Source organism: Bradyrhizobium sp. GW821-FHT12B03 (assembly GCF_058807535.1).
The window spans coordinates 55,838-113,508 of sequence record NZ_JBXAQU010000014.1 but is presented as its reverse complement, the minus strand read 5'-3'; the positions used below and the strand labels follow the sequence as shown (position 1 = coordinate 113,508).

Here is a 57,671-nt window from a genome sequence, read left to right as displayed (position 1 = left end):
CTTGAAGGCGGTGGCCGGCAACCCGCCAAAGGTCCGCGCGAGCTTCGCCAAAGGCTGGTGCGTTCGCGGTACCTACACTTCGTCGGACCGGGCGGGCGAAGTCACGCGATCGCTGAGTTTTACGAAACCATCGCGCGTGCTGGCACGCTTCTCGGTCGGCGGCGGCAATCCTGACGTCGCCGACACCAACAATCTGGTGCTGCGCGGCTTCAGCTTCAAGCTCGGCGACGACGACCACCGCTCCGACATTCTCGTGGAGAGCGCGCCCGTGCATTTTGCACGAACGCCGGACCAGATGCTGGCCTTCCTCGAGGCGCGCATCCCGGGGCCGGATGGCAAGCCTGATATGGCGAAGGTCAAGGCCTTTTCCGCGGCCAACCCCGAAACACTCAATCAGGCGGACTACGTCGCCGCACGCCGGGTGCCCGGAAGTTTTGCCGGCACGACCTATTGGGGCGTGCATTCCTTTCCGGCGACGAATGCGGAGAATGAGACCCGCTTCATCAAGTTCAAGGTCGTTCCGGCCCGCGGCGAGATGACCCTGACCGAGGACGAAGCCGGGACGAAGCCGGCCGACTTCCTGCACGATGATCTCGGCACAAGGATCGCGGCCGGCACGGCCCGCTTCAACGTGATGGCGCTGCTCGACCGCCCCGGCGACCCCACCATGGACGTGACCATTCGCTGGCCGGATGAGGATCATCGCGACGAGGTGCGCCTGGGCACGATCGTGATCACGGGCTTCGAACCGGACCAGGCCTGCGACGCCACCATCTTCAATCCTGCCAATCTCGCCGACGGCATCGGCCACCCGCCGGACGAGATCTTTGCAGCGCGGCGCGCCGCCTACACGATCTCGCTCGCGACACGCCGTTGAGGACGGAAGCCGCCCGGCTTCACGTCTCGCCGCCCGAAACGCCGAGCATCTCGCGGCGCCACGCTGCCGGGCTGACGCCGACGATCGAGGAAAATACGCGCGTGAAGTGACTCTGGTTGGCAAACCCGGCCGAGATCGCGATCTCCGACAGCGGCAGGTCGCGCACGCTCATCAACTGCTTGGCGGCCTTCACGCGCTGCTGAAGCAGCCATTGGTGCGGCGGCACGCCGACGGAGATGCGAAACGCGCGTGAGAAATGGCTGACCGAAAGCTCGAGCTCGGTCGCGATCCTCTGCAACGAGAGCTTGCCGCCGAGGTCCGACTCCAGCCTCTCGCAGGCGCGCCTCGCCTGCCATGGCGCAAGACCGCCCCGCGCGAGGCCGGACGTGCGCTGAAGCCCGCCATAGGTCTGGGCGACATGGGCGGTCAGCCCGAGCATCATGTGATCGATGAAGAGCTGATTGGCCTCGTCCGGCCTGCGCAGACCCTCCTGCAGCGAGGCGCCGATGTGGCGGATGATTCCGTCGTCATGGCCAACGCCGATCTGACAATCGAGCTCGTCGACCCGCGGCGCGTTGCACTGTTCGGCGATGCTGTCGAGCGCCGAGCGTGGAATGTAGAAGAACAACGAGTGAAACGGCTTGTCGATCACGTAGCGCGGATCGCGCTTGAGGTCGTAGAGATAGGTCGTCCCTGCATGGACGTCCGCCGTCATGATGCATTTGCCAAGCTCCCAGAGCTCGCAATCCGGGTAGTCGTGAAGCTTCAGGCTGACGAGAAAGGCGTCCTCGGCGGCGAGCGATCCGGACAGGCCGGGCACCGGGTGGTCGTTCCGGGTTTCGGTGACCGCAAGCTCGGCGCTGCGCAGCGAGCGCGCCACCAGCGCGGGCGGCGCATCCTTCAGACGCAGGAATTGCCCGAGCCGCTGTCCGTAGGCGCCTGCCTGTGTCATCGAGTTGGCCCTTCTGCGGAACTCCTGGTGCACCACAGCGCCCCGCAATCTCCGAAACGCATTATCGGACACCCGCCAGCGGCTGTCCACGCGCGCGCCCCGAGGGAACCAGCCCTCGCTCCGACCCACCCACATCGGCGCAACGGGACGATTTCGCAGCAAGATCAACGCCGTTTCATGTTCCGCCCATCCGGGGGCCGATCACGCGTTTTCACAAATGCACGACAAATGCAGCGGCGTTCCGTGCAGGTGTCGCATCGCTAGAACGAGGTGCCGCCACCGAACCTGAACTCCTGGACGTTGTCATATTTGCCCTTCGTCAGCGGCACGGCATAGTCGAAGCGCAGCGGCCCGAAAGGCGAGGCCCAGATCAGGCCGACGCCGACCGACGAGCGCACCACGTTGCCGTCGTCATATTGCAGCCCGCAGGTCGGGCAGGCCTTGGTGTTGACCTCGCCCGTGGCCGACCAGGACGTCGGCCCCTGGTAACCCCAGAGCGAACCGGCGTCGGCGTAGACCGCGCCCTTCAGGCCGACTTCCTTGGGCAGGAACCAGAACGGCATCTGCAACTCCAGGGACGCGCCCCAATATTTCGTGCCGCCAAGCGAGTCGCCGGTGGAGCCGTAGTTGAGATAGGTGATGTCGCGCGGACCGATGCCGTTGGAGGCGAAGCCGCGCACGAGGTTCGGGCCCATCTGGAAATGATCCAGCATGCGCAGATCCTGATCGCCGACCTTGCTGAGGATGCCGCCCTGGAGGTGGATCACGCTGACGATCTCGGAAACGAGCGGCGTGTAGTACTTGGTGTCCACCGCGGTCTTCAGATAGGTGACGTCGCCGCCGACGCCGGCGAAATCCTGCCGGAAGTCGATCAGCAAGCCGTCGGTCGGGTTCTTGGTGTTGTCCAGCGTGTTGTAGTTCAGCGTGTAGCCAAGCGCCGACGTCCAGGTCCGACCGTTCGCCAGTTCCTTCCGGACCGGCAGGCTCGACTCGCCGTCGCCGTAGCAGCCGTAGCCATAGACGCCGGAATCCGTGGAATTGGTCGGGTCCGCGCCGCCGAGAACGTTCTTGATGTAGGCGGGTGTCGGGTTGAAGGCCAGCGACGAATTGGCCGCATTGTTGTTGCAGTTGTTATAGGCGCTGGCGAGCGTGATGCTCTGCTGATAGAGCGAGTAGCGGAGCTGGAGCGAGAGATCCTCGCGCAGCGCAAAGCCCAGGCGCGGCGAGAATCCCAGCGTCGTCACGCCGTAGCTGGTGTAGCTGTTCGACAATTGCTGGCGCCAGGAGACGTCCAGTCCGAGCGCGAGGCGGTAATCGAGCAGATAAGGCTCGACGAACGACAGCGATATGCCGCGCGAATACTGGCCGTAGCTGACCGACGCCTTACCATAGAGTCCGCGGCCGAGCAGGTTGCGCTCGGAAATCGAGACTTCGGCCAGCGCGCCGTCGCTGGTGGAGTAGCCGCCCGAGATCGAGAAATCGCCGGTCGATTTCTCTTCCATATCGACGATCAGGATGACGCGGTCGCTGGAGGAGCCCGGCTCGGTGACGATCTTGACGCTCTTGAAGAAGTCGAGGTTCTTCAACCGCCGCTCGGCACGGTCGACCAGCGCGCGGTTGTAGGCATCGCCCTCGGCGAGGTCGAATTCGCGCCGGATCACGTAGTCCCGGGTCCGCGTGTTGCCGCGAAGGTTGATGCGCTCGATATAGGTTCGCGGGCCTTCGTCGATGTTGAACACGACGGAGACCGTATGCGCCTCGAAATTCCGGTCCCCGCTCGGCCGCACGATGGCGAAGGAATAGCCGCGGCGCGATGCTTCGATCTGCATTTCTTCGGTCGACTTCTCGACCGATTCGACGTTGTAGAGCGAGCCGGCAGCCACGCGCGAATAGGTGCGCAGCGATCCCGCGTCGAAATTGGGAATGCTGGAGCGGAAGTCTACCGAACCGACGCGATACTGCTGGCCTTCGTCGATCTTGAAGGTGACGAGGAAGCCCTTCTTCTCCGGATCGTATTCGGTGAGCGCCGCCACGACCTGGACGTCGGCAAACCCGTTCTTGAGATAGAAGCGGCGGATCAGGTCGCGATCGGCCTCGACACGATCGGGATCGTAGATGTCGTTGTTGCCGAGGAAGCTGAGCAGATTGCTCTCATGCGTCTTGATCACGTCTCGCAGGCGCGACGCCGAGTAGGCGCTGTTGCCGATGAACTCGACCGACTTGACCGAAGTCTTGGCACCCTCCGCAACCGTGAAGATGAGGTCGACGCGATTGTTCGGCTGCTCGATGATTTCGGGCGTGACGCGCACGTCGTAGCGGCCCGAGCGCCGGTAGATTTCGGCGATGCGCAGCGTGTCGGACTGCACCAGCGCCCGCGAGAAGGTCCCGCGTGGCTTGGACTGGATTTCGGCCGAAAGCTGTTCGTCCTTGATCTTCTTGTTGCCCTCGAAGGCGATGCGGCCGATCACGGCGTTTTCCACCACCGACACCACGATGCGGCCACCCGCCTGGTTGATCTTCACATCCTGAAACAGACCGGTGCCGATCAGTGCCTTGAGTCCGTCGTCGATGGCGGGCTGATCGAGCCGCCCGCCGGGACCGGGCCTGAAGTAGGAGCGGACCGTTTCGGCCTCGACGCGGCGGTTGCCTTCAACAACGATCGTCTCCACGCTCTGCGCGGCCGCCGGCTGCGGCAACAGCGCAAGGGGAAGCGAACTCGCAATCGATACGCCGCTCATCACCGCAACAATCAGCCAGGCCCGCAAAAAACACATTCCACACCTCAAGAGCACCTAGCCTGCTCTGAAACGAAACGGCTGTGGCCGTGGTGTGGCTTTGAGATTTCTGTACTGTTTCCGGTCATTGAATTTGATTGGCGGATCAGCCACGTGGGCGCTGCGGCCAGGGCGACCCGGCGGACCTCCGGCATCGAACGACCCGGTCTTGCAGCCATTGCAGGCGCGCACCCCGCGCCAACGCGCAGCAACATCGCGCAATGCCTGAATTCTTTACAGGCTCTTGGGCCGGTGCGAGAGGCGACGACATCAGGAACTCGCATGGGGAATTTGCCGATGAACGCGATTGTCATGACCAGAGCGGTGCTGGCCGCCCTCCTCGCCTCGACCCTCTCTGCTCATGCCGCGACCAACGGCAAGCGCGATCGACCGCAGACGACACAAAGTCCGGTTTACGATTACGGTCCGCGCGGCCCCAACCGTTCCTTCCAGTCCGGTCCGCGCACCCGCATCTATGTGAGCAAGCGGTCCTGGCTCGATGGAGGCACCGAGGTGCTTCCCGGCGAGCGCAAGTTCAGCGACTACGCTTTTCCACCCGGCACTTCGTTCGCCCGCGGGAACAACAACCGTCCGCTCGACCGCCAGCCGCTCAGCCCCGACTCGGATCTCGGTGGGTTTGCGCAGCGAATCCCAATTTCCTGGTAGCTCGCTTTCGGCAATCTCGACGGTTGCCTCGATGAGCGAGGCGACCAGCGACGTCCCGTCGCATTCGGCGACATTCCGCCACTCGGAGGGCTGCGATTGCGCGCGAGCGAAAATGACGTCCGCATGCGCGCATCTGCCGCACGCAACATGTGCGCGCCTCGAGTTTTCCAAAACGCATCTTGAATCATTCCAAAATCGCGCGCTGCGCGTTCGAGCAATTCTATTTTGCGCGTGTGGAATTCCGACCGCTTCACCAATAGAAGTCCGCATCGTTCGACGCGCGTCAGCATGCAGCTGCGCGCGTTCGAGCAATGTCAGTTCGGCGAAATTGGGGATCATCACTGGTGGGCGTTGCTTTGTCGGAGAGGAAGCGTCGTTGGTTTGGAAGCGCAGCTGCAATCAACGCGACGATGTTTGGTTCGGTCGTATTCGTATCTGTTGATCTCTTGCCTTCCCAGGCACTGGCCCAGAGCAGCAACCTGCCGCCGGTCACCGTCGAAGCGCCGGACGCACCGAAGACACGCAGCACCGCCGCGTCCAATCAGCGCCCACGTTCTGCGCGTCCGGCTTCGGCGAGCCGGCGCGCCAACGTCGCGGCCGATCAGAATCGGGCTCCGCAGGCGGCCGCAGGCGCGAATGGCGCGACAACCGGTTACGTCGCGACCGGCAGCTCCGCCGGCACCAAGACCAACACGCCGCTGATCGAGACGCCGCAGTCTCTCTCGGTGGTGACCAAGAAGGAGCTCGAAGATCGCAACGTCCAGACGCTCAAGGACGCCGTCAACTATACGCCCGGCGTCACGACCTCGGCGTTCGGGTACGATCCCCGCTTCGACAGCTTCTACATTCGCGGCTTTGACGTGACCTACACGGGCATCTATCGCGATGGCCTGCGTCAGGGCGGCGGCAACTTCGCCATTCCCAAGATCGAGCCCTATGGACTCGAAAGCGTCTCGATTCTCCGTGGACCGGCCTCCGGCCTTTACGGCCTCGGCTCTCCGGGCGGCATCGTCGACGTCACGACGAAGCGGCCGCCGATGACGGCGTTCGGCGAGGTGCAATTGCAGGCCGGCAATTACGATCGCTACCAGGGCAGCTTCGACGTCGGCGGACCGGTCCCCGGCAGCGATCAATTGTACTATCGGCTCACGGGCCTGCTGCGCGACGCCAAGACCTGGTTTCCCGGCAATGATGACGACCGCGCCTATATCGCCCCTGCCCTGACATGGAAACCGAATCTCGATACGACGTTCACGATCCTCGGTGAGTATCAGACCAGCCGTACCGCCGCGAGCATCGGAAACGCGCGCACGGTCGATGGAAAGCTGACCAACATCTATTCGAACGATCCGGCGTTCAGCGCCATGGACCAGAAGCAGTTCCGCATCGGTTATGCGTTCGAGCACAATGTCGACGACACCTGGACCGTCCGGCAGAACTTCCGGTTCTATCAGGTCGGCGTGGACGCGAAATACACCCAGATTGATTCGATCGACGAAGCGACCCAGACCGCGTCGCGTTCTGCCTGGCGTATCGTGGACAATTTCAAGACCGCCACCCTCGACAACCAGGCCGAAGCCAAGTTCATGCTCGGCGCAGTCAAGAACACCGTCCTGTTCGGCGTCGATTACAGTCATTCCCATTACGACGACAAGATCGGGTACGGGCCGGCGCCCGATCTCAATCTTGCGACCATGAACTACGGCGCCCAGGCGATCGCCTCGCCAGCATTCTCGATCTTCACCAAACAGTCGACCGACGAGGTGGGCGTCTATGTACAGGAGCAAGCCAAGCTCGGCGGATTCATCCTGACGCTCAACGGCCGTCAGAGCTGGGTGTCGCAGAGCACGACAACGACGCTGGACGGAACGCCAGAGACATCGAAGCCTTCGGCCTTCACTGGTCGCGCAGGTCTGAGCTATGTGTTCGACAACGGCGTTGCGCCCTATGTCAGTTACGCCACGTCGTTCAGCCCGCAGACCGGTGTCGACGTCACGGGCGCCACTTTCAAGCCGACCACCGGCGAGCAGACCGAAGCGGGCGTCAAGTATCAAATGCCGAATTTTCCGCTGCTGCTGACCGCTGCCGTTTTCGACATCAAGCAGGACAATGTTCTGCGTACCAATGCCGACAACATCGCGTTCCAGGCGGCGACCGGACAGATCGAGTCCAAGGGACTGGAGCTCGAGGCCAAGCTGGCGCTCAAGCCGGGCTTCGATCTCACCGCGGCGTACACCCACCTCAACGTCGTGATCACGCGCGGCAATAGCGATACGACCGGCAACGAGTATTCCGGCATCCCGAGAGACTCGTTCGCAGCGTTCGGCAAGTACACGTTCCAGTCCGGCGTGCCGGTGGAAGGGTTGGGACTGGGTCTGGGCGTGCGCTATATCGGCGCGAACTTCGGCAACGACCAGAATACGTTCGAGAATGCGGCTGCCACGTTGTTCGACGCCGTGGTCGACTACGATCTCGGCAAGCTCGACCGCAGCTTCCGCGGCGCCTATATGCGCGTGAATGCCACCAACCTGTTCGACAAGAAGTATGATACCTGCCAATCCGGCTATTGCTACGCCAGCGCACGGCGTCAGGTGATCGGCACGTTGAGCTATCGGTGGTAGCGAGCGCCCGCGACTCAACGGTGTGGCGTGCTTCGCTGCACCCATACTACCACTCCGTCATCCTGAGGTGTGAGCCATGGGACGCAGCGCGTCCTATGGGGAGCCTCGAAGGATGTACGGCCGGGATGCAGCCGGGCCGTCGCCCTTCGAGAGCCGCTGAAAAAGCGGCCACCTCAGGGGGACGGGGATGGATTGGCCTCGCTGTTTCAGCGTCGTCTCTGCGCTCGCAATGACGGAGCATGAGGCTACGACTTCGCTCTTCCAACCTGCATTTCAAATCGCAGACACGCCTTCGCAGCCTCGCGGCGCATTTCGCCCGAGCTTTGCTTGGTCGCTCCACCCTCTTGACCAAGAGGGCGCAGGGAAGGCCGGGTGCTGACCTCGCACCCGCGGTCCGCTGCGCGAAAAGCACACGCAGAAAAACCGCACAGCAGCATACAGGTGGTGCCGATCACTCGGCCTTCCCTGCGCGATGGTTGGACGGCTTATGCCGTGCTCTCCCGGGAGCCGAACTTTCCTTCTGGCCTCCCTCCCCCCGCGAATTGACGATGCTGTCCGCCCGGTTGGGCTCGCACACACCTCCGCGAAAGCTTGACCGTAGCAACGACGGCCAGGACCACACGGTTTTGCCGTACGCACGGCCCGCCCTATCGCCGCAGTTTTCCCGGCCCTGTCGACGAAGCCGGAAACTTACAGACGAGACGAACCTGACAGCGCCGCTCGTCCGCACGCGGTTTCGAGCTCACAGGGACTACCCGCCCTGCCCGCACCTCTCGTGCCGACGCTGCCGCGTCCACCGCAAGCCCGGCTCGCAATCAAGACGACAACGAGATCGCCCCTCAAGGATGAGCCGGGATGAACGACACATACGCTAAAACCGAATTTCGGTAAAGTGGAATATTTTTGCCAAGAGGGGTTGACGGGGTGGCGAAACAGGCCGGTGTTTTGCCCCGGCCGGCCGCCCGCGATACCCCGCAACATCTGTTTACATCCAGCAACATTCGCCCTGCCGAAACGCCACGATCGCCCGGCTAGTGGTTCCAGCCTCGCCCTGCCCCTGGGAGGGCCGTGAGTGCCCCCTCCTTCCGGGGCGAGGCCAATGGATTTCAGCCGATTTGATGCCGTCACACTTGTTCGTCGCAGTCCCCGTGCCATCCGCAAAGGAGAATCATCATCCGACGCCCAGCCTGTTGCGCGGAGCACTGTCGCGTGCCGGATCGGTCTGCCTCGCGCTGATGCTGATCGGCTCTTTGACCGCCTGTGCGGTCGGCCCTGATTATGCCGGGCCGCCCAGGCTGGACCTGCCTTCGCACTGGAGCACCCAATCGACGTCACGACGGCAGGCCGGCAAGCTCGATCGCTGGTGGCTGCGCCTGCGCGATCCCCTGCTCAATCGGCTGATCGAACAGGCCGTCGAAGCCAACCCTGACGTCGCCAAGGCCAAAGCGGCCGTGCGCGAGGCGCGCGCGACGGTCCAGCAGACCGGCGCCGGCCTGTTTCCTTCGGTCAGCGGCACGGCCTCGGTGACCAACAACAAGACCAGCGCCAGCTCCTCCTCCGTCCTCGTCGACAGCGCGCCCTACACGCTTCATCAAGGAAGCTTCGATTCGAGCTGGGAGCTCGACCTGTTCGGCGGCACGCAGCGCAGTATCGAGGCGGCGGTGCGCGGGGCACAATCGACCGAAGAGGATCTGCGCAACAGCCTCGTCACGCTGATTGGCGACGTCGCCGCCTATTACGTGGAAGCGCGGGGCTATCAGGCCCGGATCGCACTCGCGCAGCGGACAGCGGTCTCGCAGCGCGACACCGAGAAGCTCACCCGCAGCAAATACGACGCGGGCAGCGGCAACGCCGTCGATCTCGCCAAGGCCACCGCGCAAGCCGCCAGCACCGAAGCCAACGTTCCGACCTATCAGGCCGCGCTCGCCGCCGACATTCACCGGCTCGGCATCCTGCTCGGGCGGCCGCCCGACGGCGTCGCCGCGCTGATGGCGCAGTCCGCCCCGGTGCCGGCACCGCGCATGCCACTGCCCACGGGCCTGCCCGCCGATCTCCTCATGAGCCGCCCCGACGTTGCCAGCGCCGAGCGCAAGCTGGCGCAAGCGACCGCCAAGATCGGTCAGGCCGAGGCCGACCGCTACCCGGCGGTGTCGTTGACCGGCTCGGTCGGCACCTCGGCGCTGCGCGCCGGGGATCTCGCCAAATATTCCAGCCTGAGCTGGTCGGTCGGGCCTTCCGTCACGGTCCCGGTCTTCGATGCCGGCAAACGCCAGGCCACGGTCAGGATCGCGGAGGCGCAACGCGACCAGGCCTTCGCCACCTTCCATTCGACCCTGCTCACCGCGCTCGAGGACGTCGAGAACGCCCTGGTCTCGCTATCCCGCGAACGCGTGCGCGCCACCAAGCTGACGGAAGCGGCGAAGAACTACCGCGAGGCCGCAAAGCTGTCGCGGTCGCTGTTCGAAACCGGCAGCGCCAGCTTCATCGACGTGCTGGACGCAGAACGCTCGCTCTATTCGGCCGAAGACTCGCTGATCCAGAGCAAGGTGTCGGCCGCCAAGGACTACATTTCCCTCGCGAAGGCACTCGGCGGCGGCTGGTCCGACCCGGTCGACGTGTCGACACCGATCATCGTGGACGCCAACACGGGGCCTCACTTCCGGGAGACGGTCAAGTGACCGAGATCATGACCGTCAAACGCGTGAAGATCGCCGCTGCCGTGTTTGCGGTCGTGGCCACCGGCGTCGTCGCGGCCACGCGCATTCCGGGGACGTCGGGCAAGACGCAATCCTACATCACCGCGCCGGTCACCGTCAGCGATCTGCGCGAGGAAGTGCTCGCGAGCGGAACGCTCAAGCCGGCGCGGCTGACCGCGGTCGGTGCGCAGGTGTCGGGCCGGATCACCGCGCTCAACGTCCGCGTCGGCGACCGCGTCAAGGCCGGCGACATCATCGCCCAGATCGATCCCGTCACCAAGCAGAACGATCTGCGCAGCTCGGAAGCCACGCTGAAGAACTACCGCGCGCAGAAGGTCGAGAAGGAGGCCGCGCTGGTGCTGGCCGAAGCGAACCTTGCGCGCCAGCAGGCGACGTTGGCGCAGCGCGCCACCTCACGCAGCGATTTCGACAGCGCGGATTCGACCGCGCGCCAGACCCGCGCCCAGATTGCCGCGCTCGACGCGCTGATCGTGGGCGCCGAAGCCAGCGTCGAGACGGCCAAGGTGAACCTCGACTATACAAGGATCACCGCGCCGATCGACGGGACGGTGCTGGCCACCGTGGCGCAGGAAGGGCAAACCGTCAACGCGGTGCAGTCCGCGCCGACCATCGTCGTGCTCGGCCAGCTCGAGACGATGACGGTGCGCGCGGAGATTTCCGAGGCCGACATCGTCAAGGTCAAGCCGGGGCAATCGCTCTACTTCACCATCCTCGGCGACCAGAACCATCGCTACGAGGCCCGGCTGGAGCAGATCGAGCCGGCGCCCGAATCGATCAAGAGCGATGCGAGCTTCTCCTCGACCAGCACGACGTCGAGCTCGAGCTCGAGCTCATCGAGCTCGACCAGCACGGCGATCTACTACATCGGCGTCTTCAACGTCCCGAACAAGGATCTGTCGCTCCGAACCTACATGACCGCCGAGGTGCACATCGTCACCGGCGAGGCCAAGCGCGTGAAGGTCATCCCCTCGCTCGCGGTGATGCGGAAATCCGACGGGCGCAACATCGTCCGCACCCTCGGCGCGTCGGGTGACGTTCGCGAACGCGAGGTCAAGACCGGCCTCAACGATCGCACCACGGTCGAGATCAGGTCCGGCCTCGACGAGGGCGAACGGGTCGTCACCGGAGAAGCCAACGAGCAGACCGCATCGCACGGGATGCCGGGCGGCCCGGCGGGAGGTCCCTGACATGGCCGATCCGATCATCGCGCTTGACAACGTCCGGCGGGAGTTCGCGGCCGGCGACGCCAGCGTGATTGCGCTCGACGACCTCTCGCTGGGCATCCAGCCGGGCGAGATGGTGGCGATCATCGGCTCGTCCGGATCGGGCAAATCGACGCTGCTCAACATCCTCGGCTGCCTCGATCGCCCGACGTCGGGGGCCTATCGCGTCGCCGGCAAGAACGTCTCCGAGCTGGATGCCGATGAACTGGCCGCGCTGCGCCGCGAGCATTTCGGCTTCATCTTCCAGCGCTACCACCTGCTCGGCGACCTCTCCGCCGCCGAGAACGTCGAGATCCCCGCGATCTATGCCGGGATGAAGGCCCGCGAGCGCCGCAGCCGCGCGGAACAGCTTCTCGCAAGGTTGGGGGTGAACGACCGGCGCGGCCATCGCCCGAACCAGCTTTCGGGGGGCCAGCAGCAGCGCGTCTCGATCGCACGCGCGCTGATCAACGGCGCCGAGGTCATCCTGGCGGACGAGCCGACCGGCGCGCTCGACCGGCGCAGCGGCGAGGAAGTCCTGAAGATCCTCAAGGAGCTGCATCGCGAGGGGCGGACGATCATCATCGTCACCCACGATGCGGATGTCGCCGCGAGGGCCGAGCGCGTCATCGAGCTGCGGGACGGCAAGATCGTCTCCGACCGCCGCACCGAGACTCACGATTCTTCGGAGCCGCCTGCCGCCATGGCCCGAACCTCCTGGGACAGTGCCCCCGGCTGGTCCGGCGCATTGCGGCGCCTGCGCGAGGCCTCGCGGATGGCGCTGGTGTCGATGGCCGCGCACCGGCTGCGCGCGTTCCTGACCATGCTCGGCATCATCATCGGCATCGCCGCAGTGTCGTCGGTCGTCGCGCTCGGCAACGCCTCCCAGCGCAAGGTCCTGTCCGACATATCGAGCCTCGGCACCAACACCATCGAGGTGTTTCCCGGCAAGGACTTCGGCGATGCGCGCGCCGGCAAGATCAAGACGCTGGTGGTCGACGATGCCCGCGCGCTCGACCGGCAGGGCTTCATCGCCGGGGTCACGCCGACGGTGTCGACCAGCACGACGGTGCGCTATCGCGGCAACGAGTCCAACGTGCTGGTCAACGGCGTCGGCGAGAGCTATTTCCTGGTCAAGGGCGCCAAGCTCGCGAAAGGACGCTTGTTCGACACCGAGGCCGTCCGCAACATCGAACGGCAGGCCGTCATCGACGACAACACCCGCAAGACCTTCTTCGCCGACGACCAGACCTCGGGCATCGGCCGCGTCATCTGGCTCGGCAAGGTGCCCTGCCGCATCGTCGGCGTCATCGCCCAGCAGCAGGGCGGGTTCGGCTCGAACCAGAACCTGTCGGTCTACCTGCCCTACACCACCGTGCAGGCCCAGTTCACCGGCGACCGTTCGCTGCGCAGCGTCCTGCTCCGGATCAGCGACGAGATCTCGACCAATCTGGCGCAGGACGCCGTGACGACGCTGCTGACGCAGCGGCACAACACCAAGGATTTCGTCATTCTCAACACCGACGACATCCGCCGCACCATCACCAGCACGACGCAGACCCTGGCGTTCCTCGTCGCGGCGATCGCGGTCATCTCGCTGGTCGTCGGCGGCATCGGCGTCATGAACATCATGCTGGTGTCCGTCTCCGAGCGGATCAGCGAGATCGGCGTGCGCATGGCGGTAGGCGCAAGGCGCAGCGACATCCTCCAGCAGTTCCTGGTCGAGGCGACCCTGATCTCGTCGATCGGCGGCATCGCCGGCATCCTGATCGCGATCCTGCTCGGCGTCGCCATCAACATCGCGGCGCCGGGATTCCAGGTCACCTATTCGATGTTCTCGATCGGCGCGGCGTTCCTGACCTCGACCGGGATCGGGGTCGCCTTCGGCTTTTTCCCCGCCCGCCGCGCCGCCTTCCTCGACCCCGTGGTGGCGCTGAGCCGTGACTGACCGTAGGATTGCACCATGTCCGTAGTTCTTCGGGCGAGACAATCGCCCCCAAATCGACCAACGATCGGCGACCCCGATGCGATCTCAATCATGACCAACGGCACGCCAAACATCCTGATCGTCGAGGACGACCAGCAGACCCGCGACCTCATCACGCGCTATCTGCGCGAGCATTCGTTCTCGGTCGGCGCCGTCACGAACGGCAAGGAGATGGATCGCTATCTGTCGCAGAACCGGGCCGATCTGATCGTGCTCGACCTGATGCTGCCGGGCGAGGACGGCCTCAGCCTGTGCCGCCGGCTGCGGATGGACTCCACGACGCCGATCATCATCCTCACCGCGAAGGGCGAGGATCTCGACCGGATCCTCGGCCTCGAAATGGGAGCCGACGATTATCTGCCGAAGCCGTTCAACCCGCGCGAGCTTCTCGCCAGGATCAACGCGGTGCTGCGGCGGCAATCGAGCGGCCTCGCGGCTGCCTCCACCGCGACGCGCCTGAAGTTCCAGGGCTGGACGATCGATCTCCGCCTGCGGGAATTGCGCGACCCCGAAGGCGCGCAGGTGCCGCTCACCAGCGCCGAGTTCGACCTGCTGCAGGCCTTCTGCGAGCGCGCCGGCCGCGTTCTCACCCGCGACAGCCTGCTCAGCATGACGCGCGGCCGCCCCGGCGGAAGCTTTGGCCGCAGCATCGACGTGCTGGTCAGCCGGCTGCGCCGCAAGCTCGACCGGACGGAAGGCACCTCCGTGATCAAGACCATCCGCACCGGCGGCTACATCTTCACGCCGGTGGTGGAGGAGGTATGAGCCGCGCCGCCGACATCGTGGCGCTGTTCAGCTTCAGGCGGATCAGCGGTCAGATCGCGGCCCTGGTCCTGGTCTCGCTGATCCTGATCCATGTGCTGATCGCCGGATATTTCCTGCTCAACCGGCCGCTGCTGCTGGCGGACAGGCCGGTCGAGCAACTCGAGCTGATCGCGCAGATCATCGACAATACGCCCAGGGCGCAGCGCGCCATCGTGCTCGACAGCGTCCGACGGACTTATCCGGCGCTGAAGCTGCAATTGCGCGAAGGCGTCTCCGCCTCGCCCATGCCGAAGCGGTCGCCCCTGAACGTCCCCTCGCCACTCGCCGGCAAGATCGATCTCATTCGCGGCGTCACCTCCGAGGAGAACCGCGTCTGGTTCGATCTCGGCAACGACGACATGCTCGAGGCCACGATCGGATCATTCAAGATGCCGGCCTTTGCCAGCGGCCTGTGGACCTCCACGCTGCTGTTCCTGGTGGCGAGCGTCACGCTGCTCGGCGTCTGGGCCGGTCGCGCACTCTCCTCGCCTTTGTCGGCCTTCGCGCGCGCGGCGGAGAATTTCAGCGTGAACCGGTCGTCCCCGCCGCTGCCCGAAAACGGACCGGAGGAGATCAGGTCCGCGGCAAGAGCTCTCAACCGGATGCGCGAGCGCATCACCACGCTGATGAACGACCGAACCCGCATGCTCGCGGCAATCAGCCACGATTTGCGCACGCCGATCACGCGCCTGCGGCTGCGTTCGGAATATATCGAGGATCCGGCACAACGCACGCAAACCGTGCGCGACCTCGACCAGATGCAGTCGATGCTCGAATCGGTGCTCTCCCTGCTGCGCAATGAAAGCCCGGTGAAACCGACACTGGTGGACGTCGCCGCGCTGCTGCAAATGGTCTGCGAGCAGTTTTCCGATAGCGGCCACGCCGTGACCTATTCCGGCCCCGCGAGGGCCGCCTTCATCCTGCGGCCCGACGAAATCATCCGCGCGGTCACCAACCTCGTCGAGAACGCAACGCGCTTCGGAACCAGAATCGACGTCGCGCTGTTGACATCGGGGGATCGGCTCGTCATCGACGTGTCCGACGATGGACCCGGCATCCCCGACGAAAGGAAGGCGGCGATGCTGGAGCCCTTCGTGCGCGGCGAGGAAGCCCGCACCATGGACGAGACGGCCGGATTCGGCCTCGGCCTCTCGATCGCGCAGGCGATCGTGACCGCGCATGACGGAACCCTTCAGCTGCTCGACAACGCGCCCCAGGGCCTGCGCGTCCGATTGCAGCTCGCGAAGTCGGCCGATCGCCCGAGCGCTCTTCCGACATAAAGTCGCGGCAATCGTCGGGCTTGTCGACCGAGCCCTCCTTCTGCCTCCCCGGAGCTTCCATGCCTTCTGCCGACCGGCCGGCGACACGCCTTGCGACGCGGCTTGCTTTCCTCGTCGCGGGCTTCGGCATGGCGTGCTGGGCGCCGCTGGTGCCGTTCGCGAAGCTGCGGCTCGGCGTCGACGACGGCATCCTCGGACTGCTCCTGCTCAGCCTCGGCATCGGCTCGGTCGTCGCGATGCTCGTGACCGGAATCATGAGCGCGCGCTATGGCAGCAGGCCGATCATCATTGCGGGCGGACTCGGTCTCGCGCTGGTGCTGCCTGTTCTGGCGGTTGCGAGCTCGCCCGCAACGCTTGCACTGGCGCTCCTCGCATTCGGCGCCGCGCTCGGCTCGATCGACGTCGCCATGAACATCCACGCGGTGGAGGTGGAGCGCGCGGCGGGACGGCCGCTGATGTCCGGCTTCCACGCGCTGTTCAGCATCGGCGGCTTCGCCGGATCGGCCCTGATGACCGCGCTGCTCTCGCTGCAACTCGGCGCGCTCGCCTGCACGCTGATCTGCTCCGTCCTGATGCTGGTTGCGATGCTGGTGACCTGGCCGCGCCTGCTTCGCTCGGTGCAGGTGCAGGACGGGCCGCTGTTCGTGCTGCCGCATGGCTCTGTGCTGCTGCTCGCGCTGCTGGGCGCCATCACCTTCCTGGTCGAAGGCGCGATGCTCGATTGGGGCGCACTTCTCGTCATCGGCGCGGGCCTCGTCTCCGAGACGCAAGGCGGCATCGGCTATATCGTATTCTCGATCGCGATGACGATGGGGCGGCTCGGCGGCGACGCCGTCGTCGCGCGCATCGGGGATCGCACGACGTTGTTCTGGGGAAGCCTCATTGCGGTCGCGGGCTTCGCGGTGCTGCTCACGGCTCCGGTTGCGTCGCTTGCCATAGCCGGCTTCCTGCTCATCGGCCTCGGCGCATCGAACCTCGTGCCCGTGCTGTTCCGCCGCGCGGCCCGGCAGACGGTGATGCCCACGGGGCTTGCGGTCGCGGCCATCACGACTGCCGGTTACGCCGGCATCCTCGTCGGTCCCGCCGGCGTCGGCTTCGTCGCGCAACTGGGCGGACTGCCGGCGGCGTTCTGGCTCCTGGCCGCGCTGATGTGCCTCGTCACGCTGTCGGCGCGACTCGTCACGGCCGATCAGCGCCGGGCGTTGCCCGTCGACGCCTGAGCGGCCTCACAAATTGCCCAGTCCGATCGATTTGACGACGGGCGCGAGGCTTGCCGACGTCGCATCGACGATGCGCTGGAATTTGTCCGGACTTGAATCGCTGTCGGGCTCCATGCCCTGGGCGCGGTAGCTTGCCTGAAGCGCCGGATCGGCCATCGCGAGGCGCGTCGCCTGCGCGATCCGATCGATGATCGCATCATCGGTGAGTTTGGGAGCAAAGATGCCGAACCAGCCCTCATATCTGAGATCCGGCATGCCGGATTCGACGGCGGTCGGAATGTCAGGCGCGCCGCTCAGCCGCTTTTCAGTCGTGACCGCGAGCAGCCGGACCTTGCCGGCCTGGCTGAGCTGCTGCAACTGGACCGACATGACGGCAATGACGAGCGAGATCTGGCCGCTGACGAGGTCGTTGGTCGCCTGCGCGATCCCGCGATACGGCACGTGGACGATGTCCAGTGCGCCCGCCTGCTGTTTGAAGGATTCACCGACAAGATGATTGCCGGTGGCGATTCCGGGCGTGCCGTAGGACAGCTTGCCCGGATTGGCCTTCGCATGGGCGATCAGCTCGCGCAAATTTGCGGCAGGCACCGACGGATGGATGGCGAAAACCAGTGCACTGTTGATCAGGCGGTAGATGGCGCGGAAATCGCCGACGGAATAGCCGGGATTTGACGAGGTCAGGGGAATGATGACCTGCGTGCTGCCGTTGCCGAGCAGCAGCGAATAGCCGTCGGGCTCCTCGCGCGCGACCGCCCCGGTCCCGATCGCACCGCCGGCACCGCCGATATACTCGACGAAGGTCGGCCCGAGCAGCGCTGACATCCTGTCGACCCAGGGACGTCCGATCTGGTCGCCCGACCCGCCGGCCCCGTAGGGGATCACCAGCCGAATGGGGCGGGACGGATAATCGGCGGCTTGCCCGCTGCGCGACATTGCCGCCAGCGCAGCTGCGCCCGACAACGCATGGACAAATTGTCGCCGCGAGAGGGGAGGCATCTTCGAATTCCGGAAGTCGGTGGTCGTCGTCGAGGCCGGACCGGCTCCTGACCCACCCAATCGCAGCAATCTGCAGCCGCCGTCAATGCTCCGTCCGGACCGGCTTCCTGGCACCATCGCCGAGGCCTGGCGACCTAACCCCTTCCGCTCAAAGTCATATTTCGACGGGCCGAAGCCGACCCAAGCGATCTGCGCAGGTCTGCCAGCCATGCGGCTTTCGGCCAGTTTACTGTACGCCTCGTTCTGATAGACTAGAAAGAAATACCTTTTGACTCCCGTCGAGGGGGCAATGGCGCGTGCCAGAGCATAACGAAGACTCGGCCATTTCATTTGGGCCATTTCGGCTGTTTCCAAAGTCCCGGCTCTTGGAGAAGGACGGCTCGCCGCTTCACGTCGGCGGCCGCGCACTCGATATTCTCATCTTCCTTGCCGAACGCCCCGGTGAAGTCGTCGACAAGAGGGAGCTGGTCAAGCGCATCTGGGCCGACGTCAATGTCGACGAGGGCAGTCTGCGCTTCCATGTCGCGGCGCTGCGCAAGGCGCTCGGCGATACCGGCAAGTCGGCCCGTTATGTCGTCAATGTGCCCGGCCGCGGCTATTGCTTCGTCGCGTCGCTCGCTCAAGCGGCGCCGCCGCTCGCGCCAATCGCCGTCGACATCGTCCCTCCCCGTTCTCTGCCCGTCCAACTTGCGAAGATGGTCGGACGTGAGGAGGTCATCGAGAAGATCTCGAACGGACTGTCGCTCTATCGCTTCATGACCGTGGTCGGCCCCGGCGGGATCGGCAAGACCGCAGTCGCCGTCACCGTCGGTCATCGCCGTTCCCAGGATTTCGGCGGACGCGTCTTCTTTGTCGACTTCGGCCCGCTGAGGGACGCCAGCCACATTGCAACCACCATTGCCTCCGCGCTCGGGCTGACCCTCAGCGCGGAGGATCCGACGCCGGCCCTGCTGACGTTTCTCAAGACCAGCCCCACCCTGCTGATCTTCGACAGCTGCGAACACGTGCTGGACACGCTGGCCCCGCTCGTCGAGCGCATCGTTCGCGAAGCGCCGCAGCTTCGTGTTCTCGCCACCAGCCGCGAGTCGTTCCGGAGCGAAGGCGAGCGGATCTTCCGGCTCTTTCCGCTGGATTGTCCGCCGGAACGGGAAGACCTTGGTGTCGCGGAGGTCCTCACCTACCCCGCGGCCCAACTCTTCGTCGAGCGCATCGCGCAGAGCTCGGGTCCGTTCCAGCTTAGCGCGGAAGAGGCCCCGCTCGTCGCCAGCATCTGCCGGCGCCTCGACGGCATTGCGCTGGCGATCGAGCTCGCGGCGGGCCGCGTCAATGCCTATGGCATCGCAGGCACGGCCTCCCTGCTCGACAGCCGCTTTTCGCTGCAATGGCGCGGACGGCGCACGGCCGTGCCGCGGCACCAGACGCTCGCCGCCGCCCTCGACTGGAGCTATGACTTGCTGCCCGCGACCGAGAGCGCCACCTTGCGGCGACTGTCGGTGTTCGCCGGGCCGTTCGCGCCGGAGGCGGCTGCCACGGTCGCGGCCGGCGATGGCGTCAGCGCGTCGGAAACGCTGGAGGCGATCGACAGCCTGGTCACCAAATCCCTGATCGCGCCGTCCGGCTCGCGGACGCTGCGCTATCGCCTGCTCGACACCACGCGCACCTACGCGCATGGAAAGCTCAACGAGCTCGGTGAAACCGGGCAGTTCGCGCGGCGCCACGCCGAGCATTTTCGCGACTTCTTCGAGCGGGCCGAGGCCGACACGTCGACACCGCTGCCCGAATGGCTGCAGGTCTATGGTGCGGAGCTCGACAACGTGCGTTCGGCGCTGGACTGGGCCTTCGGGCCCGACGGCGATGCCGCACTGGGAATCGCGCTGACGGCGGCCGCGATCACGTTGTGGGTGCGTCTTTCGCTGTTCGCCGAATGCCGCGAGCGCTCCAGGGCGGCACTCGCGGCGCTCGGAGACAGCGGCGGCGACGACCGCGTCCGCATGCAGCTGCTCTCGGCGCTCGGCTGGTCGCTGATGTATGGCGAGGGCCGCGCGCGCGAGGCGCGCCCGATCCTCGAGACGACTCTCGAGCTGGCCGACAGGCTCGACGACAAGGATTTCCGCCTGCGCGCGCTCTGGGGCCTGTGCATCGACCAGTTCAACAACGGACAGTTCGGCAAGGCCCGCGCCCTCGCCGATCGTTTTGCGAACGCGGCGGCGAACTCTCCCGACAAGACCGACCTCATGCTGGGCGACCGGCTGATGGCCGTCGCGCTGCACTTTCTCGGCGACCAGAACGAGGCGCGGCTGCATATCGACCGGGTGAACGCGTCGCTGCATGTGCTGGCAGACAAGCCGAAAATCTTCCCGCTCGATCTCAGGATATCCACGCAATATTTCCGGGCCCGCATCCTGTGGCTGCAGGGCCTCGCCGACCAGGCCCAGGCGCTGGCCGCGCGAAACATCGAGGAAGGCCATGCCAACGGCCACGCGTTGACCTTCTGTAGTGTGCTGGGACAGGCCGCCTGCCCGATCGCCTTCTGGGCCGGCGATCTCGACGCCGCGGAACGCCACGGCACCGAGCTGCTCGAACACACCGAGCGACATGCGATCCGGCTGTGGGGCCTGTGGGCACGCGCCTTCAACGCAGCGGTCATCGCCAAGCGCGGCGACGTCGCGACCGGCCTGCCGCTGCTGCGCGAAGAGCTCAACCGCGCCGGCGATGCCCGCTTCCTGCCGCGCTTTCTTCCTCTGTTTGGTGAGCTCGCCGCGTGTTTTGGCGAAGCCGATCAGGCCGACCGTGGACTCGACGTGATCGAGGACGTCCTGACCCGCTGCAACGACCGGCAGGAGCGCTGGTATCTGCCGGAGTTGATCCGCATCAAGGGTGAATTGATGCTCAAGCAGACCAAGGGCTTGCCCGCCGCCGAAGCGGCATTTCACGAGGCCATGGACATCGCAACGCAGCAGGGCGCACGATCATGGGAGCTGAGATGCGCCATCGGCATCGCGCGGTTCAGACTGGGACAAGGCCGCGACGCCGAGGCGCTTGACGTTCTGGAGGCCGCTTGCCGGCCGCTGACCGAGGGATCCCGCACCGCTGACATGCGCGAGGCCCAAGGTCTGATCGCGCAACTCCGGAGCTGAAGCACCACTGCGCGGCCTCCCCCTGGCCATCCGCGACGCTGCGCTCTAGCCTCCCAAGGCTGCCGCGCGCCGCGGCAGCTTCCAGCCCGGCCGGATGAAGTGACAGGTGTAGCCGTCAGGATAGCGCTCGAGATAATCCTGGTGCTCGGGCTCGGCTTCCCAGAACTCGCCGGCGGGCGTGATTTCGGTGACCACCTTGCCGGGCCACAGGCCGGAGGCCTCGACGTCGGCGATGGTGTCTTCGGCTATCCTCTTCTGCTCGTCGCTCGTGGTGAAGATTGCAGAGCGATAGCTGGTGCCACGGTCATTGCCCTGACGGTTCAGCGTGGTGGGATCGTGGATCTGGAAGAAGAACTCTAGCATGGTCCGGAAGCTCGTTTTCGCCGGGTCGAAAATGATCTCGATCGCCTCGGCGTGGCCCTCGTGATTGCGATAGGTGGCGTTCTTCACCTCGCCGCCGGTGTAGCCGACGCGAGTCGAAATCACTCCAGGCTGCTTGCGGATCAGATCCTGCATGCCCCAGAAGCAGCCTCCCGCCAACACTGCGCGCTCTGTCGTCATTTGAAGCTCCATTCGTTCAATCGATATCCCCGGCGCTCTACCTGGCAACCGCATGCAGCCGCGGGTCATCATGGTCGTCGCGATATTCGAGGCCCAGCGGGCCGATGGCGGAAACCTGCGTGACGTATTCTCCTGATTTCGCCCAGTGAAAATGCCAGGTCTCGCCGGGCAGCACAATGACACTGCCCGGCGGGTAGGCCTTGACCTTGTCGCCGTCAAAACGCTCGCCGAGCCCGATGTAGAACACACCCGACATGACCGTGTAGATACGATCTTCCGGATGCTTGTGCGGCATCAGCCTGGTGCCGCCAGGCACCTTCACCCGGACCACGTAAGGCCCGGGCTCGTTGGGATGGCCGACCATGATGGCGAGGCGCGCGCCTGATGGAAACGCCGGGAACGGCTGCCATGCGATATCCTCCGGCAGGATCGCCCTGAACCTGTCTTCATCCGGCTGATGTTGGCGAGGCATGGTGCTGCTCCCTTGCTCGGTCAGGACAGCTTGGCGTCGAGCGTGATCGCGGCGTTGAGCACCTTCGACACCGGACAGTTCTTCTCGGCCTCGCCGGCGATCTTGGCGAAACCTGCATCATCAAGGTTCGGCACCTTGGCGCGCAGGGTCAGCGCCGACTTGCTGATCTTGAAGCCCTTGCCTTCCGGCTCGAGCGTGACGGCCGCCTCCGTCGAGAGTTCGGTCGGCGTGAAGCCGGCGAGCTGAAGGCCGAAGGCCAGCGCCATGGTGAAGCAGCCGGCGTGGGCGGCTGCAATCAATTCCTCGGGATTGGTGCCCTTCTCGTTCTCGAAGCGGGTCTTGAACGAATAGGGCGTCGCACTGAGCACGCCGGATTCGCTCGATAGCTGGCCGGTGCCGTCGCGACCGGTGCCCTTCCAGACTGCTGTTGCCTTGCGGATCATCGTGGTTCTCCTTGTTTGATTTCAGCACCGGCTCGGTACCGAAGGAAAGCGACATTGGCACGACCGCCTGTCGCTCCTCCAACCGGCCGAACGCCGCAGCGGTTCCCTTAGACACCAACCTGTCCGACATGGAAGCCGAGCCGGTTCTCGACATCGCCGGCGCGGTGGAAGCCGCGCGCCATCAGCGCCTTGATGCGGCTCTGGCTTGCGGGGCGTCCGAGCGAGGCCAGGAATGCGTCCCACTCCGGCTTGATCTCGACGTCAGGCGGCAGGCTCGCGACATCGACGAGGCGCTTGGTCCCGGCGATGGCGTCCTTGTCGAACGACGCGATACGCATGGCGAGCGCCTCGACGAAGCCGTCGAGCTCGGCATCCGGCAACGACCGGTTCACGTAGCCGTAGCGCTCGGCGAGATCGCCGTGGATGTCGTCGGCGCCGAGCAGAACTTCGAGCGCGCGGCCGCGGCCCATCAGGCGCGGCAATCGCGCCATCGGCCCGCCGCCGGGCACGAGGCCCGCACCGACCTCCCACTGCGACAGGATCGCCTTCTCGCGGCTGGCAAAACGCATGTCGCTTGCGAGCGCGAGCTCGCTGCCGACGCCGGTGGCGCGGCCCCGGATCGAGGCGATGGAGACAACGGGCGCGCGGCTGAGGCGCACCAGCATGTCGGGCAGCGCCTGCAGGCCGGTCGGCCCGGGCGGGATGCTCAAGGAATCTTCCAGCGGCGCGAGGAAGTCGTAATGCGTGATGAAGAAGCCTTCGACGGCGCTGTCGAACACGACCACCTTCACGTCCGGATCGGTCTCGATCGCGGTGATGATGTCGCCCAGCAGCGGAAGATGCTTCGGACCGAAGATGTTCACCGGTGGCATGTCGAAGGTGACGCGCCAGTATGACGGCAGGCGGCGCTCCAGGCGGATGTCGTCGGTGGTGAAGGTGCGTTCGGGGCGGTTCATTGCTGGCACTCCTGATATATGCGTGTTGAAGGACGGGGACGCGCGCCGAGTGCGCGCGTCCCCTATGCTCGTCAGATCGACTGGCGCAACGGACGGAATGCGGTGCGCATTTCCGCGGAGAACAGCGCGGGCTGCTCCCACGCCGCGAAGTGACCGCCCTTGTCGAGCCGGTTGTAGTGCATCAGCTTGGGATAGGCCTTCTCGGCCCAGCTGCGCGGCGCGGCATAGATCTCGTCCGGGAAGACGCTGACGGCGACCGGGATCTTGATATGCTTGGGCTCGAAGAACACCAGCTTGTTCTCCCAGTACAGCCGCGCCGAGGAGACCGCGGTGTTGGTGAGCCAGTACAGCGTGACGTTGTCGATCACGTCGTCGCGCGACAACCCTTCCGCCTTGCCATCGAACGCGCGCGCGATCATCGCGGTGCTGCGCGCATCGTGATCGAGCATCCAGGATGCAAGGCCCGCCGGCGAATCGACGAGGCCATAGAGCGTCTGCGGCCGGTTCGACATCTCGATCGCGTAGCCGAGACCGTGCTTGTAGAAATCGTCGAGCTGGTCGTAGGCGATGCGCTCTTCGGCCGAGAGGTTTGACGGGCGCGCCCCGCCGGGCTGAAGCGCCTTGGCGATGTCGTCAGGGACGGTCGCGGGCATGTTGGTGTGGATGCCGAGCAATTCCGGCGGCGCGATCAGCGCCATCTGCTCCGTCACGGCATTGCCCCAATCGCCGCCCTGGGCGACGTAGCGGCCATATCCGAGCCGCTTCATCAGCACGATCCAGGCCCGCGCGATGTGCTGCGGATCCCAGCCGAGCGCCGTCGGCTTGCCGGAAAAGCCGTAGCCGGGCAGCGAGGGGATCACGAGATCGAACGCGTCGGCGGCTTTCGCGCCATGAGCCGTCGGATCGGTGAGCGGGCCGACGATCTTCATCTGCTCGATGATCGAGCCCGGCCAGCCATGTGTGACGATCATCGGCAGCGCGTTGTCGTGACGCGAGCGGACATGAATGAAGTGGATGTCGACGCCGTCGATCTCGGTGACGAATTGCGGCAGCGCGTTCAGCCGCGCCTCCACCTTGCGCCAGTCGTAGTCGTTCTGCCAGTAGCGCACCAGCTGCTGCAGCGTCGTCAGCTGCACGCCCTGCGACTGGTCGGCGACGATCTCGCGATCCGGCCAGCGCGTCGACGCCAGGCGACGGCGGAGGTCGAGCAGATCTTCCTCGGGCACGTTGACGTGGAACGGGCGGATCGCGCCGCTCGCAGCCGCCTTTGCCGGACGCAGCGGCAGCAGGCTCGCTACGCTGGCGGCAACCGCGGTCATCGCGGCCTGGCCCAGCAGTTGACGGCGGTCGGGGTTGAGGATGTCGGCGCGTGCTTGCGTGGTCATGTTGGATCTCCCTTGCTTTGGTCGGTACGGTTGACCGAATTCGAAATCGAGACGTCGGCTCGTCATGCAAGGAGATTGGCGCAGGCACTTGCTGTTTGCTCGTTATGGATTGTTAGAGTGCGTTAGCCCTTGCGAGTCTCGCGGCAAGCGAACCGGTGCTGATGCGACGCGCGATACAACGCAAACGGCGCGCGACGACCAGGTCATCGCGCGCCGTGTTCGGAGAATGCCGCGATTTCAGGACGGCAGCGATTGGCCAGCCTGCTCACGCACGACGTAGTCGGCATACCAGTCCGCCCAATTGTCGTCGTGTCCGCCGGTGCGCTTCTCGTGCTCACCATGCGCCACCGCCGCGCGGCGCAGCGCCGCCGCCAGATCGGCCCGCGAGGCGAAATTCGTCCCGTCGCCTGCGATGCGTCCGGGCAATCGCGTGGTGACCTCCTGGAACAGCCAGCCATTGCCGTCGGGATCGCTGAACGAGGCGAAGGAGCTGTAGCTGCCGCGTTTCGGGTCAGCGCCGCTGACGCGAACGCTGCCGAACAGGTATGGCTCGTCCGGCCCGGCGTGAACATCGCCGCCGCCGTGGAATGGCTCGCTGACCGCGATGCCGCGGCCGAGCAGATCCTGTCGTGCGGCCTCCAGATCGGAGACGACCAGATACAGGCCGCGCGCCGAGCCGGGTGCTGCCGCCGTGACGTTCCTGCCGAAGATCACCGAGCAGGCCGAGCCCGGCGGGGTGAACTGGATCACGCGCCAGTCGTCGCCGGAGGCAAAATCGGCGTCCAATCGCCAGCCGAGGCGCGCGTAGAACGCCTTGGCGCGATCGACATCGGACACCGGAATGACGACGATCTCGAGCTTCAGATCAACGCTGCGCGACGTCGAGGGCCTGGTCCCGGCTTCGCGATCGATTTCGAGTGTGGTCATGTCGAACTCCCTGATGTGAGGCGTGGGTTCACAACCGAACCCGTTCTTTGCAGGCTCCACTTCGCGCGGATCGGCGCTTATTGCTGGTTGTCGGACGTTTGGACTCGTGAGGGTTCCGGGTAAAGTCCATCTTCAGGCGGCAGGCATCGCGATGGTCACCCGCGTGCCGCCTTCCCCCGCCTCGCCATGCAGCCGCGCGTGGACGCTGCGTGCGAGCCCTTCGAGAATGCGGCTGCCCGTGCCCTGAAGCGGGCCGGTGGCGCCGACCCCGTTGTCGGTGACCGTGCAGAACCATGCGCCGTCGCGGTTGGCGAGGTCAATGCGGATCAGTGCGCCAGCCTTGTTCGGAAAAGCGTGCTTGGCCGCGTTCGTGACCAGCTCCGTCAGCATCAGCGCAAGCCGATGACATTGCGACGCCGGCAGCGTGCCGCTCTCGATCGCGGCCTCGCAGCGGACGCCCGCCGGCTCCAGCACCGCCTCGGAGAGCGCTCCGCAGAGATTTTCGAAGAAGGCCCCGACGGAGACCATCGACTGATCGTCGTTGTCCGACAGGAGCTGATAGAGCCTGCCGAAGGCAACGATGCGCCGCTCGAACCGATCCACCGCAAGCGACACGTCCCTGGTGCCGGCCCGCGTGAAGTCGCGGCGGACTGACGCACCCAGCAGCGTCAGCGTGTTCTTCATGCGATGATGGGACTCCCGCAGCACGAGTTCCCAATCACGCGACTGCTCGTCAAGGCCGGCGACGAATTGCGATCGCACGGCGCTGCCGTTCGACATGGAGCCGATGGCGGACATGATAGCCTCCCCGTTGGAACTGGACCTAACTCGAAGGCCATACTGGATGCATCGCGCGCGTTTTGCCCGTTAGACGTTGCAAGATTTTGTTATGATCGGCGGCATCACGACTTGGCGGCGGAGGCTGCCGCCGCGACGGTCAAGCCACTGACGAATTGTCGCAGTCGCATCGTAAACCGCTCGTGTTTAAGCAAAATTCGCGACGGAGATTGTCGCCTGCGTTCGATGACCACCACGCGATTTCGCCACTTTCGGCCAGTTTACTGATGACCTCGTTCTGGTAGATCAAAATTGCCAACAACAGCCCTTTCACTGGAATCATTGGCCCGTGCCAGACACTAACGACGAGGATTCGGCCATTGCCTTTGGTCCATTCCGGCTGCTTGCAAAGTCGCGGCTGCTGGAGAAGGACGGCGCTCCGCTTCACCTCGGCGGCCGCGCGCTCGACATCCTGATTGTTCTCGCCGAGCGCGCCGGCGAGGTCGTGGACAAGAGGGAGTTGATCAAGCGGATCTGGGCCGGCGTGACGGTCGACGAAGGCAGCCTGCGTTTCCACATCACGACACTGCGCAAGGCCCTGGGCGAAGCCGGCGAAGGTGCCCGCTACGTCATCAACGTCCCCGGACGCGGCTATTGTCTCGCCGCTCCGCTGCTCCGTCCGACATCTTCGGAGGGCCGGAGCAATCCGCCTGTCTCTTCGCCCCACTCGCTGCCCTCACCGCTTGCGCGGATGATCGGGCGGGACGACGCCGTCGAGAAGATCTTGGCCGAGCTCACCCTGCATCGTTTCGTCACGATCGTCGGCCCCGGCGGGATCGGCAAGACCTCGGTCGCACTCGCTGTCGCGCACCGCGAGCTCGAGGCCTTCGACGGCCAGGTATGCTTCGTCGATTTCGGAGCGCTGACGGATGCCCGGCTCGTTCCCGGAACGATTGCGGCCGCCCTGGGACTGACCATCAATTCCGACGATCCGATGCCGGGCCTGCTGACGTTCCTGCGCAGCCGGCGCACGCTGCTGGTGTTCGACAGTTGCGAGCACATCCTCGACGAGCTCGCCCCCCTGGCCGAGCGTCTCGTCCAGGAGGCGGTCGAGCTGCATATCCTCGCCACCAGCCGCGAATCCTTTCGCACCGAGGGTGAGCGCGTCCACCGGCTGTTTCCACTGGATTGCCCGCCACAGCGCGAAGGACTCGGCATCGCCGACATCCTTGCCTATCCCGCAAGCCAGCTCTTCGTGGAACGCATTGCCGAGAGCCTGAGCGAATTCGAACTCAGCGAGGAGGACGCGCCGCTCGTCGCCGAGATCTGCCGGCGGCTGGACGGAATTGCGCTCGCGATCGAGCTCGCGGCCGGACGCGTGAATGCCTATGGCATCGCCGGAACCGCCTCGCTGCTGGACAGCCGCTTCTCGCTGCTGTGGCGGGGACGGCGCAGCGCTATCCCGCGGCACCAGACCCTGAGCGCAGCGCTCGCCTGGAGCTATGACCTGCTGCCCGCAGCCGAGAGCGCGACGCTGCGCGGATTGTCGGTGTTCGTTGGACCGTTCACCCTGGAAGCCGCGCTTGCCGTCGCGTCCTGCCAGGGCATCGGCGAATCCGAGGCGGTCGAAGCCATCTCGAACCTGCTCTCCAAGTCCCTGATCGCGACCTCGCCCGCGGAGCGGCGGCTGCGCTATCGCCTGCTCGACACCACCCGCGCCTTCGTCGGCGGCAAGCTCGTCGAGAACGGGGAAGCGGCCCGCGTCGCGCGCGCCCATGCCGAATATTTCCGCGGCTTCCTCTTCGACGTCGCCCTCAAATCCTCGGGGCTGCAGAGCGCGGGCGGCTTCCTTCCCTATGCCGACCACCTGCCCAACGTGCGGGCCGCGCTGACCTGGAGCTTTTCGGACGGCGGCGACCGGGCCATCGGCGCGGATCTGGCGGCCTCTGCGGCCCAGTTCTTCCTCGAGCTGACATTGCTGACGGAATGCTATCGCTGGACACATCAGGCGCTGGCGTCTCTCGCTACGGGCGCGATGGACAGCCGCCAGGAGATGACGTTGCAGGCCGCGCTCGGCGTCTCCGTGATGTTCACGCAGGGCAATACCGAAGCGGTCCGCTCCGCGTTCACCCGCGGCCTCCAGCTTGCGCAGGAGCTCGAAGACCTGCACTGGCAGCTCTGGCTGCTGCGCGGCTTGCACGTCTACCTGACCAGGGTCGGAGACTTTCACGGCGCGCTCGGAACCAGCGTGCAGGGCGAAGGCGTCGCGCGGAAGCTGAACGATCCCGCCGCCGCGCGGAACGTGGAATGGATGCTCGGCGTCGCGCATCATCTGATCGGCAACCAGGACAAGGCCGTGCAGTTCTGCGAGAGCGCGATGGTGCACAATCCCGGCTCGCAGCGGCTGAATCTCGGCCATCTCGGTTATGACGACCGCATCGTTGCGCTGGTGGCGCTGGTGCGGGGGCTCTGGCTCACCGGCCGGCCCGATCGTGCGATCGAGGCGGCGAGATACACGGTGCGCGAGGCCGAGCTGCTCAAGCAGCCGCTCACGCTCGGCATTTCCCTGATCTGGACGATCTACGTGTTCCTCTGGGTCGGCGACTGGACCAATGCCGAAATCATGATCGAGCGGCTGATCGACCATGCCGAGCGGCACTTTCTCGGCCCCTATCATGCGGTCGGCCTCGGCCAGAAGGGCGAGCTGCTGCTGCGGCGCGGCGAGGTCGCCAGCGGGATCGAGCATCTTCGCCGCAGCCAGGCCACGCTGTACGCGACGCGGCACCGGATCATGACGACGGTGTTCGCGACGGCGCTCGCGGAGGGTCTTGCCGCCCAGGACCAGCCCGACGAGGCCTTGCGCATGATCGACGAGGCCATCGCGCAGATCCCCGATCACGGCGAATCCTTCGACATGCCGGAGATGCTCAGGGTCAAGGGCGACATCCTGGTCCGATCGGGCAATGCCGTGGAGGCCGAGAATTATTTCCGGAAATCGCTGGATCTGTCGCGCCGGCAATGCGCGCTCGGCTGGGAGCTGCGGGGGGCGATCAGCCTCGGCCGCGTCTGGCGTCAGGCCGGACAAGCCGGCGAGGCACGCAACCTGCTCGCCCCGCTCGTCGCGCGCTATCAGGAGGGCCTTCAAACCCGCGATCTGTTGGCTGCCAGGGAGCTCCTGGGCGCGCTGAATTGAGAGTATCTTCAACGGGATACCGCCATACTGCCCGCTCGCAACTCCTAACAACTTCTAACACGCCAAGCCGCATGCGCCCCGCCATGGTGGTGACGTTTCACGGTGGATATGGCGGGACATGGCTCTTCTTGACGATGTGATCGACGCCAGCGGCGGTTTGGCCCGCTGGAACGGCTTGAACCGCTTCACGCTCCATCTTTCCGTCGGTGGAACGCTGTTCTCCAGCGCCGGACACGCCAGAGAATTCAAGGATGTGACCGCGGAAGGCTCGACCCGGACGCAATCCGTCCGCTTCACCGGCATCACCGGGGGAGAACACTCAGGCTCGTTTCAACCGGACGCGATCACGATCGAAAGCCTGGATGGCGAGGTGCTGCGGACCTGGCCCAATCCGAGCCTTGCGTTTCCCGAAGCCAGCGCCCCCGCGCTTGCCGACGAACTGCATCTCGTCTTCTTCTGCGGCGTCGCGATCTGGAACTACCTGACGATCCCGTTCCTGCTCGCTCATTCCGATGTCGTGTTGGAGGAGCTGTCGCCCTGGCGTGAAGGCAGTGAGACCTGGCGGCGGCTGCGGGCCCAATTCCCCGCGCACCTGATCACGCTCGCGCCCGAGCAGATCTTCTATTTCGACGAGAACGCGCTGCAACGACGGACGGATCACGATCTCTTCGGGATGAAGGTCGCACATCATTCCTGGGCCCATGACAGTTTCGGCGGCATCGTGGTGCCGACGCTTCGCCGTGTGCAGGCGCTCCAGGCTGACGGAATCGTGATCGCCAAGCCGGTGCTGATGGACGTCGAGATCTTCGACGCCGTGTTCGAGTAGCGGCCACGGCACGCGGCCCTCGCAACGTCTAACACCACATAACGAGCCAACGGCCGAGCTTGGGTGCAGATTACGTTTGCCAGCGGCGAACGAACGCAGCAGCTCGGCGAAGACTTGCACGATGTGCTCCATCAGCAGGGAGCGCGTCATTCAGCGAACGCAATCAAGGGAATCCGTGTCATGAAAGTATTGATGGTCCTCACGTCCCACGACCAGCTCGGCAACACCGGACGCAAGACGGGCTTCTGGCTCGAAGAGCTTGCAGCCCCCTATTACGTCTTCAAGGATTCCGGCGCGGAGATCACGCTCGCCTCGCCCAAGGGCGGCCGCCCGCCGCTCGACCCCAAGAGCAACGAGCCCGAGTTCCGCACCGACCTTACGATCCGTTTCGAGAAGGATGCGGCCGCGGAGGCCCAGCTCGACAAGACGGTTCGCCTCGACAGCGTCAAACAGGAAGACTTCGACACGTTGTTCTATCCGGGCGGCCATGGGCCGATGTGGGACCTCGCCGACGACAAGGACTCGGTCAAGCTGATCGAATCCTTCCTCGCCGCCGGCAAGACGATCGCCGTCGTATGCCACTCGACCGGCGCGCTGCGCCACGTCAAGACGCCCGATGGCAAGCCGCTGGTCCAGGGCAAGGAAGTGACCGGATTCACCAACGGCGAGGAAGAGGATGTGGGCCTCACCAAGGTGGTCCCCTTCCTCGTCGAGGACGAGATGTTGAAGCTCGGTGCGGTGTTCTCGAAGACGGCAAACTGGGGCGTGCACGTCGTCAGCGCCGGTCAGCTGATCACGGGGCAGAACCCGCATTCGTCGGGCCCGGCCGCGCAGACGCTGCTCGCCGCCCTCAAGCGCAAGCCGATGGCGAAGGCTTCGTAGATTCCGGATGCGGTCGCATCTCGAGAGGCGCCTGCGACGGCGCCTCTCGACTCCGCCGCGATATTCCTCGGAGAGGACACGATCATGGACTTGCTTGCTTACACGAAGGCGATCGCAGAGCGCATTGAAGCAGAGGCTGCACGCGCCAAGGTTCCCGTCGCCGTTTGCGTCATCGACATCCACGGCAATGTCATCCTCAAGCACCGTATGAGTGGCGCGCCGACATTTTCGCTCGAACTGTCGGAGCGGAAGGCGTACACGTCCGCCCTGGTCGGGCTTCGAACCTCCGACCTGTCTCCGATGGTGCAGCCTGGACAGGCTCTCTTTCCGCTGATGGGCGTCGCGGGCGGACGCTTCTGCTCGATGGGTGGCGGCGCGCCGCTGACCATCGACGGACAGCTCGTCGCCGGCGTCGGCATCAGTGGCGGTACCGTCGAGCAGGACGTCGATATCCTCGAGGCGGGGCTTCGCGAACCCGCAGCCACCGATCGGGTCGACATGAAGATCGAGGTCGTCGTCCTGCCGGTCTCGGACGTCGCGCGCGCCAAGCGCTTCTATGCCGACCTCGGCTGGCGGCTCGACATCGACCATCAGGGCAAGGACAGCTATCGCGCGATCCAGTTCACGCCTCCCGGCTCGGGCTGCTCCGTCATTTTCGGCAGCAACCTCACCACCGCTGCTCCCGGCTCCGTGAAGGGACTTCATCTCATCGTATCCGACATCCAGGCCGCGTGTGACGATCTTCGCCGGCGCGGCATCACCGTCAGCGAGCCGTTCCACGATCCCGGCGGCATATTCCATCATGCCAGCGCGAGCGATCTCGCCGCGGGTCCGAATCCGCAGCGCAAAAGCTACGCTTCCTACGCCTCGTTCAACGACCCCGACGGCAATGGCTGGGTGTTCCAGGAAGTCACCGCGCGGCTGACCGGGCACATCGAGGACGGCGACGAAAGCTTTACGCCCGAGCTCACGGACGTCGTCCGGCGCGCTGAAGCTGCGGCCCGCGCGGGTGCCGGATCGGACGACCGCGCAGCGGCCTGACATCGGAGCGACGACATGAACATTCCAGCCACCCTCGCCCTCTCGGCCGCGCTTGCGTGCGCAGCCGTGCAGGCTTCGGCGCAGGATCTGCGATCGAGCCGGCGCTCGATCAGCTATCACACCGTCGAGATCCGGGGCCTCAAGATCTTCTACCGCGAGGCCGGGCCGGCCGACGCCCCGACCGTGCTGCTGCTGCACGGCTTTCCCTCATCGTCGCGGATGTGGGAGCCTCTGCTGCCGCTGCTTGCGGACAAATATCACCTGATCGCACCGGACTATCCCGGCTTCGGTAACAGCAGCGCGCCGCCGTCGTCCGACTTCACCTACACCTTCGACAACATTGCCGGCGTGATGAGTGAGCTCACGGCAAAGCTCGGTTTGAGCAACTACGTCCTGTTCATGCAGGATTACGGCGGCCCGGTCGGCTTCCGCATGGCGTTGGCGCATCCCGAACGTGTCAGCGGCATCATCATCCAGAATGCGGTCTCGCACGAGCAGGGGCTGAGCCCGCTCTGGGAAGCGCGGCGCAGATACTGGGCCGATCCGGCCCACGAGCTCGAGGCGCTCAAGGCCAACTTCACCTCTTTGGAGGCAACGCGACAGCGCCATCTCGGCTCCAGCCCGCATCCTGAGCGCTACGACCCCGACACCTGGACCGACGAATACGCGTTCCTGACGCGTCCAGGCCAAGCGGAGATCCAGACCACGCTGTTCCTGGATTACCGGACCAATGTTGCCTCCTATCCAAAGTGGCAGGATTGGTTGCGCAAGACGCGGCCGCCGACGCTGGTGGTCTGGGGCAAGTACGATCCGTCCTTCGCGGTCGCCGGCGCGGCGGCCTATCGCGACGATGTGCCTGAGGCTGAAGTCCACATCCTGGACGCCGGCCACTTCGCGCTGGATGAAGCCACTGACGAGATCGCTTCGCTCGTCCGCGACTTCCTTGCACGACTGGATGGACACAAGGGCTGAACACGAATGGCGACGGTGTGGCGACCCGCCACGTCTCGCACAATGCAACGACGACAGGAGATACGTATGTCCGACACCATCAACCGTGAACGCCGCCGCTTCTTCGGAGGCGCCGCGATGACGCTCGCCGCCGCCCAACTCTCGCTGGGCGCGCCGGCTGCGGCCAAGCCGGTAAAGTCCGCCGGCGCCATCAAGCCGGAGACAAACACCGCGTTCGCCTCCTTGAAACAGATCGACGCCGGCCTCCTCAATGTCGGCTATGCCGAAGCCGGGCCCGCCGACGGTCCGCCCGTGATCCTGCTGCACGGCTGGCCCTACGATATCTACGCCTTCGTCGACGTCGCACCGCTGCTGGCCGCGGCCGGCCATCGCGTGATCGTCCCCTATTTGCGCGGCTACGGCAGCACGCGTTTCCTGTCCGACGCGACGATGCGGAACGGGCAACCGGCGGCGATCGCGGCAGATGTCGTTGCCCTGATGGACGCGCTCAAGATCGACAAGGCCACCATCGCCGGCTTCGACTGGGGCGCGCGGACCGCCAACATCGTTGCCGCGCTGTGGCCACAGCGGGTCAAGGCGATGGTGTCGGTGAGCGGCTATCTGATCGGCAGCCAGCAGGCCGGCAAGATGCCGCTGCCGCCCAAGGCGGAGCTGCAATGGTGGTACCAGTTCTATTTCGCGACCGAGCGCGGCCGCGAAGGCTACGACAAGTACCGCCATGATTTCTCGAAGCTGATCTGGCAGCTGGCCTCGCCGCAATGGCACTTCGACGATGCCACTTTCGATCGCAGCGCCACGGCGTTCGATAATCCCGACCATGTCGCGATCGTGATCCACAATTATCGCTGGCGGCTCGGGCTCGCCGAGGGCGAGGCGAAATACGACGCGGACGAGACGCGCCTGGCGCAGGCGCCCGTGATCACCGTGCCCACCATCACCATGGAGGGTGACGCCAACGGCGCGCCGCATCCCGAGCCGTCCGCCTATGCCAAGAAATTCTCGGGCCGGTATTCACACCGGACCATCAAGGGCGGCATCGGCCACAATCTGCCGCAGGAGGCACCGAAGGCATTTGCCGACGCAGTTCTCGACGTCATGGCCGAAGCTTGAGACCGGATCGGCCAACGGCACTTAACAACGCTTAACGGGCGATCGCCTGCGTCCGCGCGTATCTCCATCAGGACAAGATACCGATGTGAGAGGTAACGGCCAGATGATTCCGCTGCTGGCGAATGCGATCGAGGCCCATGGCGGCCTCGATCGATGGAATGCCCGCGAGCGACTCTCCGCCACGATCGTGATGGGCGGCGATCTCTGGGCCTTGAAAGGCGTCGATCAGGATCAGGCCCCGCGCACGATCCGGATCGATCTGCACCGCGAGCGGGCGTCGGTCGAGCCATTCGGCAAGCCCGGCCAACGCACCGATTTCAGCCCCGAGCGGATTGCAATCGTCGCCGCGGACGGACGCATCGTCGCCGAGCGCCGCAATCCGCGCGCCGCGTTCGCCCGGCACGACATGCGGACCCATTGGGATTCGCTGCATCGCGCCTATTTCAACGGCTACGCGCTGTGGACCTCCATGACTACGCCCTTCCTGCTTGCGATGGACGGATTCGAGGTCCGGGAGATCGAGCCCTGGCACGAGGGCGCGGAGATCTGGCGCGGATTGCGGGCGACGTTCCCGGCCGAGATCGCGAGCCACGGCGCCGAGCAGGATTTCTATTTTGGTCCTGACCTGCTCATCCGCCGGCACGACTATCACGTCGAGATCGCCGGCAATTTTCCGGCGGCGCATTATCTATCCGCGCCCGTCACCGTTGACGGCTTCAGGCTCCCGACACGCCGGCGCATCTATCTGCGCGATGCAGATCTGATGCCGCTGCGCGATGAGCCGATGGTGTCGATCGACCTCTCGGATTTTCGATTCGACTGAGCGCTTTCAGGCTGACGGTTCGTCCAGCATGAACCGCGCCTTCTTCAAATCTGCCGTGGCGAATCCCTCTGTGAACCGCGCATAGGTTGCAGCGAGACCGTCGAGCGGATTCGCGGCGCCTTGCCGGCGGCGAAGCCCCGCAAGCGACATCTCGGTTCGCAGCTGCCAGGACAGCGCGCCCTGCTGCTCGGCCAGCGCGAACGATGTGGCAAGGCTCGCTTCGGCAGCATCGAGATCACCGGCACGCGCTTCGAGGTCGCCGCGACGGCGCAGCAGTTCCGGCATGTCGAAACCTCCGCCACCCTGCTCGACGCGGGCAATCGTCTCGTGCAGGACCTGCAATCCTTCCGTCAATCGTCCCAGGGCGACCAACGCTTGCGACAGGTCGGCAGCGAACGCGGAAACGTAAAGCTCGTAGCGATCCGCGTGCAGGCGCGGCAGCACCGTCCGCAGCAGATCGATGCCGCCGGCCACCTCGCCGCGGGCGATCATGGTCTGGGCTCGAAAACCGGATGCCACGGCCTCATAGGGCGTGAGCCCGTGCATGCTCGCATGCTGCGCCAGACGGTCCGTCATCGCCTCGACAGAGGCCCAGTCGCCGACCCAGCCGAACACCGAAGCGGACCAGCACAGCGCGATGCAATGCATCACCACGTCGCGCGGCGCGGCCGCGCCGACGAGCGGACGGACGCAGTCGAGCGCACGGTCGGGAAAGCCGCGCAGCCACAACACCCGCGCCAGCGGAATCTGCGGCGTGCGCGCATAGGCGAAATGCCCGGGTTGCGTTCCGCGCAACGCAGCGTCGTCGCGCACGCCTTCGTCGAGATGGGCCTGCGCCGCGGTCTGGTCTCCGGCGAGATGATAGGACACCCCGAGCAGCGCCTTGCTGCCCGCTACGCCTGCGGTGTCGCCGATCAGTCGGGCAATCCGCTCGGCATGGAGTGCGGTCGGCACCAGATGCCGGTAGTCGCCGGTCCGGCGGTAGAACATGTTCAGCCGCGACAGCAACCTGAATGTGTTGGCGTGATCGCCAAGTGCTTCCGATATCGCAAGCCCGCGTCGCAGTGCGGCCTCGGCCTGCTCGCTGTTTCGCTCCGTGAACATGAAGGCGTGACCGAGCGTCGACTGGAGTTCCAGCTCCCATCGGCCGCCCCGGTTGGCATCATCGAGCGCTGCGAGCGCGCGGCCCGACCAGATCCGCGCCTCGTTCAGCAAACTGAGCTCGACCAACAGCCTTGCGCAGCTTCCGGCGAGCGGCACACGCTGGGCGGCGCCGTCATCGTTCGCATAGCACCATTCCAGCGCCGCGCGGGCGTCGGCGAGCAGGCTGGCGCGCTCCTGCGAGCGGGACGCCTGATCGCCGCCCTGCTCGGCCATGCCGGCTTCGAGCGTGCGCTGAACATACGAGGCGTGACGACGGGCGATCGCGCCCGCCTCGCCGCAATCGGCGAGCTTCTGCATGGCATAGGCGCGCGTGGCATCCAGCAGGCGATAGCGCCGCGAGGCGCCGTCCGGCTGGGACGATACCAGCGATTTTGCGACCAGCTGCTCCAGCGCGTCTACGACACGATCGGCCAGTGCACCATCGTCGGCCGCGATCGCGATCACGCCCTTGAGCGTGAACGGACCTGCGAAAATGGCGAGCCGCTGAAACACCGTCCGCTCGCTCTCCCCGATCAGGCCAAAGCTCCAGTCGAGCGTGGCACCGAGCGTCTGCTGTCGCGGCGGCGCCGTTCGTCGCCCGCGCCATTCCAGCTTGAGCCTGGAGTCGAGCAATGCGGCCATCTCCCGCAATCCGTAGACGCCGGCGCGCACGGCGGCGAGCTCGATCGCCAGCGCAATACCATCCAGCTTGCCGCAGATCTCGGCGAGGACCTCGGCATCCTCATCCGTGATGTCGCCCCGATGTCCCGCGGCGGCGGCGCGATCAATGAACAGTCGCGCGGCGGGATAGTCCAGCACCTCATCGGCGCTGAGGCGGGTCCCCTGCGGCGGGCCCGGCAGAGGAACGAGCTCGAAGATCTGCTCGCCTTCAACCAGCAGCGACTCGCGGCTGGTCGCGAGAATGGCGATGCCGGGCGCCTCGCGATAGATGTTTTCGGCGAGGCGCGCGACCTCGTCGATGACGTGCTCGCAGCTGTCGAGGATCAGAAGCAGCCGCCGTCCGCGCAGGAAATTGACGATGCTGCCCGAGGGATCATCGTGGTGCACGACGAGGCCGAGGGCGGCGGCGATCGTGCTCGCGACCAGGGCGGCGTCCTTCAACGGACCAAATTCGAGGAAATGGACGCGGCCCTCGAATGTCTGCCACATGTCATGGGCGAGCGCGGTCGCAACGGTGGTCTTGCCGATGCCGCCCGGCCCTCGCAGCGTGACGAAACGGTCGCTGAGCAGACGGGTCGACAGTTCCGCCAGCACGTCGTCCCGACCAATCATCCGGTCCAGCCGATGCGGCAAGGACGGCGGCGATGCCACTTGCGCGGGTGCCCGCTGCACGGACGCCGGTGCCGCCGCGCGCTCGCCGCGCTGGACGGGCGCGACGAAGCAATAGCCCCGGCTCGGGACGTTGGTGATGTAGCGGGCGCCGTCCTTGCCGTCGCCGAGCACCTTGCGCAACTCCGCGACATGGACCCGCAGGCTGATCTCCTCGACCGCAAGGCCCGACCACGCGTAGCCGAGGATCTCGTTCTTCGGCACCACTTCGCCGGCGCGGCTGACGAGCAGACGCAGAATATCCATCGCGCGACTGCCGAGCTTGACCGGAGCGCCATCCTTCTCGAGCAGCCGCGATCTCAGGGAGAACGGCCCGAACGAGACCGCATCGAGATCGAGATTCACCCCAGCGGCACTGCTGATGGGGCCATGTTCTGCCGGAAGCTCGGTCATTTCTCGCTCATCCTGACGACCACTGCATCGAGAGGCGCGGCGACCATATCCAGCACCGACGCGAGGTCCGTTAAGGGCAGAGTGCGAGCCTCACACCGGCGTGTCGATCGTCGCGGCATGTGCCGCGCCACCCCCGCACCACGCCAATCGGCGCAAAGAGTTGAAAAGTTTGACAAAGTCGGACTCCCTGCGACGGGCTGTCACATCATGGGCGAGCAAACAAAATCTAACACATCCTAATCATCACTAACGGGCTTCTTGCCCGGCGCACGCCTATCCTCTGAGCATGGAAAACCTTCTCGAAAGCCGTGTTGAAAGCTTTGGGCTTGAGAGTTTGCCGGTCGCCGCCAGCGGCCGCGATGCCAGGAGAGGACGAGCGATGTTGACCGACTTGCAGGCGGCGCCTGCCTGGATTGATCTTCAGGCCGACCCGCGCGACCACCGGGTCCGTCAGGCAGCACCGGCGATCCCCAGGGAAAGCGGGTGGCGGCGGATCGACCACGCCCCGGAGGCGGCAATCGAGGACATCACGATCTCGCGATGGGAGGATTTCAACGACAGCTCGTCGCACGACGCGACGACGCCGGAGGATCGCTATTTCGTCGGCATCGCGCTGAAGACCACGCGCGCGAAATTGACCCGCGAGCGCCAGGTCATTTTCGACGGCACCATGCCCGCAGGGACGCTCTATGTCAGCGCGCCGTCGAAGCCTCTCGCCGCGCAATTCCAGGCGCCTTGCGCCTTCCTGCACTTCCACATCTCCACCGATCATTTCCCGGCGCAATTGCCTGCCGCTGAAGGACTTGGCGACCTCGTCCTGCTGCGCGACCCGCTCGCCGCCGAGCTCGCCAAGGCGCTGACCGAGCACGGCAATGCCGCGGACCACGAATTCGCGCGCTGCATCGGCCAGACCCTTGCAATGCATCTGATGCGACTGGAGCCGCCGCGCGCCCGGGTCAATGCCTTGCCGAAATGGCGGCTGCGGCGCGTCGAGCAATACATCGCCGATCATTTCGACCGCTGCATCAGCCTGTCCGAACTCGCCAATGTCGCTGGCCTGTCCCGGATGCACTTTGCAGCGCAATTCCGCGCCGCGACCGGCTACCGTCCGCGCGAATATCTGCTCAATCACCGGATCGAGCATGCGAAGACGTTGCTCGCGACGACCGGGCGGCCACTGGCCGAGATCGCGCTTGCCGTCGGGTTCAGCACCCAGGCGCATTTTTCGACCGTCTTCAAGCGCATCAGCGGCCAGTCTCCGGCACGCTGGCGCCTCGCCAGCAAGGCCAAGCCTCTCGCAGTCGAAGCGCTGCCACGGCACCGTCATGCTGCGGACAGGGACTGGACCGCCAGCGCGGCCGCGTAGCGCGTCTTTGCGACACGGCCAACGGCATGGAATTGCGGAATACGCGTCTGGTTTGGTCTGCAACCTTTCGAACGTAAGTGCCCTGCCACTTGCGCCGGCTCGCGCCCTCCTCCTCCCGGGCCACGAGCCACTCGGGGCCGTTCCTGCTCCCACACAGGACGGCCCCCTTTTCCTTGTGTCGCTGCAACCGCCACCGCGGCGCGCGGCATCACGCACGCGGACCGCTGCGGCCGGACTCGTACAGGAACCAGACCCGACGCTCGGCCTCGTCGATCCAGTTCTCGATCAGGCTTGCGGTTGCGACGTCGCGATATTCGTCGCAAAGCTCGTGCACGCGCCGCATCTCCCGCGTCAGCTGCTGGTTGTCACTGCGCAACTCCGCCAGCATGTCCAGAGGGTCGACATAGTCCGCGTCGTTGTCGAGGATGCGCTGCTCGCGCGCGATGTGGCCGATCGATCGCAGCGTCGTGCCGCCGATCTTGCGCGCGCGTTCGGCGATGTCGTCGGTCATGGCGAAGATCTGGTCGGCCTGCTCGTCCAGCAGCAGGTGATAGTCACGAAAATGGCTGCCCGACATGTGCCAGTGGAAGTTCTTGGTCTTCAGATAGAGCGCGAAGACGTCGGCGAGCAGGGCACGCAGCGCGGCGGGAATGTCCCGGTTCGCATTGGCGCCGAGATCGGTCGGGCTTTGAAGATCTGCCTTGGTCATGTTCGTTGATCCTTTGGTGGGGTCACGAACCCTTAGCAGTGCGACGCGGGAGCTTTCTTTCGTCATGCCCGGGCCGATTTCGAATTCGCACGGGTGGCTCGTGTACAAAAGCACACCAACTCCGTCATCCTGAGGTGCTCCTGGCGCGATGCAAGGCATCGCGCCAGGAGCCTCGAAGGATGAACGGCCGGGATGCAGCCGGGCCGTCGCCCTTAGAGGCTCGCCGAAGAGGCGAGCACCTCAGGCGACAACCGCTTCGCGGTTGCGCCGGGGTGACGGTGATGGATGGGGGCATGTTGCCATCGTCATTGCGGGCGCAGCAAAACAATCCAGAATCCCTCCGCGGAAAGACTCCGGATTGCTTCGCTGCACTCGCAATGAAGGAGCAAGGGACGAACGCCCCCTACACCGGATCGAATGCCCGGATCGGCGGCAGATTGCCGGTGAACTTTTCCACCTCCACCGTCGTCAGCTGCCCGGTGCAGCCCTGCGCAAAGGACGAAGTGCCGATGTCGCGGGTGAGCACGTTCGGATTGCCGTGGACGCAGAGCGGCGCGTCGTCCTCGGGGTCCATCGGGTCGTACCAGGCGCCGGTCGGCAGCTGCACGACACCGGCCGCGATGCCGTCGGTGACGTGGACGGCCGCAAGGCACGCGCCGCGCTCGTTGAACAGGCGAATGATGTCGCCGTCCTTGATGCCGCGCGCGTCGGCATCAACAGGGTTCATGCGCGCGACCTCGCGGCCGCGATGTTTGGCTCCGAGCGAATGTCCGCCGAAGTCGAGCTGGCTGTGCAGACGTGTCACCGGCTGGTTGGCGACGAGGAAACACGGCGCGCCGGGCTTGGGCATGTCGGTCTTGTCGAGCCAGACCGGATGGCCGGGACAATCCGCATCGCCATGGCCCGCAATCTTGGCCGAGTAGATCTCGATGCGGCCGCTCGGCGTCGGCAGCGGATGGCTGACCGGATCCGCGCGAAAACTGCGCAGCCGGCCGCCGTCGTCCGGCTGTTGCGGCACGACCAGGCTGCCGCGTTGCCAGAATTCGTCGAAGCTCGGGGCCTCCAGCCCACGCGCTTCGAGCGAGGCGCGGGTCGGTTTATAAAGATACTCCAGCCATTCCCGCGACGTGCGTCCTTCGGTGAAGGGCTCGCGCGCGCCGAGACGTTCGGCAAGATCGGCAAAGATATCGTAATCGTCACGCGCCAAGCCAAACGGCTCGGCGATCTGGTGCATCGCGACCATCAGCGGATCGTTGCTGGAATAGCCGATGTCCTCGCGCTCGAGCGTCATCGTCGACGGCAGCACGATGTCGGCGTGCCGCGCCGTCGCGGTCCAGGCAAGCTCGTGCACGACGAAGGTGTCGAGTTGCGCAAACGCCTTGCGCAGGCGGTTGATGTCCTGGTGATGATGGAAGGGATTGCCGCCCGCCCAGTAGACGAGGCGGATGTCCGGATAAGTGCGCGTCTCGCCATTGTAGCGATAGCTGGTTCCGGGATTGAGCAGCATGTCGGCGATGCGCGCGACCGGAATGAAATCACGGACGCCGTTGCGGCCCTGCCCCAGCGTCGGCCCCGGGACGTCGTTGACGCGGCGGCCGTAATAGCCGATCGCTCCCAGCGAATAGCCGTAGCCGCCGCCGGGCAAGCCGATCTGGCCGAGAGCTGCCGCCAGCACCATGCCCATCCATACCGGCTGCTCGCCATGCTCGGCGCGCTGGAGCGAATGCGAGACGGTGATGAGCGCGCGCTTTCCGGCAAGGCGGCGCGCCAGCGTGCGGATCGTGTTGGCGCCGACGCCGCAGATCGCCGCAGCCCATTCGGCGTGCTTGGCTTGCCCATCGCTCTCGCCGGTGAGATATCGCAGGAAGACGGGCCAGCCTTCCGTGTAGCGATCGAGAAAGGCCTGGTCGTGCAGGTTTTCGCTCACCAGCGTGTGGACGATGCCGAGCATCAGCGCGGTGTCGGTGCTCGGCACGCAGGTCATCCATTCGGCACCGGCCTCGACCGGCAGATCTTCACGCAGCGGGCTGACGAGAATGAACTCGCAGCCACGCTTGCGCGCAGCTGCCATGGCGCCGCGCTCGACATGCTTGCTGATCGAGCCGCCGGCCACCATGGAGTTCTTCAGCGCCATGCCGCCGAACGCCAGCACGATGTCGGTCTGGCCTGCGATCTGCTCCCAGGTGACGTTGCGCTTGGTGATGTCTTCATAGCCCGCCAAAATCTGCGGCAGCAGCACCGAGGATGCACCCGAGGAATAAGAATTCACCGAACGCACATAGCCGCCCATCGCGATGTTGAGGAAGCGATGCACCTGGCTCTGGGCGTGATGGAAGCGGCCCGCGCTCGACCAGCCATAGGAGCCGCCGAACACCGCGCCCGGCCCGCTTGTGTCGCGGATGCGGCCAAGCTCGTCGCCGAGGAGGTCGAGCGCCTTCTCCCAGCTGACGGAGACAAATTCGTCGCGGCCGCGGCGATCGTCGGGGCCAGGCCCGCGCTCGAGCCAGCCGCGGCGGATCGCAGGCTGGGCGATGCGCGCCTGGTGGCGCAGCGCGCCGGGGAAATTGTCGATGATGCCGTTCGGATCAGGATCGCCCGCATAGGCCCTGACCTCCAGCCCGGCCGCCCCCTGGCGCGCGGAAAACACGCCCCAATGCGAGGTGTGCGGCTTGAAGCCGTCGGACAGGTCGAGGCCGGGGTCGGGGAAGCCAATCGTATCGTCCATCGTCTGATCCTTGTTCCGGGCACGGCACGGTCCGGCCGCTCCCGTGTCAATTCCGGTGGCAGTATACCGATCCACATCCCAATGTCGTCGGATCAGGGCCGGCGGAAATGCCGGGCGCTCGTGCGCAAACACAGGTGAGTGAACCTTCGAAGAACAGATCGGCGGCGACGCTACGGAACCTTTGTTCCATTATTTTCAAATACTTATGGACGAACCGTCACGGCTATCCGATCGGCCCATGGGCAGGCATCGTCGCTGAAATCTGCGTCGTTTTCCCGAGACGAGAGGTCTCAGGGCGATTGCCGGAAAACCAGGCGACAGATGCGGGCCAGAGTTGAGTCGCGCCCGCTCGAAATGTGCGATATGTCGCCCATCCCCGCAGCAACATCGGTTTCATCATGATCCAGCGCGTCTTGCCCTACGAAGGTCTGCTCCACGAAGTGGTCGAGCATAACGGCGTGCTCTACATCGGAGGGATCGTCCCCGAGGACACGAGCCTCGACATGTCGGGGCAGGCCAATGACGTCCTCGGCCAGCTCGCGCGCCTGATGAAGTCCTTCGGATCCGATCTGGCCAACGTCCTGCAGGTGACCATCTACATGACCAACCTGAAGGAGAAGGCAGAGTTCAACGCGGCCTGGAAGGCGCACTTCGCAGAAGCGCACCTGCCGGCGCGCGCCGCCATCGGCGTGGCCGATCTCGGCCCGGGCGTCAAACTCGAGATGACCGCCATCGCTGCACGGCCGAGTCAGGCTTGAAGGCCGGGCTCACAGTCAAAGGCTGAGCATAGCGCGTTTCTTCTAGAACGTCCCGGCCACCGTCACGCGGAACGTCAGTGGCTCGACCGGATGCAGCACGTAGTCCATCACGCCGTTCTGGCAGACGGCGGTCGGCGCGGTGCCCGACGCGCAGAGATTGTAGAGCGTATCCGTCTTCAGCAGCGAACCATAGGCATAGGTGATCTGGTTCGCCTGCGCGTTGAAGAGATTGAGCACGTCGAGCTGGATGCGCCAGCCGTTGTCGGCACGATAGCCGAGGCGGCCGTTGAAGATGCTGGTCGCGGACGAGCGAAAGGCGTTGTCTTCGGTCAGCGGGCTGGAGGCGAGATAGCGCCAGCGTATTCCGCCGAACCATCCGGTCTTGTCGCCGAGGGTGATACCGGCCGATGCCACCATCGGCGGCGCGTTCGGAATGTAGTTGCCCGGCGCGTTGCCGATCTGCGCCTCCGGATAGCCGGCGAGCGAGGCATAGACCGCGGCCTGGTCGCCGTCATAGCCGCGAAAGCGCGCATGGGTCATCGCCAGGTCGGCGTCGATGTCGATCCAGGATCGCGGCCGGTAGTGATTGGTCCACTCCAAGCCATAGCGGCGGCTGGCGCGGGTCGCCTCGGTGTCGCCAGCATCGCCGGAGAACAGGATCTCGGAATCCTGATCGAGAATGAAGACGCTGAACGAAGAGTCGAGGCCCGGGAGGATCCGGCTGCGAACGCCGACCTCGGCGCCCCGGGTGCGCACCAGCAGCGGCGCCTGCGAGAGTTTTGTCGCGGGATCGCCGGGACCTTCCGTCGTGGTGGCGCCGCGGGCGTCGTTCGAGTGCATGCCGTAGCCGGCGCCGAGGAAGAATTCGGTCCGGTTGAACGGCCCGAGCACCATCCGGAATTTCGGGCTGCCGAGCGAGGCATCGACGCTGCCGGAATTGCCGGAATTGAACAGCGAGGTGACGTTGGCCGCATAAAAGTCACCGCGCCAGCCCATTGTGGTCCTGAGCCAGTCGGTCCAGCGCAGGGTGTTTTCCGCGTAGACGCCGACGCTGCCCTCGCCGACCTTGTCGCTGCGGACATTGGCGTGGAAGCTGCGCTGGACGGTGTTGGTGAGCGCCAGATCAACCGCGTCATAGCGCGATTGCAGACCGAAAGTGGTCTGCATCGGCAGGCCCGCGAACGAGCCGTTCAGCGTGCGCGCGATGTTGGCACCGGCCATCAGGCGGTCGTCGTGCTGGTGGAACTGGTCGCCGAGCACGGGATCGCCGAGGTAGTAGGTAAAGTTGTTGTAGAGGTCGAGCTGGCTCTTCACGACATAGGCGTTCGCCTTCCAGGAGCCGAGATCATCGCTTTGCGTCACGCGGCCCGAGAGCGCGAAGCGATTTGTGTTGCCGCCGTCGCTTCTGTCCTCCGAGCCGAAGCGGTCGAGCAGGCCGGCCGCGAGCGCGCGCTGCGGCACCTGGTCGGTGGAATTCCATCTGTTCGCATAGGCCATGCCGGTGACGGAGACGCCATCGGTCGCGGTGCCCTGGCTGTAGCGCACGAGCCCGTTCAGCTTGCGAACATTGTCCGGGTTGTCCCACGGACCGTTGTAGGTGCCGAGCTCGCCGGCGACGAGCAGCGCCCCGTCACCGACCTTGGCGGAGTCCATGCCGAGCAGGCGGTGATAACCAAAACTGCCGACGGTCACCTGCGCAAGGCCCTTCTCGGTACGGTCGATCAAGCCGATATGGACGCTGCCGGCGGAGGCGAAATCGCCCGTGTCGGCGAAATACGGGCCCTTGCGCACATCCATCGCGCCGACGGTTTCCGGAATCAGCCAGTTGAGATCGGCATAGCCCTGGCCGTGCGCGTGGGTGCGCATGTTGACGGGGACGTTGTCGACGGAGATTGCGAGGTCGGTGCCGTGGTCGAGGTTATAGCCGCGCAAGAAATACTGGTTGGCTTTGCCTTCGCCGGAATGCTGGGTCACGATCAGCCCCGGTATGGCTTCGAGCGCCTCGCCTGGCCGCGCGAAGGGGCGCGCGTTGAGCTCTTCACCGGAGACGGTGAGTTCGCTGGCCATGCCCTGTGGCCCCTGTGCGCCGGAGGCGACACTGCGGGTGCCCGACATTTGCGCCGCTGCGGGAGAGACGAAGATGCGATGGCCGGTCGGGACCGGCCTGCCGGCGCGCCGCGGTGCAGGCGACTTCTTGCGATGCGGCGTCTCGCCGCCGAATATCTGGACCGGTGGCAGCTCACGCAAGGTGCCATCGCTCTGCGCGAGGGCGCTACCGTCATCCGCAAGAAGCACGAAGGCTGAGAGCACCGTCAGCGGCCCACTGCGCCGGCCGGGCTCAGGCTGCCTCGGTCGCATCGGCACATTCCAGGACTTTTGCCGCGACGCGGTGCCGGCCATCCGCAAACATACGGCGACAGGTCGCGACCGAAACGAGCCAGGCGAGCGCGAACAGCGCGATCACGGCGAAGCCGAAATTGGCGAGCGAGTCGTTGACGGCCTCGACCAGCGCCCACAGCACGCCGGGCTCGAACGCCTGCCTCGCGACACCACCTGACTGAACCACGCCATCCCTCCGAGTATGATGTTTATACCAATACATCATACTGTCGGGCAATAGCCGGGTTACGCTCGGAGGCGGCGGCCGGCCGCCCACGCTCGCAAAATCGATACGAAAGGCTGCCGATCTCCTCGGTCAGGCGCTCATCCGCTCCGACGTGAAGCGGGTGCAGTGGCATCAATGGTTCACCGCGAATGAGTTGGAAGCACCTGCGCTTCACGGCATGAGATTCGACCGGAGCTTTCTGGCGACTGCGACGGCTGCGGAAGGATTGGGCGCGGCCCTGACATCAACGCTTCTGGCCGAACGCAAACTGGCGAGCGGACGATTGGTCGCTCCGCTGGCAGGATGCGTCAACGATATCCACTACCTCGGTGACCGCCTGATCTACCCGCGCGCCAGGCGTTCAGCGATCGCGGTACGCGCGAGCCGTCTCTGACAGCTAAACTCCCCTCACCGCAGAACGACCGTTTGAAAAATCAGCTGCTCAAACGGTTCTGCTAGGTAGCCTCTGAAATGGTGGGCGCACCAGGGCTCGAACCTGGGACCCGCTGATTAAGAGTCAGCGCTGGCCTCAGAACAATCAATGACTGACTGGTCGCACTCGCGGACTTATCCGGCCGAAGATCGGCAATCGTCGCACGATCACAGGGCTTGGTCGCGCCGCGCCCAAGCTCCGAGATCAGATCGTCTTGTTGTATGTGCTGCCGGTCATGACATAGGGCCAAAGGCCGCCCGACAAGTCGTCCAGGGAGCTGTCGCTGAGCGAATCCTTTTGAGATGAGATCGGGGACGGCTTGTTCTGGCCATTATCCCCGAGGCTGTCGCGAGCTTCTGCCCGCGACTTCGAATGGGCATCCTGCTTGCTGGTCATTTCAAATGCACTTTCATCAATGTTGATTGGTCAATTCCGAAGTTGCAACTTTCCGCCAAGGTCAATTCGTTATCATTTCACGAGGCAGGGAAAATGGTTCGCTGCCTCGTTGTTTGTTTCGCCAAAGGTCCAAGCCGTCGTGCAACGGTAATTTTTCGGCTAACCGCCCGGGCCTGTGCAGATCTGGCTCAAATAATATTGGGGCCAAGCGCCGCCCGACACGTCGTCCAGGGAGCTGTCGCCGAGTGAATCCTTTTCAGACCTCGAGATTTGGGATGCTTGCTTGTGAGCGGCGCCCTCTCCGCTCTCGAGAGGCTCGGCTTGCGCCTTCGAATTCGTGTCCTGCTTGGTCATGTTCAATCTCCACTTTCAATTTTTCATAAGATCAAACTCTGTTGAATATCAGGGGCGTGGGAAAACGGTTTACCGACGTTGCCCCTTGGTTCATCCGCTTGAGCGGGAAAGGTACCGCTGAATTCATTTACAAGCGATACGGCAGATGCCGTATTTCCTCGTCGGCAAGACGGAAAGGTCGCACCATCTCCCTGTGACCTCATTCCCAGCCTGTCTCCGTATTCCCAACTATCGCGTCATCAGCCTTCCGCCGTTGACCAGCACCGCGCCGGTAATCTCTTCAAGGGTCTCGTCGGTGAGTCCCCCGGACACATCCCCACCACGAGCGTCCTCGATATCCATCTCGGTGAATTCGAACCCCTTCGTTTTCGCAAGACCGATGATCTGCCTGGTGTCGCCACCGCGAATGACGGCTTCCACGGATGCATCGCCGGCAACGCTCATCAGAAATTTGGTCCATTGGTCGATTTTCATGATTCTCTCCGTGACTTCCGGTTCAGTTTGACAAGGGCCTGTCTGGTTCTTGTGGGTCCTCCTCCAGCGCACCAAGATTGAATAGTTCTTCCAACGTGGCCGTGGTCGCCTCTCGGCTGACGCCGCACTCCCGATCGAGAAGGGTTCCAATGGCGCCTGCGTTGTGCCTTGCCGAAGCAATCAATTCTCCGAGCCGCGCCATTGACGGCATGTCGGACGTGTCTTCGAAACGTTGTCGCAAGCGCCGTCCGATCAGAGCGAATCCCGTATTGATCGATTCGTATCGCAGATGGTTCGGAAAGCGCAGAACGGGCAAATCGGTTGCTGTCCTCGTCATGTGGCGAGACATCATATCTTCGACGATCCGCGCCACATCGCCGCCCGTCTCGAATCTTGCCTCGTCGTAAACACGGTATCCCATCGGCCAGCGATCATCAGGCGCACACGGGCTGACCAGTCTAATGGTGCGCTCCGCCAGGTTGAACTTGAAGCCAGACTCGCAGGACGGCGTGCTGATCACGGGCCGCTCGGGCTGATACTTGCGATACCTGGCAACGTTGTCACGAGCCCGGCCCGCAAAATTCAAGGATCGAGCGTCCGTTGCTCCCTCGTTACGCAGGCCGAACAGAACGGGAAGTGTCTCCTCCGGCGAGAAGACGGCGTGAATCTTCGCGAGTGCGCCAACGCTCAGGACCGAAAAGCGCACCCGATAGGCCGGTGAGATCGCGAGCAGGCGCCGGGTGCGCTCGACATCTCGCGTTGGAATGGCCGTGCTCGTGAATGGCACGTCGCCAAAGGCAGAGACGAAATCGTCAACGAAGCGTTCGTAGTCGGGATTGTCGAAGGGATCCGTACCGCTATAGCAGATGGTCCTGCGGGCCGCAGGGCCGCTCACCCCACCGATCACTTCAAGGATTTCGCGCCAAAGCCGGGAATGCTCCGGCGTATAACGAAATACATCGTCGAGCTTGGGCGGCGATAGTGAGCAAAACCAGCATCCGACGGAGCAACCGCGCGATAGCTCGAAGCTGGCAGGAATATGCGGATTGGGCGTAAGTGACACGCCGATCTCCAAGTTCGCCCGATAAATCTGGCGCTGACGCCAGCGAGCGAAGCGGGGATCGGCCGGCCGGCTCGCCGCGGTTGCGTCAAGGAGATGTTTGGTCCCTCGCCTTTGGAAGTCGCGGTAGCGAACCCAAACGGGCGGAGACTTGGATTCATCGTCGCCGGAATGCTCCGGGTCCCATATTGGGCGCACGAGTTCGGGATCGACCCGCAAACCGAATGTCGCGGCGACCCGATCCGGGTCCCGGATAAAGGCGGATCGGAACGCCGGGTCCGCATGCCACCGTTCCTCGAAACGCTTGATATCGCTGAACGGCGTGACGTCATCTGCTGCGGGAGGCTGCAGGCCGGCCAGTTCAAACAGACGCAGGGTCGGCTCGGACGATTCATCTGCCGCCTGAAAGTCATTTCGGATCAATGCGGTCGAAGATTTCATGAATGTCGTCAGCCGATAAGGAAATTCCGGACGGCGTTCAAATTGCCCGCCCAAAATGTAAAGCTACCGCTGGATTCATGTACAAGCGATACGGCAGATGCCGTATTTCATCGTCGGTCACGAGGAGGTGTCGAAAGGCCCTGCCGCCGACCTCAGGATCTGGCGCCTTTCATCGCGACCTGCTCGACAAGCTTGAGCAGACGGTCGAATCGCTCGCCCGCGACCCAAACCTGATCGAGTACGGCAGGATCAAGCTCGTCCTTCAAGCGCGTCGTCTCGTCACCGAGACCGCTGTCCTGCTCGCCGTAGGCAATCCGGCGCTCAGTGGCACGCAGGCGGTCGGACAGCAGGATAGCGAGGGCGCGATAAAAGCGGCTGGCAAAGGCGTGATCGCCCGCAAGCTTTCGCAGCAGGATCTGCTTGTCCAGAAACAGGGCGACGGAATCGAGCTTCGCGGCCACCGTGGCCGAAGGCGGCGCAGAATCGACCAGCGACATTTCGCCGATGAAGTCCCCGGCCTCGAGCTGGGCGATCTCGCCGGCGCCCGACACGCTCACGCCCATCCGCCCTTGCAAGAGCAGCACGATCGCATCGATGGGCACGCCTTCCTGGATCAGGACCTCCTGTCGCCCAATTCCGCGGCGGATGCCGGCACGGACCATCCAGTCGATATCGGCATCATTCAGCACACCGAATATGAAGAGGACCTTGCGCATGTCGGCGCCCCCTAGATCAGTTGACGTTCGGCGAAATCGGTAAAGAGGCCTCGCTGGGTCATCAGCTCGGCATAGGTGCCGGTCTGCACGATCTTCCCGGCGTCCAGGACGACGATACGGTCCGCCGATTGAACGGTGCTGAGCCGGTGCGCGATGACAATTCGGGTCAGGTTGAGCCGAGAGATTGAATCGCTGACCACCGCCTGGGTCCGGTTGTCGAGCGCACTCGTGGCCTCATCCATCAAGAGCAGCCGCGGCCGGTGCGCCAGCGACCGCGCGATCAAGAGGCGCTGACGCTGCCCGCCCGAGAGCGTGCTCACGCCTTCCGCGACCAGCGTTTGCATGCCCATGGGCATGGCCTCGATGTCGCGGTCGAGGCCCGCCAGCCGGGCAATCTCCCAAGCACGATCGAGCGACAGCTGGGCCGCGCCGCAGATGTTGTCATAGATGCTGCCGGAGGCGAGCCTGGAATTCTGCAACACGACGCCGACTTGACGGCGCAAAGATCCAATGTCGATGGTCTCGAGCGACTTGCCGTCGACAAAGATCACACCGGACTCGGGCTTCTCGAACCCGAGCAGCAGACGGACAAGCGTGGACTTTCCGCTTCCCGACGGACCGACGATGGCGAGGTATTCGCCCTTGCCGACGCTCAGGCTGACGTCGTCGAGAATCCGCGGCCCGTCTCCGCCATAACGGAACGACACCCTGGCAAATTCGATCGTACCGCTGATGTCGCCGACCGACTTGCGGTCATCGCCGATTTCAGTCGCCGTCGCGATGATGGGCCTCAGCCGCTCGATCCTCGGGATTGCGACGAGCAATTCCCCGGCGGCCTGCGCCCACTCGCCGACCGCGGCGAGCGACAGCCCGAACGCCGCATAGAATGCGAGGAAGGTGCCAAGCGGCTGGCGCGCGCCGGGTCCATTCTGGGTCAGCGCAAAGACGAGCAGCGTCGCTGTCGCCGGGAGTGCCGCCTCAAGACTCTTTTGGAGATTTCCCGCGCGCTGCGACGCGACCCAATTCCGCTTCTGCTCCGCAAAACGTTCGACCCAGATTGCCAGCGCGTGCGTGGTTGCATTGGCAATCCGCAGTTTGCCGACCCCGGTGAGGAATTGCAGGACGAGCCCCTCCAGCCGGCCCTGCTGGCAAAGGCTCTGCCGCTCGTGCCGCAGCCGGGCCAGGCTGATCGTCACTACCATTGCAACGCGCAGCACGGCGAGCGCGACGGCCAGCATGCCGAGCCTGACATCGAGGTACAGCATCACGGAAAAACTGAAGAGGCACGACACCAGGGCAAGGAAGCCGCGAACGGCACGCCCCGTGATGATGGTGCGCACGGCCTCGACGCCCAACGCGCGGTCCGCGAGGTCGCCGACGGAGCAGCTGCGAAAGAACGATGCCGGCATCCGCAGAAGCCGGTCGACGACGGCTGCCTGCAACACCCAGTCCAGCCGGCTCTCGAGCCGGAGCATGGCGATGCCCTGCATGATCTGAAATCCGCCGGCGACCAGCGTGACGACGGCGAGCGCGGCGGCGCAGATCAGGAGCTGATCGGCTTCCGCGCGCGGCAGGACGGAATCGATCAGCAGCTTGATAACCAGGGGCGTTGTCAGCGCGAGAAGGCCAAGGCACAGCGCAGCCAGCATGATTCGCAGGACATCGGCGCGAACGATCGCGGCGCCGAACTTCAGGAGATCGCGCACCCGCAGAGCCGGCGCCGGCAGTGCACGATAGAACATCACGGCCTCCGGAGCCAGCTCCGAGGCCGTTGCCCGCGTCAGTTCGCAGGCAACGCCAGCGCCGGGATCGACGATGGTGTGTCGACCGCCCGCCCCCGGCAGAACCGCGACGGGCCGGCGGTCTTCGCCGCGAAACGCGACGAACGGACCGACACCGTTGATCCGCCAGTCCGCGCGCAGAAGCAGGCGCCTGCTGCGCACGCGCGACGCCTGAGCAATGATCATTGCGTTCGCGAGATCGTCGTCGCCGGACAGCAGACTTACGGGCGCCTGAAGCGCAATGCCCATGGCCGCCCCGACTTCCCGGCAGGCGGCAATCAGAGCGTTGGCACCGTCCGCGGCAGGCAGCGACGGTCCGGGCTCGGCAGCGATGATGCCGGCGAGACGACCGACGATGCTGCGGGTCCGCAACTTGTTGAGACCAGAGCGCCGGCGCAGACGGTCGGCCTCCGCGAAAACCTCCTGCTCGATCCCGCGATACAAGCTCTCCATGACGCGTGCGTGGAATCGGTCGAGCGCGGCCCAGATCTCGGCGAGCGCGAAATCCGAGCTCTCTCCGACCTTCAGCGTCGCATCCTCGCCGGCGACGAGCCACGTTCCCGGCGGGGCCGGCAAGGGACACTCCGCGGATCCGCAGACCTCCGGCATCTCCATCACGGTGACGGACCCGTGCTCGATCCCGATCCAGCCGACCTGCCGGCCTGGCAACCGGAGAACGTCGCCGGATGCCAGCGTGTATCGCGACCCGATTGCGGCCTGTTGCACGATCGCGCCTTGCGCAGGGGTCGCGACGATGCCGGCCACCAGCCCTGTCCATGCGTCGATCCGGTCCCTATCGGCATAATGGCCGCGATCGCCGATCACGACCTTCGTCTCGAGACCGCCGACCGCAATGACGGTCATCGAATTCCCGCTTCCGTCGCTGATCCCAGGCAGGCCGAGCACGACGCCGCCCTGCTCGACCCGAAACATATGATGTCGCCGGCTCGGCCCGCCGTCCGTGCTCTCCTTGACCGCAAACAGGTCGACATAGCCGCGCACGACGTCCAGGACGAGATCGATATCGTCGATCGGCAACGGTCGATGGCTCTCGAGTGCGATCGGAGCAGCCGCCACGTCCGCGTGCCGGGGCGGCGTTTCGAGCGACGGCGGCTGGTAAGCGCTGCTCATTCGGCCGACACCAGCTGGACATATTCGCCGCCTTCGGCGAGCAGCTCCTGATGCGTCCCGCGCTGCACGACCCGCCCGTTGCTCATCACCAGAATTTCGTCACAGTCGCGGATGGTACTGAGCCGGTGCGCGACGATGATGCAGGTGCACCCCCTGCGGCGGAGATTATCGTCGATTGCCTTTTCGACGAGCGGGTCCAGCGCCGAGGTGGCCTCGTCGAGGACGACCACGGAAGGATTGCCCGCCAGCGCCCGCGCGATCTCGAGCCGCTGTCGCTGGCCGCCGCTGAAATTCCTGCCGTCCTCGGCTACGTCGCAATCGTAATTGCCGGCGCGGACGGCGACCTCGTCCTGGATCTGCGCATCCTTGAGCGCCCGGGACACGCTGGCTTCGGGCACGGTATCGTCCCAGAGCGTGAGGTTATCACGAGCGGTACCTTCAAACAGCAGGATGTCCTGATCGATATAGGCAACCGAGTTGGTGAATATCTCCTGGGGGATCTCGGCCATCGACCAGCCGTCAATGCGGATGTCGCCGGACCACGGCCGGTAGAGACCGCTGATCAGCCGTCCGACCGTGGACTTGCCGCTGCCCGATCCCCCAACCAGGGCGACCCGGCGGCCGGGCTCGACGACCAGCGAGAAATCCTCGATCAGCGGCGGCTCGAGCGCGGAATAGCCGAACGAAATGTCCTTCAACTCGATCCGGCCCGACAGCTTCTCTGCCATGCCCGGGGCCGCGCGCTCGATCGGCACCAGCGGACGGGCCGGATAGTTGAAGACGTCTTCGATCCGGAACAGGTTGGCCTTGATGGCGAGGAAGGCGGTGGTCTGCTGCACCAGCGCGTTGACCGGCTCGACCAGGCTGGCGAGCAGCGCCTGCAAGGCCACCAGCCCGCCGATGGTCAATGCGCCATCGACGATCCGCAAGCCGCCCACCCCCAGCACCATCGCGGTGGTCAGTCCGGTCAGGAAGGTCGGGCAAGCATCGAGAAACGTAGAGTAGACGCCGAGATCGCGCTCGGCATTCAGGACCTTGGCCTGGAAGCCCGCCCAGCGCGCGAAGGCATCGTCTTCCAGACCGCCGGCCTTGATCGTTTCGATCGTGCGGACGATCTCGATGGTACTCCCGTTCAGCTTGGCACGTTCGATCGTCAGCTTGCGGTTGAGATCCTCCCGCTGGCGAGCGACCAGCCTGAGCACGAGGACATTGAGGAGAGCCATGGCGATGCTGATCGCGGCCAGGAGACCGTCATAGAGCGCCATCGCGGCGGCAATGAAGATCACCGAAATCAGGTTCAGCGCATTGGCGGCCACCCCGTTGGAAAGCAGTTGGGCGATCTGTTCACTGGCGGCGATGCGGTTGGCGAGGTCGCCCGAGTGGCGCTGGGTGAAGAACTCCATGGGAAGGGTCAGAACGTGCCACAGCAACTGGCTGACCATCGTCACCGTGAGCTTGGTCTGAATGCGCAGCAGCAGCGATTGCTGAAACGCCGTCATCAGCGCCCGCGCGACGGCGGTGATGGCCATGCCGATCAACAGGGGCGTGAACCAGCCCTCGGCATGTTTTATCAGGACGTCATCGACGAAGATTTTCGTGAAGGCCGGAACCAGGATGGTGGGCACGACAAGCGCCGCGCTGAGCGCAACCAGCAGCAGTACCGCCGACAACGAGTTCGACAGTCGTCGCAGCAGCAGCGGAAGAAACTCCGGCTGGCGCCCGCCCGGCCTGAACTCGGGTCCCGGCTCCATCGCCAGCACCACGCCGGTGAAGGAGGCGTCGAATTCGTCGTGGCCGACCCTGCGGCGCCCGACCGAGGGATCGTTGACATAGGCGTAATGCGAATCCAGCTTTTCCAGCACCACGAAGTGATTGAAGTTCCAGTGGATGATGGACGGCATCGGCAACACGTGCAGCGTCGCCGGCTCCTTCCTGAAGCCCTTGGCCGTCAGTCCGAACTGTCGCGCGGCCTTCAGCACGTTGCTGGCCTTGCTGCCGTCCCGCGACACGCCGCATGCTTCACGCAGCTTTTCCAGCGGCACCCATAGACCGTGATGCGCCAGGACCATCGCGAGCGAGGCTGCGCCGCACTCCAGCGCTTCCATCTGGAACACCGTGGGAGTGACCCAGCGCCGTCGCATGTGCCTGATCCGGTTGCCGAAGCGATCGAGGAACCCAGGCTGCCGGTCGGCTTGATGCGATGACGCGGACATGAGCTGGCGATCCTAGCCGCCGATCCCGCTCAGCCGCTTCATCAGCGGGATCACGAGATCGATCGGCGGCTGCTCGCGCGTTGTCACTTCGGCCCGGGTCAACGTTCCGCTCGATAGCAGGATTGGCGGCCCCTTGCCGGAGGTCCAGCGATACCCGCTGGCGGTCAAGGGATCGCGCTCCAGGATCACCTTCGCCGCATAGGGTGCGCCATCCTGCGAGAAGCGCTTCACCAACGCATCATTGTGCAGATCCGCCAGCATGCCCTGCGGCGTCACGGGGAAATCCGAAACCGCCATCACCCTGCCGACAATCGCGCCGTATTCCTCCCGCTTGACCGTGGTCGGCTCGACGCGAACCTCCATGCCCGGCCTGATGCTCTTGCCGCGGTCCGGCGGCATGTAGACGGTCGCCTCCAGGACCTGTCCCGCGATTTCGATTTCGACGACCGGAGTCCCCATCGCGAGCACCGCGCCGCTGGACACCTTGACCTCGACGACACGGCCATCGGCGGGGCTGACGATCCGCGATCCTCGCTCCAGGTCGGCGGCAAGCTGCTCGACCGCCCGCCTTGCATCGTTGCTCTTGAATTCCGACTGCAGCCGATCGCGCTCACGCTGGCTCTGCAGGTCCAGCCGCTGCGCATTGAGCTTGAGAATATCGTTCTTGGCGTCGGTGATGCGCTCCCGGGCATTGTTGAGCTCGACCCGACGGTCCTCGAGATATCTGCGCGTGACGGTTCCGTTTGCCGCGGCAGGCTCGAGCTTGGCCACCTCGTCCGTGAGATAGGCGGTGCGCCGCTCGGCGGCCGCGATCACGTTGGCAAGGCCTGCTTCCTGAGCCGCATAGTTTGCGAGCTTGGCATCGATCTCCCGCGAGATCGCCCCGGTGAGCTCGACATGCTCGCGCTCGCGCTCGCGAAGAACATCCCTCGCCTGCTGAAGCCGCTGCTCGGTCTCGGTCTGCACGACCCGGGCGATCACCTGATCGCGGCGGACCTCGTCGCCGATGCCGACGTCGAGCGAGGCCAGCTTTCCGCCGACCGCGGACACGGCATCGACCAGGCGACCACCGCTGCTCAACAAAATGCCGTCGCCGGAGACGCGGGTCGGAATGCGGCCCAGCACGCTCCAGGTCAACAGCACGGCAAGACCCAGCGCCAGCGTGGCGGCCGCCATCCAGTCAAACGGGCGCGTGACGCCGACGACATGGTCGAGTTGCTCAGGATTCGAAAGCCGCTCGATGGCCGCTCGCCGAAAGATGCGCTCCGTACCTCGCTTCATGGCAGCCCCCGCTGTCTTGTACGTTCGATTTGGCAGGATTGCTGCCGCTTGTTCAAGCCAATCGTCTGCCAACGCGACAAAGATTTTCCGCCCCGAGCGCGATGTAACCGCCTCGAGACCGTCTCGAGCTGGGCGGCACCAAGCTCACCGTTCGCAGAGCGATCCCCTGCTGCTCGTGCCGATGATTTGGTGTCCTCGTCCATGTTCGTCTTCCGCAGGCTGACTTAAGTGGAAGCAGACGCTGCGTCGTCAGGTACTCCTAGACGGAAAAGCTGGTTCAGCGTGCTGTAGACTGCCTCCGACGTCGCTTTGCAGTCATAGGCAACCTCAGCTGCCAAGCGTTCGGCGTCATGTCGGCCCATGGTGACCAGTTCACCGAGCTTCCGGAAGAACGGCCGCGCGTTCGAATTGTTGAAGCGTTGCGTCAGATGCGGTCCGACAAGCTTGAAACCTTCTGCCGTTGGCTCGAATCGTAGCATGTGATGCCAAGCCACGGGCGCGTCGCGTGGCAGTTCGGTCGGCATGTACTCTGAAATCATGTCGAGCATGATCCGGCGCGCGTCCTCGACATCCGTAAAATTGCGTTCGGCATAGACCCGGTGACCATTCGGCCACCGCTCGTCGGGCGCGCAGGGACTGGACAGACGGATTACCCGATCAGGCAGATTGAACTTGAAGCCGGTCTCGCAGGAAGGGGTTGATATTAGCGGATCGCCGGGGACATGCTTTCGATACATGTCC

Annotated in this window: 43 protein-coding genes and 1 pseudogene (2 of these 44 running past the window's edge); 20 read left to right on the top strand and 24 right to left on the bottom strand. The window is 64.9% G+C overall.

Features of this window, described 5'->3' with window-relative positions:
• On the top strand, positions 1-877 hold the 3' portion of the coding sequence (locus AC1RUR_RS24930; protein WP_492848863.1) for a catalase family peroxidase. Its footprint begins 41 nt before the window's first position; the window shows 877 of its 918 coding nt (coding positions 42-918); the start codon falls outside the window, past its left edge; it ends in the stop codon at positions 875-877.
• 19 nt (positions 878-896) lie between these two features.
• On the opposite strand, the gene AC1RUR_RS24925 is transcribed toward AC1RUR_RS24930, so the two are convergent.
• Entirely contained in the window at positions 897-1,829 is a 933-nt protein-coding gene (locus AC1RUR_RS24925) for a helix-turn-helix domain-containing protein (protein ID WP_492848860.1), read from the bottom strand.
• A gap of 260 nt (positions 1,830-2,089) precedes the next feature.
• Positions 2,090-4,603: an outer membrane protein assembly factor BamA gene (bamA, locus tag AC1RUR_RS24920; protein WP_492848859.1), complete on the bottom strand. Its 2,514-nt coding sequence runs from the start codon at positions 4,601-4,603 to the stop codon at positions 2,090-2,092.
• A 297-nt stretch (positions 4,604-4,900) separates the two neighbouring features.
• On the opposite strand from bamA, the gene AC1RUR_RS24915 reads away from it, so the two are divergent.
• From AC1RUR_RS24915 to AC1RUR_RS24880, 8 genes are all read left to right on the top strand, one after another.
• Complete coding sequence (locus AC1RUR_RS24915) at positions 4,901-5,269, top strand: hypothetical protein (RefSeq protein WP_492848858.1); 369 nt, start codon at positions 4,901-4,903, stop codon at positions 5,267-5,269.
• 446 nt (positions 5,270-5,715) lie between these two features.
• Positions 5,716-7,890, top strand: coding sequence for a TonB-dependent siderophore receptor (locus AC1RUR_RS24910; protein WP_492848856.1), 2,175 nt, complete (start codon positions 5,716-5,718; stop codon positions 7,888-7,890).
• A gap of 1,148 nt (positions 7,891-9,038) precedes the next feature.
• Positions 9,039-10,568 (top strand): efflux transporter outer membrane subunit, encoded by a 1,530-nt coding sequence (locus AC1RUR_RS24905; RefSeq protein WP_492848854.1) that lies wholly within the window; start codon positions 9,039-9,041, stop codon positions 10,566-10,568.
• Complete coding sequence (locus tag AC1RUR_RS24900) at positions 10,565-11,794, top strand: efflux RND transporter periplasmic adaptor subunit (protein ID WP_492848852.1); 1,230 nt, start codon at positions 10,565-10,567, stop codon at positions 11,792-11,794. Before AC1RUR_RS24905 ends, AC1RUR_RS24900 begins: the two co-directional genes overlap by 4 nt.
• A 1-nt stretch (position 11,795) precedes the next feature.
• Positions 11,796-13,757, top strand: a complete 1,962-nt coding sequence (locus tag AC1RUR_RS24895; protein ID WP_492848850.1) for a MacB family efflux pump subunit — start codon at positions 11,796-11,798, stop codon at positions 13,755-13,757.
• Between the two features lie 90 nt (positions 13,758-13,847).
• Positions 13,848-14,561 carry a response regulator gene (locus AC1RUR_RS24890; RefSeq protein ID WP_492848848.1) on the top strand — a complete coding sequence of 238 codons (714 nt, stop codon included), beginning with the start codon at positions 13,848-13,850 and terminating at the stop codon, positions 14,559-14,561.
• Positions 14,558-15,880: an ATP-binding protein gene (locus AC1RUR_RS24885; RefSeq protein ID WP_492848846.1), complete on the top strand. Its 1,323-nt coding sequence runs from the start codon at positions 14,558-14,560 to the stop codon at positions 15,878-15,880. Before AC1RUR_RS24890 ends, AC1RUR_RS24885 begins: the two co-directional genes overlap by 4 nt.
• 59 nt (positions 15,881-15,939) lie before the next feature.
• The gene (locus AC1RUR_RS24880; protein ID WP_492848844.1) at positions 15,940-17,100 is read left to right on the top strand and encodes an MFS transporter; all 1,161 of its coding nucleotides are present in this window, start codon (positions 15,940-15,942) and stop codon (positions 17,098-17,100) included.
• A gap of 6 nt (positions 17,101-17,106) precedes the next feature.
• Here AC1RUR_RS24880 and AC1RUR_RS24875 read toward each other — a convergent pair whose 3' ends face one another.
• Positions 17,107-18,096 (bottom strand): Bug family tripartite tricarboxylate transporter substrate binding protein, encoded by a 990-nt coding sequence (locus AC1RUR_RS24875; protein WP_492848842.1) that lies wholly within the window; start codon positions 18,094-18,096, stop codon positions 17,107-17,109.
• 296 nt (positions 18,097-18,392) lie between these two features.
• Here AC1RUR_RS24875 and AC1RUR_RS24870 point away from each other — a divergent pair, with 296 nt between their 5' ends.
• Entirely contained in the window at positions 18,393-21,233 is a 2,841-nt protein-coding gene (locus AC1RUR_RS24870) for an ATP-binding protein (RefSeq protein ID WP_492848840.1), read from the top strand.
• 45 nt (positions 21,234-21,278) lie between these two features.
• On the opposite strand, the gene msrA is transcribed toward AC1RUR_RS24870, so the two are convergent.
• The 7 genes from msrA to AC1RUR_RS24835 form a co-directional block, all read right to left on the bottom strand.
• Positions 21,279-21,794 (bottom strand): peptide-methionine (S)-S-oxide reductase MsrA, encoded by a 516-nt coding sequence (gene msrA / locus AC1RUR_RS24865; protein WP_492848837.1) that lies wholly within the window; start codon positions 21,792-21,794, stop codon positions 21,279-21,281.
• A 37-nt stretch (positions 21,795-21,831) separates the two neighbouring features.
• Positions 21,832-22,266 (bottom strand): cupin domain-containing protein, encoded by a 435-nt coding sequence (locus AC1RUR_RS24860; RefSeq protein ID WP_492848835.1) that lies wholly within the window; start codon positions 22,264-22,266, stop codon positions 21,832-21,834.
• Between the two features lie 20 nt (positions 22,267-22,286).
• Positions 22,287-22,709, bottom strand: coding sequence for an OsmC family protein (locus AC1RUR_RS24855; RefSeq protein WP_492848833.1), 423 nt, complete (start codon positions 22,707-22,709; stop codon positions 22,287-22,289).
• A 107-nt stretch (positions 22,710-22,816) separates the two neighbouring features.
• Entirely contained in the window at positions 22,817-23,665 is an 849-nt protein-coding gene (locus AC1RUR_RS24850) for an enoyl-CoA hydratase/isomerase family protein (protein ID WP_492848831.1), read from the bottom strand.
• 71 nt (positions 23,666-23,736) lie between these two features.
• A complete protein-coding gene (locus tag AC1RUR_RS24845) occupies positions 23,737-25,050 on the bottom strand; it encodes an epoxide hydrolase family protein (RefSeq protein ID WP_492848829.1) in 1,314 nt (437 codons plus the stop codon).
• Between the two features lie 237 nt (positions 25,051-25,287).
• Positions 25,288-25,977: a VOC family protein gene (locus tag AC1RUR_RS24840; protein WP_492848827.1), complete on the bottom strand. Its 690-nt coding sequence runs from the start codon at positions 25,975-25,977 to the stop codon at positions 25,288-25,290.
• A gap of 132 nt (positions 25,978-26,109) precedes the next feature.
• Positions 26,110-26,775: a sensor histidine kinase gene (locus AC1RUR_RS24835; RefSeq protein ID WP_492848825.1), complete on the bottom strand. Its 666-nt coding sequence runs from the start codon at positions 26,773-26,775 to the stop codon at positions 26,110-26,112.
• 328 nt (positions 26,776-27,103) lie between these two features.
• On the opposite strand from AC1RUR_RS24835, the gene AC1RUR_RS24830 reads away from it, so the two are divergent.
• From AC1RUR_RS24830 to AC1RUR_RS24800, 7 genes are all read left to right on the top strand, one after another.
• Positions 27,104-29,947 (top strand): ATP-binding protein, encoded by a 2,844-nt coding sequence (locus AC1RUR_RS24830; RefSeq protein WP_492848823.1) that lies wholly within the window; start codon positions 27,104-27,106, stop codon positions 29,945-29,947.
• Positions 29,948-30,065: 118 nt separating this feature from the next.
• Complete coding sequence (locus tag AC1RUR_RS24825; RefSeq protein ID WP_492848821.1) at positions 30,066-30,773, top strand: hypothetical protein; 708 nt, start codon at positions 30,066-30,068, stop codon at positions 30,771-30,773.
• A 180-nt stretch (positions 30,774-30,953) separates the two neighbouring features.
• Positions 30,954-31,655, top strand: coding sequence for a type 1 glutamine amidotransferase domain-containing protein (locus AC1RUR_RS24820; RefSeq protein ID WP_492848819.1), 702 nt, complete (start codon positions 30,954-30,956; stop codon positions 31,653-31,655).
• Between the two features lie 84 nt (positions 31,656-31,739).
• Positions 31,740-32,696 (top strand): heme-binding protein, encoded by a 957-nt coding sequence (locus tag AC1RUR_RS24815; RefSeq protein ID WP_492848817.1) that lies wholly within the window; start codon positions 31,740-31,742, stop codon positions 32,694-32,696.
• A 15-nt stretch (positions 32,697-32,711) separates the two neighbouring features.
• Positions 32,712-33,668 (top strand): alpha/beta fold hydrolase, encoded by a 957-nt coding sequence (locus AC1RUR_RS24810; RefSeq protein WP_492848815.1) that lies wholly within the window; start codon positions 32,712-32,714, stop codon positions 33,666-33,668.
• A gap of 66 nt (positions 33,669-33,734) precedes the next feature.
• Positions 33,735-34,778, top strand: coding sequence for an alpha/beta fold hydrolase (locus AC1RUR_RS24805; RefSeq protein ID WP_492848813.1), 1,044 nt, complete (start codon positions 33,735-33,737; stop codon positions 34,776-34,778).
• 103 nt (positions 34,779-34,881) lie between these two features.
• Positions 34,882-35,601 carry a hypothetical protein gene (locus AC1RUR_RS24800; RefSeq protein ID WP_492848811.1) on the top strand — a complete coding sequence of 240 codons (720 nt, stop codon included), beginning with the start codon at positions 34,882-34,884 and terminating at the stop codon, positions 35,599-35,601.
• A 6-nt stretch (positions 35,602-35,607) separates the two neighbouring features.
• Here AC1RUR_RS24800 and AC1RUR_RS24795 read toward each other — a convergent pair whose 3' ends face one another.
• Positions 35,608-38,487, bottom strand: coding sequence for an ATP-binding protein (locus tag AC1RUR_RS24795; RefSeq protein ID WP_492848809.1), 2,880 nt, complete (start codon positions 38,485-38,487; stop codon positions 35,608-35,610).
• 379 nt (positions 38,488-38,866) lie between these two features.
• Between AC1RUR_RS24795 and AC1RUR_RS24790 the strand changes: the two genes are divergently transcribed.
• Complete coding sequence (locus tag AC1RUR_RS24790) at positions 38,867-39,853, top strand: helix-turn-helix domain-containing protein (RefSeq protein WP_492848807.1); 987 nt, start codon at positions 38,867-38,869, stop codon at positions 39,851-39,853.
• 208 nt (positions 39,854-40,061) lie between these two features.
• On the opposite strand, the gene AC1RUR_RS24785 is transcribed toward AC1RUR_RS24790, so the two are convergent.
• Entirely contained in the window at positions 40,062-40,562 is a 501-nt protein-coding gene (locus tag AC1RUR_RS24785) for a Dps family protein (protein ID WP_492848805.1), read from the bottom strand.
• A gap of 403 nt (positions 40,563-40,965) precedes the next feature.
• Positions 40,966-43,287, bottom strand: a complete 2,322-nt coding sequence (locus AC1RUR_RS24780; protein WP_492848803.1) for a molybdopterin guanine dinucleotide-containing S/N-oxide reductase — start codon at positions 43,285-43,287, stop codon at positions 40,966-40,968.
• A gap of 398 nt (positions 43,288-43,685) precedes the next feature.
• On the opposite strand from AC1RUR_RS24780, the gene AC1RUR_RS24775 reads away from it, so the two are divergent.
• Positions 43,686-44,045, top strand: coding sequence for a RidA family protein (locus AC1RUR_RS24775; protein WP_492848801.1), 360 nt, complete (start codon positions 43,686-43,688; stop codon positions 44,043-44,045).
• A 42-nt stretch (positions 44,046-44,087) separates the two neighbouring features.
• On the opposite strand, the gene AC1RUR_RS24770 is transcribed toward AC1RUR_RS24775, so the two are convergent.
• The gene (locus AC1RUR_RS24770) at positions 44,088-46,403 is read right to left on the bottom strand and encodes a TonB-dependent receptor (RefSeq protein WP_492848799.1); all 2,316 of its coding nucleotides are present in this window, start codon (positions 46,401-46,403) and stop codon (positions 44,088-44,090) included.
• Positions 46,384-46,611, bottom strand: a complete 228-nt coding sequence (locus tag AC1RUR_RS24765; protein ID WP_492848797.1) for a hypothetical protein — start codon at positions 46,609-46,611, stop codon at positions 46,384-46,386. Before AC1RUR_RS24765 ends, AC1RUR_RS24770 begins: the two co-directional genes overlap by 20 nt.
• Positions 46,612-46,696: 85 nt before the next feature.
• Here AC1RUR_RS24765 and AC1RUR_RS24760 point away from each other — a divergent pair.
• Positions 46,697-47,044: pseudogene (locus AC1RUR_RS24760) on the top strand (LysR substrate-binding domain-containing protein); the annotation flags it as partial.
• Between the two features lie 243 nt (positions 47,045-47,287).
• On the opposite strand, the gene AC1RUR_RS24755 reads toward AC1RUR_RS24760, so the two are convergent.
• The 9 genes from AC1RUR_RS24755 to AC1RUR_RS24715 form a co-directional block, all read right to left on the bottom strand.
• Positions 47,288-47,479, bottom strand: a complete 192-nt coding sequence (locus AC1RUR_RS24755; protein WP_492848795.1) for a hypothetical protein — start codon at positions 47,477-47,479, stop codon at positions 47,288-47,290.
• Between the two features lie 159 nt (positions 47,480-47,638).
• The gene (locus tag AC1RUR_RS24750) at positions 47,639-47,833 is read right to left on the bottom strand and encodes a hypothetical protein (RefSeq protein WP_492848793.1); all 195 of its coding nucleotides are present in this window, start codon (positions 47,831-47,833) and stop codon (positions 47,639-47,641) included.
• A 228-nt stretch (positions 47,834-48,061) separates the two neighbouring features.
• Positions 48,062-48,307 carry a hypothetical protein gene (locus AC1RUR_RS24745; RefSeq protein WP_492848791.1) on the bottom strand — a complete coding sequence of 82 codons (246 nt, stop codon included), beginning with the start codon at positions 48,305-48,307 and terminating at the stop codon, positions 48,062-48,064.
• Between the two features lie 22 nt (positions 48,308-48,329).
• A complete protein-coding gene (locus tag AC1RUR_RS24740) occupies positions 48,330-49,808 on the bottom strand; it encodes a radical SAM family RiPP maturation amino acid epimerase (RefSeq protein ID WP_492848789.1) in 1,479 nt (492 codons plus the stop codon).
• 152 nt (positions 49,809-49,960) lie between these two features.
• Entirely contained in the window at positions 49,961-50,524 is a 564-nt protein-coding gene (locus tag AC1RUR_RS24735; protein ID WP_492848787.1) for a cyclic nucleotide-binding domain-containing protein, read from the bottom strand.
• 11 nt (positions 50,525-50,535) lie between these two features.
• Positions 50,536-53,436 carry an NHLP bacteriocin export ABC transporter permease/ATPase subunit gene (locus AC1RUR_RS24730; protein WP_492848785.1) on the bottom strand — a complete coding sequence of 967 codons (2,901 nt, stop codon included), beginning with the start codon at positions 53,434-53,436 and terminating at the stop codon, positions 50,536-50,538.
• Complete coding sequence (locus tag AC1RUR_RS24725; protein ID WP_492848783.1) at positions 53,433-55,649, bottom strand: NHLP family bacteriocin export ABC transporter peptidase/permease/ATPase subunit; 2,217 nt, start codon at positions 55,647-55,649, stop codon at positions 53,433-53,435. The genes AC1RUR_RS24730 and AC1RUR_RS24725 overlap by 4 nt, the downstream gene beginning before the upstream one ends.
• A gap of 12 nt (positions 55,650-55,661) precedes the next feature.
• Positions 55,662-56,930: an NHLP bacteriocin system secretion protein gene (locus AC1RUR_RS24720; protein WP_492848781.1), complete on the bottom strand. Its 1,269-nt coding sequence runs from the start codon at positions 56,928-56,930 to the stop codon at positions 55,662-55,664.
• Between the two features lie 224 nt (positions 56,931-57,154).
• A protein-coding gene (locus AC1RUR_RS24715; RefSeq protein ID WP_492848779.1) for a radical SAM family RiPP maturation amino acid epimerase crosses the window boundary here: on the bottom strand, positions 57,155-57,671 show its 3' portion. 881 nt of this gene lie beyond the right edge of the window; 517 of the gene's 1,398 nt are visible here — the last part of the coding sequence; the start codon falls outside the window, past its right edge — the gene reads right to left on this strand; its stop codon occupies positions 57,155-57,157.

What these genes read in the sequence shown, in the direction of transcription:
- msrA (WP_492848837.1), bottom strand. Translation starts at nt 21,794, where the DNA reads ATGACGACAGAGCGCGCAGTGTTGGCGGGAGGCTGCTTCTGGGGCATG.
- AC1RUR_RS24820 (WP_492848819.1), top strand. Translation starts at nt 30,954, where the DNA reads ATGAAAGTATTGATGGTCCTCACGTCCCACGACCAGCTCGGCAACACC.
- AC1RUR_RS24875 (WP_492848842.1), bottom strand. Translation starts at nt 18,096, where the DNA reads ATGCCTCCCCTCTCGCGGCGACAATTTGTCCATGCGTTGTCGGGCGCA.
- AC1RUR_RS24740 (WP_492848789.1), bottom strand. Translation starts at nt 49,808, where the DNA reads ATGAAATCTTCGACCGCATTGATCCGAAATGACTTTCAGGCGGCAGAT.
- AC1RUR_RS24880 (WP_492848844.1), top strand. Translation starts at nt 15,940, where the DNA reads ATGCCTTCTGCCGACCGGCCGGCGACACGCCTTGCGACGCGGCTTGCT.
- AC1RUR_RS24845 (WP_492848829.1), bottom strand. Translation starts at nt 25,050, where the DNA reads ATGACCACGCAAGCACGCGCCGACATCCTCAACCCCGACCGCCGTCAA.
- AC1RUR_RS24890 (WP_492848848.1), top strand. Translation starts at nt 13,848, where the DNA reads ATGACCAACGGCACGCCAAACATCCTGATCGTCGAGGACGACCAGCAG.
- AC1RUR_RS24770 (WP_492848799.1), bottom strand. Translation starts at nt 46,403, where the DNA reads ATGCGACCGAGGCAGCCTGAGCCCGGCCGGCGCAGTGGGCCGCTGACG.
- AC1RUR_RS24860 (WP_492848835.1), bottom strand. Translation starts at nt 22,266, where the DNA reads ATGCCTCGCCAACATCAGCCGGATGAAGACAGGTTCAGGGCGATCCTG.
- AC1RUR_RS24720 (WP_492848781.1), bottom strand. Translation starts at nt 56,930, where the DNA reads ATGAAGCGAGGTACGGAGCGCATCTTTCGGCGAGCGGCCATCGAGCGG.
- AC1RUR_RS24745 (WP_492848791.1), bottom strand. Translation starts at nt 48,307, where the DNA reads ATGAAAATCGACCAATGGACCAAATTTCTGATGAGCGTTGCCGGCGAT.
- AC1RUR_RS24885 (WP_492848846.1), top strand. Translation starts at nt 14,558, where the DNA reads ATGAGCCGCGCCGCCGACATCGTGGCGCTGTTCAGCTTCAGGCGGATC.
- AC1RUR_RS24785 (WP_492848805.1), bottom strand. Translation starts at nt 40,562, where the DNA reads ATGACCAAGGCAGATCTTCAAAGCCCGACCGATCTCGGCGCCAATGCG.
- AC1RUR_RS24725 (WP_492848783.1), bottom strand. Translation starts at nt 55,649, where the DNA reads ATGTCCGCGTCATCGCATCAAGCCGACCGGCAGCCTGGGTTCCTCGAT.
- AC1RUR_RS24805 (WP_492848813.1), top strand. Translation starts at nt 33,735, where the DNA reads ATGTCCGACACCATCAACCGTGAACGCCGCCGCTTCTTCGGAGGCGCC.
- AC1RUR_RS24855 (WP_492848833.1), bottom strand. Translation starts at nt 22,709, where the DNA reads ATGATCCGCAAGGCAACAGCAGTCTGGAAGGGCACCGGTCGCGACGGC.
- AC1RUR_RS24815 (WP_492848817.1), top strand. Translation starts at nt 31,740, where the DNA reads ATGGACTTGCTTGCTTACACGAAGGCGATCGCAGAGCGCATTGAAGCA.
- AC1RUR_RS24780 (WP_492848803.1), bottom strand. Translation starts at nt 43,287, where the DNA reads ATGGACGATACGATTGGCTTCCCCGACCCCGGCCTCGACCTGTCCGAC.
- AC1RUR_RS24925 (WP_492848860.1), bottom strand. Translation starts at nt 1,829, where the DNA reads ATGACACAGGCAGGCGCCTACGGACAGCGGCTCGGGCAATTCCTGCGT.
- AC1RUR_RS24915 (WP_492848858.1), top strand. Translation starts at nt 4,901, where the DNA reads ATGAACGCGATTGTCATGACCAGAGCGGTGCTGGCCGCCCTCCTCGCC.
- AC1RUR_RS24775 (WP_492848801.1), top strand. Translation starts at nt 43,686, where the DNA reads ATGATCCAGCGCGTCTTGCCCTACGAAGGTCTGCTCCACGAAGTGGTC.
- AC1RUR_RS24850 (WP_492848831.1), bottom strand. Translation starts at nt 23,665, where the DNA reads ATGAACCGCCCCGAACGCACCTTCACCACCGACGACATCCGCCTGGAG.
- AC1RUR_RS24755 (WP_492848795.1), bottom strand. Translation starts at nt 47,479, where the DNA reads ATGACCAGCAAGCAGGATGCCCATTCGAAGTCGCGGGCAGAAGCTCGC.
- AC1RUR_RS24840 (WP_492848827.1), bottom strand. Translation starts at nt 25,977, where the DNA reads ATGACCACACTCGAAATCGATCGCGAAGCCGGGACCAGGCCCTCGACG.
- AC1RUR_RS24730 (WP_492848785.1), bottom strand. Translation starts at nt 53,436, where the DNA reads ATGAGCAGCGCTTACCAGCCGCCGTCGCTCGAAACGCCGCCCCGGCAC.
- AC1RUR_RS24835 (WP_492848825.1), bottom strand. Translation starts at nt 26,775, where the DNA reads ATGTCCGCCATCGGCTCCATGTCGAACGGCAGCGCCGTGCGATCGCAA.
- AC1RUR_RS24735 (WP_492848787.1), bottom strand. Translation starts at nt 50,524, where the DNA reads ATGCGCAAGGTCCTCTTCATATTCGGTGTGCTGAATGATGCCGATATC.
- AC1RUR_RS24800 (WP_492848811.1), top strand. Translation starts at nt 34,882, where the DNA reads ATGATTCCGCTGCTGGCGAATGCGATCGAGGCCCATGGCGGCCTCGAT.
- AC1RUR_RS24795 (WP_492848809.1), bottom strand. Translation starts at nt 38,487, where the DNA reads ATGACCGAGCTTCCGGCAGAACATGGCCCCATCAGCAGTGCCGCTGGG.
- AC1RUR_RS24750 (WP_492848793.1), bottom strand. Translation starts at nt 47,833, where the DNA reads ATGACCAAGCAGGACACGAATTCGAAGGCGCAAGCCGAGCCTCTCGAG.
- AC1RUR_RS24825 (WP_492848821.1), top strand. Translation starts at nt 30,066, where the DNA reads ATGGCTCTTCTTGACGATGTGATCGACGCCAGCGGCGGTTTGGCCCGC.
- AC1RUR_RS24810 (WP_492848815.1), top strand. Translation starts at nt 32,712, where the DNA reads ATGAACATTCCAGCCACCCTCGCCCTCTCGGCCGCGCTTGCGTGCGCA.
- AC1RUR_RS24895 (WP_492848850.1), top strand. Translation starts at nt 11,796, where the DNA reads ATGGCCGATCCGATCATCGCGCTTGACAACGTCCGGCGGGAGTTCGCG.
- bamA (WP_492848859.1), bottom strand. Translation starts at nt 4,603, where the DNA reads ATGTGTTTTTTGCGGGCCTGGCTGATTGTTGCGGTGATGAGCGGCGTA.
- AC1RUR_RS24790 (WP_492848807.1), top strand. Translation starts at nt 38,867, where the DNA reads ATGTTGACCGACTTGCAGGCGGCGCCTGCCTGGATTGATCTTCAGGCC.